59 protein-coding genes (2 of these 59 cut by a window edge) are annotated in these 56,702 nt (G+C 46.4%); 29 read left to right on the forward strand and 30 right to left on the reverse strand.

Going from position 1 to position 56,702, the window contains the following annotated elements; genetic code table 11:
- On the reverse strand, positions 1-1,637 hold the 5' portion of the coding sequence (locus KNP93_RS10735; RefSeq protein WP_214855259.1) for a glycoside hydrolase family 55 protein. 1 nt of this gene lie to the left of the window's left edge; only the first 1,637 of its 1,638 coding nucleotides appear in the window; it begins with the start codon at positions 1,635-1,637; only part of the stop codon is in view: it crosses the left edge, with 2 bases visible at positions 1-2.
- Positions 1,638-1,782: 145 nt separating this feature from the next.
- Here KNP93_RS10735 and KNP93_RS10740 point away from each other — a divergent pair, with 145 nt between their 5' ends.
- From KNP93_RS10740 to KNP93_RS10755, 4 genes are all read left to right on the forward strand, one after another.
- Positions 1,783-2,541: a hypothetical protein gene (locus KNP93_RS10740; RefSeq protein WP_214855262.1), complete on the forward strand. Its 759-nt coding sequence runs from the start codon at positions 1,783-1,785 to the stop codon at positions 2,539-2,541.
- Positions 2,542-2,606: 65 nt separating this feature from the next.
- Positions 2,607-3,113, forward strand: coding sequence for a hypothetical protein (locus KNP93_RS10745; RefSeq protein ID WP_131503546.1), 507 nt, complete (start codon positions 2,607-2,609; stop codon positions 3,111-3,113).
- 284 nt (positions 3,114-3,397) lie between these two features.
- A complete protein-coding gene (locus KNP93_RS10750) occupies positions 3,398-4,381 on the forward strand; it encodes a YhdH/YhfP family quinone oxidoreductase (protein WP_214855265.1) in 984 nt (327 codons plus the stop codon).
- A gap of 71 nt (positions 4,382-4,452) precedes the next feature.
- The gene (locus KNP93_RS10755; RefSeq protein ID WP_214855268.1) at positions 4,453-5,319 is read left to right on the forward strand and encodes a hypothetical protein; all 867 of its coding nucleotides are present in this window, start codon (positions 4,453-4,455) and stop codon (positions 5,317-5,319) included.
- A gap of 98 nt (positions 5,320-5,417) precedes the next feature.
- On the opposite strand, the gene KNP93_RS10760 is transcribed toward KNP93_RS10755, so the two are convergent.
- From KNP93_RS10760 to KNP93_RS10770, 3 genes are all read right to left on the reverse strand, one after another.
- On the reverse strand, positions 5,418-6,953 hold the full coding sequence (locus KNP93_RS10760) for a M4 family metallopeptidase (protein WP_214855271.1): 1,536 nt from the start codon (positions 6,951-6,953) through the stop codon (positions 5,418-5,420).
- A 177-nt stretch (positions 6,954-7,130) separates the two neighbouring features.
- Positions 7,131-7,562: a GyrI-like domain-containing protein gene (locus KNP93_RS10765; RefSeq protein ID WP_214855274.1), complete on the reverse strand. Its 432-nt coding sequence runs from the start codon at positions 7,560-7,562 to the stop codon at positions 7,131-7,133.
- Positions 7,563-7,583: 21 nt separating this feature from the next.
- Positions 7,584-9,077 carry an HD domain-containing phosphohydrolase gene (locus KNP93_RS10770; protein ID WP_131503541.1) on the reverse strand — a complete coding sequence of 498 codons (1,494 nt, stop codon included), beginning with the start codon at positions 9,075-9,077 and terminating at the stop codon, positions 7,584-7,586.
- Between the two features lie 281 nt (positions 9,078-9,358).
- Here KNP93_RS10770 and KNP93_RS10775 point away from each other — a divergent pair, with 281 nt between their 5' ends.
- From KNP93_RS10775 to KNP93_RS10795, 5 genes are all read left to right on the forward strand, one after another.
- Positions 9,359-11,743 (forward strand): immune inhibitor A domain-containing protein, encoded by a 2,385-nt coding sequence (locus tag KNP93_RS10775; RefSeq protein WP_214855277.1) that lies wholly within the window; start codon positions 9,359-9,361, stop codon positions 11,741-11,743.
- Positions 11,744-12,009: 266 nt separating this feature from the next.
- Positions 12,010-12,210 carry a cold-shock protein gene (locus tag KNP93_RS10780; protein WP_012371797.1) on the forward strand — a complete coding sequence of 67 codons (201 nt, stop codon included), beginning with the start codon at positions 12,010-12,012 and terminating at the stop codon, positions 12,208-12,210.
- Positions 12,211-12,336: 126 nt separating this feature from the next.
- A complete protein-coding gene (locus KNP93_RS10785; RefSeq protein ID WP_214855280.1) occupies positions 12,337-13,302 on the forward strand; it encodes a ring-cleaving dioxygenase in 966 nt (321 codons plus the stop codon).
- Positions 13,303-13,379: 77 nt separating this feature from the next.
- Positions 13,380-13,679, forward strand: a complete 300-nt coding sequence (locus tag KNP93_RS10790; RefSeq protein WP_131503538.1) for a DUF3817 domain-containing protein — start codon at positions 13,380-13,382, stop codon at positions 13,677-13,679.
- A 102-nt stretch (positions 13,680-13,781) separates the two neighbouring features.
- Positions 13,782-15,014 (forward strand): DEAD/DEAH box helicase, encoded by a 1,233-nt coding sequence (locus KNP93_RS10795; RefSeq protein ID WP_131503537.1) that lies wholly within the window; start codon positions 13,782-13,784, stop codon positions 15,012-15,014.
- A 52-nt stretch (positions 15,015-15,066) separates the two neighbouring features.
- On the opposite strand, the gene KNP93_RS10800 is transcribed toward KNP93_RS10795, so the two are convergent.
- The gene (locus tag KNP93_RS10800; protein ID WP_131503536.1) at positions 15,067-15,480 is read right to left on the reverse strand and encodes a DUF2231 domain-containing protein; all 414 of its coding nucleotides are present in this window, start codon (positions 15,478-15,480) and stop codon (positions 15,067-15,069) included.
- A gap of 75 nt (positions 15,481-15,555) precedes the next feature.
- The gene (locus KNP93_RS10805; RefSeq protein WP_251138787.1) at positions 15,556-16,008 is read right to left on the reverse strand and encodes a sensor histidine kinase; all 453 of its coding nucleotides are present in this window, start codon (positions 16,006-16,008) and stop codon (positions 15,556-15,558) included.
- A gap of 6 nt (positions 16,009-16,014) precedes the next feature.
- Here KNP93_RS10805 and KNP93_RS10810 point away from each other — a divergent pair, with 6 nt between their 5' ends.
- Positions 16,015-16,518, forward strand: coding sequence for a ferric reductase-like transmembrane domain-containing protein (locus KNP93_RS10810; protein WP_251138788.1), 504 nt, complete (start codon positions 16,015-16,017; stop codon positions 16,516-16,518).
- A 13-nt stretch (positions 16,519-16,531) separates the two neighbouring features.
- Here KNP93_RS10810 and KNP93_RS10815 read toward each other — a convergent pair whose 3' ends face one another.
- The 4 genes from KNP93_RS10815 to KNP93_RS10830 all read right to left on the reverse strand — a co-directional run bounded on the left by KNP93_RS10815 (position 16,532) and on the right by KNP93_RS10830 (position 19,773).
- Positions 16,532-17,317: an alpha/beta hydrolase family protein gene (locus KNP93_RS10815; protein WP_214855283.1), complete on the reverse strand. Its 786-nt coding sequence runs from the start codon at positions 17,315-17,317 to the stop codon at positions 16,532-16,534.
- A gap of 165 nt (positions 17,318-17,482) precedes the next feature.
- A complete protein-coding gene (locus KNP93_RS10820) occupies positions 17,483-19,039 on the reverse strand; it encodes an ABC-F family ATP-binding cassette domain-containing protein (protein ID WP_214855286.1) in 1,557 nt (518 codons plus the stop codon).
- Between the two features lie 27 nt (positions 19,040-19,066).
- A complete protein-coding gene (locus KNP93_RS10825; protein ID WP_012371785.1) occupies positions 19,067-19,240 on the reverse strand; it encodes a hypothetical protein in 174 nt (57 codons plus the stop codon).
- An 86-nt stretch (positions 19,241-19,326) separates the two neighbouring features.
- Positions 19,327-19,773 carry a hypothetical protein gene (locus KNP93_RS10830; protein ID WP_214855288.1) on the reverse strand — a complete coding sequence of 149 codons (447 nt, stop codon included), beginning with the start codon at positions 19,771-19,773 and terminating at the stop codon, positions 19,327-19,329.
- Positions 19,774-19,915: 142 nt separating this feature from the next.
- Here KNP93_RS10830 and KNP93_RS10835 point away from each other — a divergent pair, with 142 nt between their 5' ends.
- From KNP93_RS10835 to KNP93_RS10850, 4 genes are all read left to right on the forward strand, one after another.
- Positions 19,916-20,245 (forward strand): hypothetical protein, encoded by a 330-nt coding sequence (locus KNP93_RS10835; protein WP_114596785.1) that lies wholly within the window; start codon positions 19,916-19,918, stop codon positions 20,243-20,245.
- Positions 20,242-21,468 (forward strand): glutathionylspermidine synthase family protein, encoded by a 1,227-nt coding sequence (locus KNP93_RS10840; protein ID WP_131973513.1) that lies wholly within the window; start codon positions 20,242-20,244, stop codon positions 21,466-21,468. The genes KNP93_RS10835 and KNP93_RS10840 overlap by 4 nt, the downstream gene beginning before the upstream one ends.
- Positions 21,468-22,103, forward strand: coding sequence for an NAD(P)H-binding protein (locus KNP93_RS10845; RefSeq protein ID WP_034769584.1), 636 nt, complete (start codon positions 21,468-21,470; stop codon positions 22,101-22,103). Before KNP93_RS10840 ends, KNP93_RS10845 begins: the two co-directional genes overlap by 1 nt.
- Before the next feature lie 236 nt (positions 22,104-22,339).
- A complete protein-coding gene (locus KNP93_RS10850; RefSeq protein ID WP_188004896.1) occupies positions 22,340-23,833 on the forward strand; it encodes a peptide MFS transporter in 1,494 nt (497 codons plus the stop codon).
- 357 nt (positions 23,834-24,190) lie between these two features.
- Here KNP93_RS10850 and KNP93_RS10855 read toward each other — a convergent pair whose 3' ends face one another.
- Both KNP93_RS10855 and KNP93_RS10860 read right to left on the reverse strand, forming a co-directional pair.
- Entirely contained in the window at positions 24,191-24,700 is a 510-nt protein-coding gene (locus tag KNP93_RS10855; RefSeq protein ID WP_188004895.1) for a hypothetical protein, read from the reverse strand.
- A 63-nt stretch (positions 24,701-24,763) separates the two neighbouring features.
- Positions 24,764-26,035, reverse strand: a complete 1,272-nt coding sequence (locus KNP93_RS10860; protein ID WP_131503527.1) for a purine/pyrimidine permease — start codon at positions 26,033-26,035, stop codon at positions 24,764-24,766.
- A gap of 159 nt (positions 26,036-26,194) precedes the next feature.
- Here KNP93_RS10860 and KNP93_RS10865 point away from each other — a divergent pair, with 159 nt between their 5' ends.
- Positions 26,195-26,890 carry an alpha/beta hydrolase gene (locus tag KNP93_RS10865; protein WP_214855290.1) on the forward strand — a complete coding sequence of 232 codons (696 nt, stop codon included), beginning with the start codon at positions 26,195-26,197 and terminating at the stop codon, positions 26,888-26,890.
- Between the two features lie 62 nt (positions 26,891-26,952).
- On the opposite strand, the gene KNP93_RS10870 is transcribed toward KNP93_RS10865, so the two are convergent.
- From KNP93_RS10870 to KNP93_RS10890, 5 genes are all read right to left on the reverse strand, one after another.
- On the reverse strand, positions 26,953-27,888 hold the full coding sequence (locus tag KNP93_RS10870) for a carbohydrate kinase family protein (protein ID WP_214855292.1): 936 nt from the start codon (positions 27,886-27,888) through the stop codon (positions 26,953-26,955).
- Positions 27,875-28,777, reverse strand: a complete 903-nt coding sequence (locus KNP93_RS10875) for a PRD domain-containing protein (RefSeq protein ID WP_214855385.1) — start codon at positions 28,775-28,777, stop codon at positions 27,875-27,877. Before KNP93_RS10875 ends, KNP93_RS10870 begins: the two co-directional genes overlap by 14 nt.
- 57 nt (positions 28,778-28,834) lie before the next feature.
- Entirely contained in the window at positions 28,835-30,247 is a 1,413-nt protein-coding gene (locus KNP93_RS10880) for a sucrose-specific PTS transporter subunit IIBC (protein ID WP_214855294.1), read from the reverse strand.
- Positions 30,248-30,422: 175 nt separating this feature from the next.
- Positions 30,423-31,226, reverse strand: coding sequence for an endonuclease/exonuclease/phosphatase family protein (locus KNP93_RS10885; RefSeq protein WP_131503522.1), 804 nt, complete (start codon positions 31,224-31,226; stop codon positions 30,423-30,425).
- An 84-nt stretch (positions 31,227-31,310) separates the two neighbouring features.
- The gene (locus KNP93_RS10890; RefSeq protein ID WP_131503521.1) at positions 31,311-32,966 is read right to left on the reverse strand and encodes a PTS transporter subunit IIBC; all 1,656 of its coding nucleotides are present in this window, start codon (positions 32,964-32,966) and stop codon (positions 31,311-31,313) included.
- A gap of 253 nt (positions 32,967-33,219) precedes the next feature.
- Here KNP93_RS10890 and KNP93_RS10895 point away from each other — a divergent pair, with 253 nt between their 5' ends.
- The gene (locus tag KNP93_RS10895; protein WP_214855296.1) at positions 33,220-33,504 is read left to right on the forward strand and encodes a helix-turn-helix domain-containing protein; all 285 of its coding nucleotides are present in this window, start codon (positions 33,220-33,222) and stop codon (positions 33,502-33,504) included.
- A 264-nt stretch (positions 33,505-33,768) separates the two neighbouring features.
- On the opposite strand, the gene queF is transcribed toward KNP93_RS10895, so the two are convergent.
- From queF to KNP93_RS10940, 9 genes are all read right to left on the reverse strand, one after another.
- Positions 33,769-34,257: a preQ(1) synthase gene (gene queF, locus KNP93_RS10900; RefSeq protein WP_214855298.1), complete on the reverse strand. Its 489-nt coding sequence runs from the start codon at positions 34,255-34,257 to the stop codon at positions 33,769-33,771.
- A gap of 11 nt (positions 34,258-34,268) precedes the next feature.
- A complete protein-coding gene (gene queE / locus KNP93_RS10905) occupies positions 34,269-34,985 on the reverse strand; it encodes a 7-carboxy-7-deazaguanine synthase QueE (protein WP_114596672.1) in 717 nt (238 codons plus the stop codon).
- Complete coding sequence (gene queD, locus KNP93_RS10910; protein ID WP_012371768.1) at positions 34,982-35,437, reverse strand: 6-carboxytetrahydropterin synthase QueD; 456 nt, start codon at positions 35,435-35,437, stop codon at positions 34,982-34,984. Before queD ends, queE begins: the two co-directional genes overlap by 4 nt.
- Positions 35,434-36,090: a 7-cyano-7-deazaguanine synthase QueC gene (gene queC, locus KNP93_RS10915; RefSeq protein WP_026827150.1), complete on the reverse strand. Its 657-nt coding sequence runs from the start codon at positions 36,088-36,090 to the stop codon at positions 35,434-35,436. Before queC ends, queD begins: the two co-directional genes overlap by 4 nt.
- Before the next feature lie 170 nt (positions 36,091-36,260).
- The gene (gene bshB2, locus KNP93_RS10920; RefSeq protein WP_214855301.1) at positions 36,261-36,917 is read right to left on the reverse strand and encodes a bacillithiol biosynthesis deacetylase BshB2; all 657 of its coding nucleotides are present in this window, start codon (positions 36,915-36,917) and stop codon (positions 36,261-36,263) included.
- Positions 36,917-37,282: a YojF family protein gene (locus tag KNP93_RS10925; protein ID WP_131503516.1), complete on the reverse strand. Its 366-nt coding sequence runs from the start codon at positions 37,280-37,282 to the stop codon at positions 36,917-36,919. The genes bshB2 and KNP93_RS10925 overlap by 1 nt, the downstream gene beginning before the upstream one ends.
- 61 nt (positions 37,283-37,343) lie before the next feature.
- Complete coding sequence (locus tag KNP93_RS10930) at positions 37,344-38,159, reverse strand: bifunctional hydroxymethylpyrimidine kinase/phosphomethylpyrimidine kinase (protein WP_026827153.1); 816 nt, start codon at positions 38,157-38,159, stop codon at positions 37,344-37,346.
- A 132-nt stretch (positions 38,160-38,291) separates the two neighbouring features.
- Positions 38,292-39,296 carry an inorganic phosphate transporter gene (locus tag KNP93_RS10935; RefSeq protein ID WP_026827154.1) on the reverse strand — a complete coding sequence of 335 codons (1,005 nt, stop codon included), beginning with the start codon at positions 39,294-39,296 and terminating at the stop codon, positions 38,292-38,294.
- A gap of 16 nt (positions 39,297-39,312) precedes the next feature.
- Positions 39,313-39,930: a DUF47 domain-containing protein gene (locus tag KNP93_RS10940; RefSeq protein ID WP_131503514.1), complete on the reverse strand. Its 618-nt coding sequence runs from the start codon at positions 39,928-39,930 to the stop codon at positions 39,313-39,315.
- Between the two features lie 342 nt (positions 39,931-40,272).
- On the opposite strand from KNP93_RS10940, the gene cbpA reads away from it, so the two are divergent.
- The 5 genes from cbpA (at position 40,273) to KNP93_RS10965 (ending at position 46,569) form a co-directional block, all read left to right on the forward strand.
- On the forward strand, positions 40,273-40,911 hold the full coding sequence (gene cbpA / locus KNP93_RS10945; protein WP_026827156.1) for a cyclic di-AMP binding protein CbpA: 639 nt from the start codon (positions 40,273-40,275) through the stop codon (positions 40,909-40,911).
- Positions 40,912-40,969: 58 nt separating this feature from the next.
- Positions 40,970-41,737 (forward strand): pyrroline-5-carboxylate reductase family protein, encoded by a 768-nt coding sequence (locus tag KNP93_RS10950; RefSeq protein WP_214855304.1) that lies wholly within the window; start codon positions 40,970-40,972, stop codon positions 41,735-41,737.
- 190 nt (positions 41,738-41,927) lie between these two features.
- Positions 41,928-42,485: a TetR/AcrR family transcriptional regulator gene (locus KNP93_RS10955; protein WP_131503512.1), complete on the forward strand. Its 558-nt coding sequence runs from the start codon at positions 41,928-41,930 to the stop codon at positions 42,483-42,485.
- 44 nt (positions 42,486-42,529) lie between these two features.
- Positions 42,530-45,688 carry an efflux RND transporter permease subunit gene (locus KNP93_RS10960; protein WP_214855307.1) on the forward strand — a complete coding sequence of 1,053 codons (3,159 nt, stop codon included), beginning with the start codon at positions 42,530-42,532 and terminating at the stop codon, positions 45,686-45,688.
- Positions 45,689-45,906: 218 nt separating this feature from the next.
- A complete protein-coding gene (locus KNP93_RS10965) occupies positions 45,907-46,569 on the forward strand; it encodes a C40 family peptidase (protein WP_214855309.1) in 663 nt (220 codons plus the stop codon).
- Between the two features lie 56 nt (positions 46,570-46,625).
- Here the strand turns inward: KNP93_RS10965 and KNP93_RS10970 are convergent, their stop codons facing one another.
- Both KNP93_RS10970 and KNP93_RS10975 read right to left on the reverse strand, forming a co-directional pair.
- Positions 46,626-47,591 (reverse strand): LacI family DNA-binding transcriptional regulator, encoded by a 966-nt coding sequence (locus KNP93_RS10970; protein ID WP_214855312.1) that lies wholly within the window; start codon positions 47,589-47,591, stop codon positions 46,626-46,628.
- Between the two features lie 12 nt (positions 47,592-47,603).
- On the reverse strand, positions 47,604-47,861 hold the full coding sequence (locus tag KNP93_RS10975; protein WP_114596661.1) for a hypothetical protein: 258 nt from the start codon (positions 47,859-47,861) through the stop codon (positions 47,604-47,606).
- Positions 47,862-48,033: 172 nt separating this feature from the next.
- Here KNP93_RS10975 and KNP93_RS10980 point away from each other — a divergent pair, with 172 nt between their 5' ends.
- Both KNP93_RS10980 and KNP93_RS10985 read left to right on the forward strand, forming a co-directional pair.
- Positions 48,034-48,492: a MarR family winged helix-turn-helix transcriptional regulator gene (locus KNP93_RS10980; protein ID WP_131973504.1), complete on the forward strand. Its 459-nt coding sequence runs from the start codon at positions 48,034-48,036 to the stop codon at positions 48,490-48,492.
- Between the two features lie 116 nt (positions 48,493-48,608).
- On the forward strand, positions 48,609-49,241 hold the full coding sequence (locus tag KNP93_RS10985; RefSeq protein WP_131973503.1) for an NAD(P)H-dependent oxidoreductase: 633 nt from the start codon (positions 48,609-48,611) through the stop codon (positions 49,239-49,241).
- A gap of 50 nt (positions 49,242-49,291) precedes the next feature.
- Here the strand turns inward: KNP93_RS10985 and KNP93_RS10990 are convergent, their stop codons facing one another.
- Positions 49,292-50,014 carry a WecB/TagA/CpsF family glycosyltransferase gene (locus KNP93_RS10990; RefSeq protein WP_214855315.1) on the reverse strand — a complete coding sequence of 241 codons (723 nt, stop codon included), beginning with the start codon at positions 50,012-50,014 and terminating at the stop codon, positions 49,292-49,294.
- An 82-nt stretch (positions 50,015-50,096) separates the two neighbouring features.
- On the opposite strand from KNP93_RS10990, the gene KNP93_RS10995 reads away from it, so the two are divergent.
- Positions 50,097-50,756: a uracil-DNA glycosylase gene (locus tag KNP93_RS10995; RefSeq protein ID WP_131503504.1), complete on the forward strand. Its 660-nt coding sequence runs from the start codon at positions 50,097-50,099 to the stop codon at positions 50,754-50,756.
- A 58-nt stretch (positions 50,757-50,814) separates the two neighbouring features.
- Here the strand turns inward: KNP93_RS10995 and KNP93_RS11000 are convergent, their stop codons facing one another.
- Positions 50,815-51,621 carry a Cof-type HAD-IIB family hydrolase gene (locus KNP93_RS11000; protein WP_131503503.1) on the reverse strand — a complete coding sequence of 269 codons (807 nt, stop codon included), beginning with the start codon at positions 51,619-51,621 and terminating at the stop codon, positions 50,815-50,817.
- A 125-nt stretch (positions 51,622-51,746) separates the two neighbouring features.
- On the opposite strand from KNP93_RS11000, the gene KNP93_RS11005 reads away from it, so the two are divergent.
- The 5 genes from KNP93_RS11005 to KNP93_RS11025 form a co-directional block, all read left to right on the forward strand.
- Positions 51,747-53,009: a hypothetical protein gene (locus tag KNP93_RS11005; RefSeq protein ID WP_251138789.1), complete on the forward strand. Its 1,263-nt coding sequence runs from the start codon at positions 51,747-51,749 to the stop codon at positions 53,007-53,009.
- Between the two features lie 23 nt (positions 53,010-53,032).
- Entirely contained in the window at positions 53,033-53,725 is a 693-nt protein-coding gene (locus KNP93_RS11010) for a response regulator transcription factor (RefSeq protein ID WP_131503501.1), read from the forward strand.
- Positions 53,722-55,107: a sensor histidine kinase gene (locus KNP93_RS11015; protein WP_131503500.1), complete on the forward strand. Its 1,386-nt coding sequence runs from the start codon at positions 53,722-53,724 to the stop codon at positions 55,105-55,107. Before KNP93_RS11010 ends, KNP93_RS11015 begins: the two co-directional genes overlap by 4 nt.
- 97 nt (positions 55,108-55,204) lie before the next feature.
- Positions 55,205-55,582: a DUF1499 domain-containing protein gene (locus tag KNP93_RS11020; protein ID WP_131973502.1), complete on the forward strand. Its 378-nt coding sequence runs from the start codon at positions 55,205-55,207 to the stop codon at positions 55,580-55,582.
- Positions 55,579-56,702, forward strand: partial view of a dihydrolipoyl dehydrogenase family protein gene (locus KNP93_RS11025; protein ID WP_131503498.1) — the 5' portion only. The gene runs 304 nt beyond the window's last position; the window shows 1,124 of its 1,428 coding nt (coding positions 1-1,124); it begins with the start codon at positions 55,579-55,581; its stop codon lies beyond the right edge, outside the window. The genes KNP93_RS11020 and KNP93_RS11025 overlap by 4 nt, the downstream gene beginning before the upstream one ends.

Raw genomic sequence — 56,702 nt, forward strand, 5'->3', positions numbered from 1 at the left:
TAGCCTGATGTAGCATGTGTCCGGACCGGTACTTTGTAGCCGGTCGCAATAAACCGTTCCAGTTCAGGTTCAGACTTAGCGTTCAGACCGACTGTCCCGTCCCCTTTGATGGCGACGTTCACCAAGCGGACATGTTCGATGTTCGGACCAATCGTAATACCGTGTTTGGCCGAATCTTCAATCCGGACATCGATTAATCGGACATCTTCGGCCCGGTTATCGCCCCCGAATATCTGAATATCCGTTTTGGCTTGTCGGAATCCGCTCATCTTGACCTGGCTCAGCGTGACATTCCGTGCTTTATATTGAATCCCGATCATCGGCTGTTCCTGATAATCATAATACGGATCACCGAGGACCGTGAAATCGTGAATGACAACATTTCGATAGGCAGAGACGATAAGAGCCCGTGGCTTCGAGTTTTGATACAGCGGCGTATATTGCGGTGTCTGGGCAATCAGTCGGGTCGCAATGATGTTGTATGCCGTTTGGGACGTCGGATCCGTCGCTTGATGATGACCGATATGACGGAAGTTAAATGACCGGTGATCATCGACAGACAGATGCCCGACGATTTTAACGGTCGATGCGGCGGATGATGTCGCGTGCGCCTTGATTTCAAGACCACCGAAGCAGCGGGTCGTCGCATTGTTAAATAACCAGACATCCCGGGAACCGTCATCGATCTCAATCCCGTTTGAGTTCGAGAAGCCGACCGCATGGGCACGACCGCTCGGGTCATGCATGAAACAGTTCGAGATGAACAGATGGTCACTGTGATGGGTCGTAATCCCGTCGTCACCAAATCCGGATCCGGTCAGACCGTCGAACCAGATGAACGAACTGCTGAGATTGGCCCGTGCCCCGTCGCCGTTATAGTTGTAGTACGGAGTTGAAATATCAAAGCAGTGTAATCCCGGATTCACCGCATCCACGTCAAAGACCCACCCGTACGTCACGTGCGCATAGGTCAAGCAACTGGAATGATTGCCCCACGTACTGCTTTTTTTGGCGTCACCGATCCGCTCGATGTTCCAATCCAGCGTCATCCGTTCGACGAGCAGATGATGATTGCCGAGTAAGTAGTTTTGATTCGTAATCAACCGGCGTCCTTTCGGTGCCGCGTCATGCAGTTTTAAAATCGTCTGTCCTTTTCCGTCCCCGGTCAAAATCGTATAACTCGGCAGGCGGATGCCGCGGACAAGATACGTGCCGGCCGGAACGTGGACTTGCCGGTGTCCGTCCGCGAGTGCTTCCTTAAAAGCGAGCGTATCGTCGGTCACGCCGTCACCAATCGCCCCATAGTCTTTGACATCGACTTTTTCGACGTTGCTGATCAATTGCTCGAATTCATACGTCAGCCGTCCGAACCAGCTGGGCCGGATTTCATCCTGTTCACTGACGAACGCTTTCGTCAACGGAAGGATGTGTTTATCCCGATCCGTCAAAAAGAGCGGTGAAATCAAGGACCGGAGATACCGGCTCGGATGAGGTGTGCGGCGCGGCGCGACGAATGAGCTGTCTTTCATCAATTGCTCCGCCCGGAAGACGGCCTCGCCGTTTGATTTTGTTTCGGTATATTCCGCGATCAGTTGCCCATTCTGATACGGATCATGTGTTTCATCTAATCTCAACATGTGGAAACCCCTCTCTAAAAATCACTCTTTTCCTTTTCCCATCCCTTTTAGGATTCAAGCTCTTTTCTTTAAAAAACAAAAAATTCCGATAATTAGGGTCGGATTCATATATAATGGATAAAAATGACATTAACGAGGTGAGGATATGCGCTTTCGAAGTCGATTGCTTATTTTGATAGGTGTGGTCATTTTAGGACTTGGCATCATAAAACCGTTGGCTGAGGCAGGGTACAGTGCTGTGCAAAAGGTCGAAGTGTTTCCGGGTGGCGGTCAGCCGAGTTGTGTAAGCAACTGTGAATCTGAACCGTTGACGTTTTGGTGGTCATACTTATTTAAGAAAAAAGAATTGCCGCCCGGACAAGTTAAATATGGATATGAGACGGATGAAAAAGGTGATGGTGGGGGTGAACCACGAAAAGAAAAATTCATTTCACTTGGATTTCATTCGTTTTCAAAAGGCGAAGGCAAAGAAGGCGAAAGTGGCTTTCCCTATCTATTGATCGCGATTAGTCTCGCCGGTTTGACCGGACTATTTCTGATTGTTCGGCGTTTCCGAAAACGAAAGAAATGGGACAATACTGAAAACGAGTTAGTACCACGTTCGGTTCGAATAAAAAAACGCCTGGAAGAAACGGAACCAAAAGACGAACTGCCGCCATTACCGGTCGAACAGGTCCGGCAACAGGTTGTCTTGTTTAACCGTCATCTTCCCCAAAAACTGAAGCGTCGCGAAACCGAGTCATTCCGGGAATGGTTTGCACGGATCGGTTTTCAACCATCCCCTGAGTTGCGACAGCTGTATGAGGCGGTCCGCTATGATCCAAATCAATCGTCTGATGTGACGAAGACGGTGCTGACAGACATCGAACAGGACTTTTCCGATTATCTCGGACGATTCAAATGAAACCTTTTCGGACGGACAGGCGTACAGGTTAAAAGAACGTTATCAGGAAACGGGGGATTGAAGAGATGTATTTAGCAGATGCCGTGAAATTAAAAAGTATCTTACGGAAACAACTCGAACAGCTGGTCGAGGAAGTGGACCGGATTGCGTTTGTTGATCTTGAAAAAGGTGAGGCTTTACCGACCGCTCAGGAACGGACGCTACTGGATGTCGAGTCAGCGATGGATGAAGTCCGGCGGGATATGCGGACACTCGATCGGTTAGTCTATGCGGCAAATTTATCGACGATGATCGAGACGACGGAAGGTGAAATGCCGCTCGTCGAAGCGATTGAACTGGCAACGCAACTCCGGGCAAAGGCAACACAATTCCAAGAACTTGCTGCTCGTCCGAAACGCGAATTCCAATACGGATTTGAAGGAACGACCGTCATTCGGCATTCCCTGTACGATCCGGATGCGTACCGGATTAAAGCGCAGGAAATCGAGCGGTCAGCGCACCGGATCTCGAATGCGATCAATGCTGCCAATTACCGGACGGAGATTGATTTTGACGGTACACGTTATATGTAAGCCTTGATCAGGTGAGACTCCTGATCAAGGACGGCGCTTCTGACACAAACCTCTTCCAATCGGGAATCTCGACGGCCACGGCACACCAATGACCCATGACCGATGACATGTTTACCTGTCACCCGTGACTACCTGCGGAAAACCAGTTTCTTTTCGTCAGACGCCAAAAACCGCGAATGCTTCGGCATCGCGGTTTTTTCATGGGAATCGGACAAGAACAGGTATGCCGGGGACAGTGTTCGGGTATAGCTTACTGGAAGTCATTCATGGAAGGGGACTTAGATATGAAAGATACATTTAAAGCATTTGTTATTCGGGAACAGGATGGGGAATTTACAGGAACACTGGAAACGAAGCACATTGCCGACTTGCCCGAAGGAGATGTCTTGATCCGCGTCGACTATTCCTGCATCAATTATAAGGATGCACTGTCGGTTACGGGCAACCGGGGAGTGACGAAAGAATATCCGCATATACCGGGAGTGGATGCAGCAGGACATGTCGTCACGTCAACTGATCCGCGGTTTCAAGAAGGGGAAGCGGTTGTCGTCAACGGTTTTGATTTCGGGATGAATACGTCCGGTGGTTTTCAAGAATACATACGTGTTCCGGGGGACTGGATCACACCATTGCCGGACGGATTCACGACCTTTGAAGCAATGGCTTACGGTACAGCAGGATTAACGGCCGCTCAATCCATCGACGAACTTTTGCAACGGGTCAAGCCGGAGGACGGACCGGTTCTCGTGACCGGTGCAACAGGTGGTGTCGGTAGTATTGTGGTCGCACTCCTTCTGAATTTGGGGTTCGTCGTCCATGCAGTCACCGGCAAAGCGGCGGAAGCTGATCGTTTGAAACGAGAAGGCGTGGCAGAAGTCTTATCCCGGCAATCGTTTTTGGATGAGACGACTCGTCCGTTGAAAAAAGGTACGTATGCCGGCATCATCGATACGGTCGGAGGACCGTTGCTTGCCTCCGTCATTCGGTATGTTCAATACGGTGGACTGGTTACGACATGCGGGAATGTCGGAGGAGCTGAGATGACGTTGACGGTGTATCCGTTTATCTTGCGAGGGGTTCGGTTGATCGGGATTGATGCTGTTCAACTTCCGATTGCTGAACGGGTGCGTCTGTGGCATCAACTGGCGAATGACTGGAAACTGCCGATTCGGGAGTGGGTCGATACAAAAAGCCTGAGTGAGATTTCAAACGTCGTCGCGTCACTTCTTGACGGAACCCATCAAGGCAGAACTGTCATCGAAATTTAACCACTGCCGGCACAGCATTCGGTGGTATAGTGATTAAAAAAGTGTCTAGGTCAATTCAGGAGGAACAATAGATGAGTCAAAATGAACAACAGAAAGAACAAGAACGGTTATCCCGGAAAGAACGCCGGAAGCAAAAGCGGAATCGCCGGAGCGTTGCGTTGGGCGGTATTTTGGCGACTGTCCTGATTGTCGGCGGATGGGGTTATATGGTGTCGACGAATGATGCCAGCCAAGCGACGTCGACCGTCGAGTCACCGAAAACGACCGGAGGCGAACAAGAGAAAGAAGCGAAAGATACGAAAAAATCAGCGTCGGCTGAGCAAAAGAAAAAAGAGAAGAAAGCCAAGAAAAAGACAGATAAACCAGAAATCAGCCAAGCTGCATGGGTCACACGTCCTTTTGCGGATGTCTATCAGGATGCCAATCGGAGTAGCGTTATCTATAAAGCTGATTTAGGGGATGTCTATGAAATTTTAGATGCGGAGAACGGGATGGTTCACTTGAAATTGAGTGATGCTATCGAAGGTTATATTCCGGAAACAGATGTCCGGATGGATGTTCCGTCGTCCGTCAAAGACAAGACATTGCTTGAGACATTATCACAAGTCGTTGCCAATCAACCGATCGAGAAGCCGGAACAATACCTCGGGCAGCCGCTCGAAAAATTCGAAGCGAAGTACGGTAAGCTCGGGAATACGCAAAAAGATGCCGTCAACACGTATCACTTCTCAAATGCGGGTTATCTGCTTGTCGTATCCGACGGAATCATCGAAGCGATCGACTGGACCAATGCATCAGCCTCCGGTCTGTCGGCTTTAGGGGAACCTGTCGTTGAAACGAGTTACGGTACATGGTACCAGGGTGAGAAATTACAATTGAAAGCTTTCCCGGACAATGGATCAACGCGACTTCGTCTCGCGCGTGACCCAGGGAAATAAACCGGAACGGTCTGTCTTTGACAGATCGTTTTTTTTCGTAAAAAAAACCTCCCGAGTCATGGACTCAGGAGGTCGAAAATCCTTGGGAGGAAGTTTTCTTAGTAGACGCCGACAGCATCAAATGATTTCGCTGCTGCTGTTGCTTCTGCACTTGTTGAACCGTAAAGGTCTTTCGCTGATTGAACGACTGCTGCGCGGAGCGAGCTGAAGTTCGAGTTCGGAGTCAAGTAAACGCTGAGGGCACGGTAGTAGATTGCGCCGAGTTTCGGTACGCCGACACCAGTGACTGTGACACCAGTGTGTGTTCCACCGTTACCGAGAAGGTAAGCGGCTTTGTTGACGATACCTGAGTTCGTGTGGACACCACCGTTATCCTGTGTACCTGTGTAGCGTTTTGAGTAGTGGTCCGGATCGCCGTAAGCAGCCGGGTTAGACATCGAACGGAGTGCGTCGCCGCTGACACCAGGTGTATAGATGTCTTCTCCTACGAGCCAATCAAAGTTCGATCCGACTGAGTACTCAGCAACTGTTCCCATGATATCGGAAACGGCTTCGTTGATAGCACCCGATTCATTTTGGTAGACGAGTCCAGCTGTGTATTCTGTGACGGCATGCGTCAATTCGTGGGCAACGACGTCAAGTGCACCAGAGAGGTATGTGAATGTTGAACCGTCTCCATCACCATAGACCATCTTCGTTCCATCCCAGAACGCATTGTTGTAGCTTGTTGAGTAGTGGACAGAAGAGTTCAATACAGCACCTGCGTTGTCATAACTGTTGCGGCCGTATGTGTTTTTGTAGAAATCATACGTTTTCACTGCGTTAACTTGTGCGCTTACAGCGGCACGGTCGTAGGTTGTATTGAATTGGTTATCGAGATCCGCCCAAAGCGAACCTGGAAGTGTGTTACGGTTTTTCGCATCGTACGTGTAGATTCCTTTACCGCGTGTTGAATCCTGCAGGTAATAGTAAGAACCGCTCTTCACCGTGTTGAAGGTTGCAGTTGTTCCGAGAACTGTCGTACCTGTACCGACTGAAGTCGTTCCGGTTACTGTGTTGACTGATTTTGCGTGAGCGAGTTGATCGTATTTATTAAGAACTTTACCTGAATTCGCATCGATGAAGTAAGTCCAGCGTGATGGCTCTTTGCCGGCGAGGACAGTTGATGTGACCTTGTAAGCATAGACCGCATCGTCTTTGACTGGATAGATGACGAGTTCTGCTTTAGGAGCCACTTCGAATTCTGTTGCTTTGATGGCTTTTTGATAAAGTTTAAGTGCTTTTTTCTCAGAAAGTGATGCTTTTTTAGCGAGACCAGGTTTGTCTTTAACGTTGATAGCATCATTTACGACTGCTTTCAAAGTACCGTCTTTCGCAACATTTCCGACGACGACACTACCAAAGACAGGGACGCCATCCACTTCTTGTTGGAGACGTACGATCTGTGAAGATCCGTCTTTTTCGACATTCTGGACAGAGAAGTCACCTTTTTTGTTGACGTACTCTTTAACGATTGATGCAGCTGGTTCTGATGAAGCTTTCGTCAGTTTACCAGTTTGAAGACCTTCTGCTCCGACGACTGTAGGAACGACAAGTACACTTGCGACAAGCGATGTAGCGAGAAACTTTTTCAAAATAAATCGCCTCCTTGTTTGGGTTGAGTCTAACTATGCCAAAGAAAAGGAAAAGCGAGAATAAGGCGTTCGTATTAATTAGAATTTTCTGAATATAGTACTTAATACCCTGACTAAATAGTTAAGTGACATAAAAAAAGATAAGAGAACATAAAAAAACCGCTTAAGATAGCGGTTTTAAAGGATACGTTGATAGAGATGATGTGTATTGTCACGTGTCTCGTCAATTTTAAAATTCAGCGGATCCAGTGTAATACCTTGCTTCTGCGCAAAGCGCTGCATCTTCTCAAACGATTTCCAAATCTCAATGTCAGGCCCTTCATGTTTCCAAAAAATATAACGGGCCGGAGGAATGTGATGTCCTTTCATCCCTTTAGGAATATGCTCAAGCGATTCTACCGGAAGACCGATACACTGCATATGTTTTGTCCCGCGTTGTCCAAGTGACAAATCAAGTGGATAACTTCCCGGTTCAGCGGGAATTTCATGCGAGCGTCGTGAAAATTCACGCCACAGTTCCGGCATAAGTGCATGTAATTCATTTTCTTCGCATGTCAAACCAAGTCCGACAACATATAATTCGTGACGATCGACAATTTTAGGGTGCATAAGAAACTCCTTTCATGAAAATCAAGAGGCGCTGATAACAGGAGGTCTCTTCAAATCAAGAAACAGTTGTGTAAAGGAAGCATCCCATTGTGTCCCGCTGCCTTCTTCCAAAATGGCGAGTGCTTTTGCAACGGGCATTCCTTTCCGGTAAGGGCGATCGGATGTCATCGCGTCATAGGCATCAGCAATCGCCATGATCCGTCCGAAGACAGGAATCGATTCTCCCGCCAAACCTTCTGGATAACCTTTCCCATCGTAACGCTCGTGATGGTACTTTACCCCGGGAAGAATCGGTTGTAACTTCTCCGGGAGATGAACTTGCGATAAAATATGCACGCCGATGACGGGGTGTTGTTTGATTTTGTCGAACTCGTCATCGGTCAAGCGTCCTTCCTTCAATAACACATCATCCCGGATTCCGATTTTTCCAATGTCATGTAAAAGGGCGGATTTACGCAACAGCTCGACTGAATCATCGGTCAAGCCGGCAGCGCGGGCAATCTCAACCGAATATTCCGCGACGCGTAATGAGTGTCCGGCGGTATACGGATCCCGGGCATCAAGTGTCGCAGCAAACAAGGTAAACAAACTGTCGAGCAACTGTTCGTTTTCCTGATCGCGGCCTTGGATACCTTCGACCATCAAGTTGAAGCCGCCGACTAATTGAGAGAATTCATCGGAAAAAGGATTGTTGATCGTGTTCAACTGACCCGATTCAATCTGGGCAACTCCTTCTTGCAAAGCCAGGATCGGTTTTTGAATATTTTCATATAGAAGCAAACTGCAAAATGTCGCAAGACAAAGGATGACGATTAAGATTAAGGTCGACCAACTCCAGTAGGAGCGCAGGCTCTCGTTCTCTGTCAACTGGACGGCAGAAGCGAGAACGAACAATAAAATCGGGAAGACACCAATGATCAGTGTACTGATTAACATTTTTTGCCGGAGGCTGATGAAGTCCTTTTTGGTCAAGATAAGCTCACCATGACCATATTGTTGCGATTGAACCGTTAATTCTGCCAACATGGATTCCGTGACACGATACGTTAAGAAAAATTCGATTAAAGCATGCAAGATGGCAACGAGAATGGCACCAAAGCAAGCAAGACCGATCAGATAATACGGCATTTCGAGCCAGTTGAAATGAATGGCGAGTGCCGTTAAGGAAGAAGACGGAATCGATAATCCAAGGAAATGAGGTCCGAGAATACGTTTAATGGTCAGTAACGGAAAACGGTGAGTCGTCCGAAAAGCAGCAGTAAGTTGTGCTTGGCTCGGAGTCGATGTCTGAAAGAATTGATAGAGCGGACGCATATGTTTTCGATAGATCGTATATTCGAAGCTAAACATTAAAACAACAGAGAGAAACATGATTGTCAGCAAAATTACACGTTCTCGTGCATCGAATGTCAACGTTTCGAAAATAAATAGACAGCCGACACCGAACACAGCGACAAAGGATCCAATCAAGTAATTCTTCAAAAGTTGTCGTTCGAATTTTTGGAGAGGTGTCATGAGTTGCCTCCTTTTGAATTAAGTCATGTATGTAGCGTATCGCGATACGTAACCGACAATCTGTTCTCTTTTAAAAAATGAGGGGAACGATTGATGAACGGTTTATTATTAATATCGGTCAATTTCCGTAAAAATGAACTAAATTCCAAAAATAGGTATAGTTACAAAGTACTAATTGTTCTAAAAGTAATTGATTAAGCAACTAAAACAATATATGATTTGAATATTCAGAAAAGTTATCTCGGTCATGCTTTTCACTACTACATAGGGGGTCAGTTCACGTGGGAAAAAAGAAACAGCTTAGCTTAGCCGTCTTATCCGGAATCACGGCAGCCGCATTTGCCGTTGGTCCAGTTTTACCTGGTGGGAAGGTAAAATCTGTTGAAGCTGCTGAAAAAGCAGTAGCCGGTGCACCGATGGATTTAAACACGGTTGATCAGGAACGTCTATTGAAAGTGCTTGAAAAACGTGGGGTCGTCTCAAAAGCTGCATCTGCAGCAGAAAAACAAAAAGCCGTTCAAAAGTATCTTGATAAAAAGGCGAACGGGAAACCGGAAGCCGATCATGATCATGAGACGGAAAAAGAAGCGAAATTTGATCAAAAAACAAAGGATTTCTTGACGAAACAAAAAGATCAACTGGCGAAACAACTCGCTAAAAATCACAATAACTACAAAAAAGGTAAAAAAGATGGGTTTGTCAAAGTCGATAAAGCCAAACAAGCAGCTTACAACGGTGCTACCCGGACAGACAAAGTACTCGTCTTACTTGTCGAATACAGCGACTTTAAGCATAACAATGTCGTCCAAGAACCGGGATACATGTATTCGAAGGACTTTAACCAAAAACATTATCAAGACTTGATGTTCGGAGATAAAGAATTCGAGCTGTTCAACGGCGATAAGGTCAAGACGTTCAAACAATATTATGAAGAACAATCCGGTGGCAGCTACTCAGTCGATGGGAAAGTATCGAACTGGTTAACAGTACCGGGTACGGCAAAAGATTATGGTTCAGACAATCCGAAAGGCGGCAATGATAACCTTCCGGGCGCAAAAGGACCACGCGGTCTTGTTAAAGATTCATTGAATGCAGCGGTAAAATCCGGCATTAACCTGGCAGAGTATGATCAATTTGATCAGTACGATTTAGATGGTGACGGCAACCAGAATGAGCCGGACGGTCTCGTCGATCACCTGATGATTCTTCATGCCGGAACAGGACAAGAAGCAGGCGGCGGAACGCTCGGCGACGACGCAATCTGGTCGCACCGTTGGACACTCGATGGAGTTTATCCTGTTGCGAATACAACTTCAAATTCTACAAACTGGGGCGGCAAGATGGCAGCCTTCGATTATACGGTTCAACCGGAAGACGGTGCAGTCGGCGTCTTCGCTCACGAATTCGGACACGATCTTGGACTTCCGGATGAGTATGATACACAGTATACAGGTCAAGGTGAGCCGGTTGCTTCATGGTCGATCATGAGTGGCGGTAGCTGGAACGGTAAAATTGCCGGAGCAGAACCGACAAGCTTCTCACCACAAAATAAAGAGTTCTTCCAAACTGTCATGGGCGGAAACTGGGCAAACATCCAAAACGTTGATTTCGATTCACTTTCAAAAGCAGGAACGGCTTCGTACCTCGATCAAAGTGTCACGAAATCAAAAAATCCTGGAATCATTAAAGTCAACTTACCGAAAAAGCCGGTTAAAGGAATCGCTCCAGCTTTCGGTAAAAAATACTACTACAGCACAAAAGGAAATGATCTCCACACGTCAATGACGTCACCAGAGTTTGATTTGACGGCTGCGACATCTGCGAAGTTTGACTACAAAGCATACTTCGATGTCGAATACAATTATGACTTCTTGAAAGTCACAGCAACAGCTGACGGTGTCTCGAAAGAGATTGATGTCATCGGTAACGATGATACGGACGGTGATCAACGTGCCGAATCTTCAAAAGGTGCATGGGTCGACAAATCATATGACCTCAGCGAATTTGCCGGTAAAAAGGTTACATTGACGTTCGACTACACAGGGGATGCCGGTCTTGCCCTCGATGGTTTTGCGCTTGATAACGCAAAACTGACAGTCGACGGAAAAGTCGTCTTTGAAGACGATGCAGAAGGTACTCCGAAATTTAAATTGGACGGTTTCGTGGCTTCGGATGGTTTCAGCTACGCGGACAACGCATACTACCTCGAATGGCGGAACTATGCAGGCTCAGATAAAGCACTTGAGCATGCACGTGGCGTGAAATACAACACGGGTCTCGTCGTTTGGTATGCCGATAGCAGCTTCACAGACAACTGGGTTGGCGTTCACCCGGGTGAAGGATTCCTCGGTGTCGTCGATTCGCATCCAAAAGCAATCGTTGGAACACTCAAAGGACAACCAGTCGTCACAGGAAGCACACGTTACCAAATCGCGGATGCGGCTTTCAGCTTCGACAAAGCACCAGCATGGCTCATCGACTCGCCATCACGTGGTCTTTACGATTACAAAGGACTTTCTGGCGTAACGAAGTTTGATGATTCTAAATCGTATATCGATCAATTGATTCCGGATGCAGGAAAACTGCTCCCGAACAACGGTCTTAAAGTACAAGTCATCGGTGAAGCGAAAGATAACTCTGCTGGAGCAGTCTGGATCCACCGTTAAGAAAAAGGAGCAGGTTCGGAGCAATCCGAATCTGCTTTTTTTTAGTTCGAAAAGTGGAATCAATTGGTAAATTATTGGTCAGACAACTTGACTTTTAAAGCGCAATCATTTTATACTGACGTTAGCTTAATATTGTTATTGTCACTACTGATTCACATTGCGTCACGAACAATCTTTTCGTCGCTCCATGTATTTCGGGACAATAATGAATTTCTTTCATATGCGTGGCATATGTATTAAGTAATTTATTTTTGGAGGTTGTTCCCATGAACACAGGTAAAGTAAAATGGTTTAACGCAGAAAAAGGTTTCGGTTTCATCGAAGTTGAAGGCGGAGAAGACGTATTCGTACATTTCTCAGCAATCACTGGTGAAGGTTTCAAATCACTTGACGAAGGTCAAGAAGTTGAATTCGAAATCACTGAAGGCGCACGTGGAGCACAAGCTGCTAACGTCGTAAAACTTTAATCTTAACTTTTCAATCGTCCTTTTTCGAAAGGGCGATTTTTTTAATGAGTTAATATCTTGAATTCAAGATATATATGCGCTATACTGACGGTACAAACTATTCATTCAGAAAAGGACGTGGCAAACATGGAATTACTTGGTATTCATCACGTATCGATTTTAACGGGAATGGCGGAACGGAACTATCAATTCTATACACAGGTTCTTGGGATGCGTCTGATCAAAAAGACGGTCAATCAGGACGATACGACATCGTATCATCTGTTTTATGGAGATGCAGAAGGGAATCCGGGAACGGATCTGACTTTTTTTGATATTCCCCATTTAGGGACCGGTGTACCCGGTGCGTCAAGCATCTCGTCGACATCACTCCGGGTCAAAATAACAGCATCCCTTCAGTTTTGGGCAGAGCGCTTTACGCAACAAGGCGTCGATCATGATTCGATTGTCGAACGGGCGGGGCGTCAGACGCTGGCGTTTCGTGATCAAGAAGGAACCCGGTTGATTCTTGTCGCAGAAGACGGGGAACAAGGTGTTGCAGGAGGCGTGCCGTGGAAACACGATGAAATTCCGGCTGAACATGCAATCGTCGGCTTAGGTGCCGTGACGCTGACCGTCAATGATCCGGAACCGACCGCTCTTGTCTTAACCGAAGTTCTTGGCTTTAAGAAAATCGGCAGTTATCCATCGCTGGCCGGTGATTTTGCGGAGATTGACGTCTACTCGACGGGACAAGGTGGAATCGGGGCAGAAGTTCATCTCGAAGCTCGCCCGGATCTCGACCGGGAACGGCTCGGCCGTGGCGGCGTCCACCATGTAGCGTTCCGTGTACCGAACAGTGAAGAGTATGACTTATGGGTGAAACGATTGAAAGAATACCGTCTGCCAAACTCAGGGAAAGTCGACCGTCACTATTTCCAGGCGCTCTATTTCCGCGAACCGAATCATATTTTGTTTGAATTATCGACGGATACACCGGGATTTGCAACGGATGAATCAGTCGAAACCCTCGGTGAGACATTAGCTCTGCCGCCATTTCTCGAACCGCAACGGGAGCAAATCGAAGCCCGTCTCCGCCCACTCGAAATCTGACAATCCTGTGACACAGGTCACAGACTGACGGGCGTCCCGTATACTAAAGACAGGAACCAGGAAAAAGGAGTGACGGGATGTTAGGAACTACGTTAGGTCAATTTCGATTGATTGCGATTTTAGAAGGTATTTCATTTTTAGTCTTACTGTTGATTGCCATGCCCTTAAAGTATATGGCAGATATTCCGGAAGCCGTTTCAGTCGTCGGAGCCATGCACGGTGTGTTATTCGTCATGTATGCACTATGGCTTGCTGTCGTTAAATTCAAATACCGTTGGTCGTTTGTAAAAGCAGGAATCGCCTTTATCGCTTCGTTCATTCCATTCGGGACATTTGTACTCGATCGAAAGTTAAAACAGGAAGCAACAAACGCGTAAATTGTGTATACTAGAAAAAGCACGGCTGTGGATAACTGTTTTTGTCGATTCGAAGCAGGTTATCCACAGCTTTTTTCTGTGGATAATTTTTAGGAGGATACTATGTCAACATTTGAAGCACTACACATTCAAGAACAATGGGTAAAAAAATTACAAAAACAAGGCATCAAACAACCAACGCCGATTCAAGAGCAGGCGATTCCGCATTTGCTCGCCGGTCGTGATTTAATAGGAAAAGCACAAACCGGAACAGGGAAGACGCTGGCGTTTCTTCTGCCGATTCTCGAACAAATCGATTTAGACAGCAAAACGGTCCAAGCGTTGATCGTCGCACCGACACGTGAACTCGCACGTCAGATTGCAGATGAAACACACAAGTTAATCCGGAACATGGAAGATATCCGTGCGCTGGCTGTATACGGTGGACAGGATGTCTTCAAACAAATCCAACGTCTCGGTCGCATGCCACAAATCATCATCGGGACGCCGGGGCGGATTTTGGATCACGTCGGTCGCGGAACACTTGATTTGAGTGAATTGAAGACGCTTGTTTTAGATGAAGCGGATCAGATGCTGCAAATCGGATTCTTACCGGAAATCGAAGATATCATTGCAGCAGCACCAGTTGATCGTCAGTTCGTCATGTTATCAGCGACGATGCCGGAAAAAGTCGAGCAACTCGCGAAAACGTATTTGCGTGATCCGATTGAAGTCCAAGTCGAGGCAGAAAAAGTAACGGTCGATGCAATCGAACAGTTCGTCGTCGAGACGACGGACCGTCGGAAACAGGCGACACTCCGGACGATGCTTGACGAGATGCGTCCTTATGCCGCCATCATCTTCTGCCGGACACAACGCCGTGTCAGCAAGCTGAATGAAGAATTACAGATGCAAGGGTATCCGACGGATGAATTGCACGGTGGTTTGACGCAAGGGAAACGTGAAAAGGCGATGGCGAAGTTCTATCAAGGAAAAACACCATTCCTGATTGCGACAGACGTTGCATCACGTGGTCTTGACGTGACTGGTGTCACGCACGTCTTTAACTACGATTTACCGGACGATGCGGAAAGTTATGTTCACCGGATCGGTCGGACAGGTCGTGCCGGAAACGACGGCGTAGCGATTTCAATCGTCACACCACGTGACGGTCGCAGTTTCCGTGATATGGAACGCGAACTGGGTGTCGAAGTGACACCGATTGTCGTCGAACTTTCGGATGAAATGATTCGTGCACAGCACGATCAAAGTAAAGGAACGAAAAAACCGGCGGAAGGTCGCGGTAACACACGCCGCTCGAGCAACCGTCGTCCAGGCCGTGATCACCATAAATAAGTAAGTAAAAATCCCCTTTTCTCCATGGATCTTTTGGAGGAAAGGGGATTTTTTATTTGGCGTACACCATCTGTCCGCCGAGATGACCGGTATAAGCGAGTAAACCGCTTCCGACAACAGCAACAATCAGGCTCAGCATAAGCATTGTTTTTTTGTTGGAACGGTAGCCGAGCAACAGGAGAACAAAGGCAATTCCAAAGGCAACGAGACTGAACAAGGCGAAATTTTCATGATTCGAGATGGCAGCGTGTGTTGCACTGCTCAGGTTGGTTTCTGCATATTCTTCTGCTCCGTCACCGGATAAATACGCTGCGACGCCGGACAACAGGCCGGCAAATAAAGTGATGAGGACAAATAATTTTAACTGGACCCATTTCAAACTGAATAGTAATAAGAGTGTTGCGAACAGTAAAAGAGCGATCGGTGCATGAACGAGCAGGGGATGAAGTGGTACGCCACCTAACATAAGATAACCTCCTTGATAAGTAATAAGAACATACTGTTACTTTAACCGGGTTATCTGACAGTTAGCTGACGGTCATTAAGAAAGTGGAAAAAGAATCGTGAAGCGTGTTCCGGTTTCGGGTGTGGATTCAACCAAGATAGCGGCTTGATGTGTATCGGCAATCGATTTGGCGATGGCGAGCCCGGTTCCGGTACCATGGCGAGAGTGGTCACCGCGGAAGAACCGTTCAAATATCTTATCGTGATTTTCCGATGGAATGCCGATTCCGTGATCAGCGATAGTTAATCGAACACCGGTTGACGTCTGTTGCAGTTGAACTTCAATATCAGCATCGCTGTAAGCAACGGCATTTTCTAAAAAAATCGTCAACAAACGGATTAATTGATTGGCATCTCCCTTGATCAACAGGTGAGGTGTGACGGTCAAAGCCAATGTCCGATCGACCAACGTATGTTTAAACCGTTCAGAAGTCTGCGTGACGAGTGTGCTTAAATCGACCGGGCTCATGGATCCTGGTTGACCGGACATTTCTTTTTGACACTATCGGTGTTAGCCGGTCTACTCGGTTCATTCCCGGCATTGAGAAAACAAAAGACACGTCTGCATAATATTCACCTGTACAGTGGCTGGGCCGGATTATTGGCGATTGTGCTTCATGCGACGCTGATCGTCGTCGATACGTATGCTCCTCTGAGTTTACTTGAAATTCTGATTCCGGGAACGGCATACTATGAGCCGCTTTGGAATGCCTTTGGAACGATCAGTCTGTACCTGTTTGGTTTTGTCTTGGTTACTTCTGATTTCTTGAAAGAGGCGCTCGGAAAAACATTATGGAAATTAACGCACTGGCTTGTCCTGCCGGCCTGGCTCTTGATGACGCTTCACGGGATATTCATCGGGACGGATACAGGAACACTTTTCACGACCATTTGGTATGCCTGTTCGACACTGACATTGTTTACACTGATTTTGTACCGGATGCAGGTCCGTCCGAAAACAGCAACACCTAAAAAGCAAGCGTCCTCACTAGTGAAATGAGGACGCTCGTTTTTTAGCGTTGTCTTAACCACGTGGTCCAAGCCTGAAAGGCATCTTCCCGATTGTCGATATAGTTGTGATCACTATCGACAATGATTTGTTCAAAGGCGCTGGCATCCTGAAGCAAGTCATGATGAAGTGATTTGATGGACGTCTCATCACGTTCCGACGTCACAAGTAAGGCGGAACGTGTTCCGAGTTGTTCTTTCAGTGACAGCAGGTTCCACGTCGCATGATGTCGTTTTAGTTCGTCGAGCAGTATGTCGCTGTCGGTATGCGACAGGAACTGGGCTCCGCGGCTCAAGACGCCTTGTAACGCCTCTTCATGTTCCGGATAATCGAGTACCAGTTGACCGATCAAACCGAAGTTGAATGGAGAGATACCGATGTAATGCGCAATATCCGGAACATCGACGAACGCATGAAGTCCGGCAAAGCCGCCCATACTGTGGCCGACGATTGAAATCTGATCTACTGAGATATCGTGTGCTTGCGTAAAGGCGGGAGAAATGACATGTTGCATGATGGCAGTCGCATCTTCAAGGACATGTTGGAAACGGAATGCTCCCGGACTGCCAATCGTTCCGCGGTAAGACGTCACAAGGACGTGAAAGCCAAGGTTTTGTAATTGAACCGCCCAGTCCATGTTCAATTGTTTCCCGGGGAATCCATGAAACAGGACGATGAGTGGGGCAGGAGCAGCGAGCGCAGGAGAGTAGAGACGGCAAAATAACGACTCGTCCCCGCCGCTCGGAAGTTCGAGTAATGATAAGTTGGCTTTTTTAGTGATGGTTTCCATGACATCCACTCCTTCAGAAAAAGTTGCATCTGCCATTTAGTTTGATACAAATCGCTGAACAAGGCAATGATTAAGTCTATGAATTAAATGGAAGCACAAAAAAAGACGGAACGCAGGACTCGATCTAAAATCGAGTCCCGGCCTTCCGTCAGATGGTGTTTACCTTTAGAACACTTTTGTCGTCCACGATTCACAATTCCATAAATCCGTTGCGACGGCTTCGTAAAATTCAGGTTCGTGTGAAATCAACAGAACCGTTCCTTTATACTCCTGAAGAGCCCGTTTGAGTTCTTCTTTTGCTTCGACATCCAAGTGGTTGGTGGGCTCATCGAGAACAAGAATGTTGGATTCTGTGTTCATCAATTTACAAAGGCGGACCTTCGCTTTTTCCCCACCACTGAGGACTTCGATTTTCGATTCGATGTGTTTCGTCATCAAACCGCATTTCGCGAGCATAGCCCGGACCTGCTGCTGTGTCAGAGACGGGAATGTGCCCCAAATCTCTTCGATACACGTATTCGAATTTTTTTCCTTGATCTCCTGTTCGAAGTAGCCGATGTGAAGATTTTCTCCACGTTCGACTGTACCGGAAACCGAAGGAATCTCACCAAGCAGACTTTTGAGTAACGTCGACTTCCCGATACCATTTGCCCCGTGTAACGCGATTTTTTGACCGCGCTCAATCATCAAGTCAAGCGGACGGGAAAGCGGCTCATCGTATCCGATGACAAGTCCTTTCGCTTCGAACATCAACTTACTTGGTGTCCGGGCTGTCTGGAAATGAAACTCAGGTTTCGGACGTTCCTGCGCGAGTTCGATGACATCCATCTTATCGAGTTTCTTCTGACGGGACATCGCCATGTTCCGTGTCGAGACACGGGCCTTATTTCGGGCGACGAAGTCTTTCAGCTCGGAAATTTCCTGCTGTTGACGTTTAAAGGCTGACTCATGTTGCTTCTTCTTCGCCTCATGGACAGTCAGGAAGTTGTCGTAATCACCGACGTAACGATTGAGTCCTTGGTTTTCCATATGGTAAATCAAGTTGATGACACTGTTCAAGAATGGAATATCGTGTGAAATCAAGATGAACGCATTTTCGTAATCATTGAGGTAACGTTTCAACCATTCGATATGTTGCACATCCAAGTAGTTGGTCGGCTCATCGAGTAACAGGATGTCTGGTTTTTCAAGCAACAGCTTCGCGAGCAGGATTTTTGTCCGCTGTCCGCCGCTTAGTTCCTGGACATCACGATCGAGACCGATCTCATCAAGACCTAGACCGCGTGCGATTTCTTCGACTTTCGCATCAATCGTATAAAAATCATTGTTCGTCAAGATGTCTTGTAAGACACCGACTTCTTCTAACATTTTTTCGAGTTCGTCTGGTTCGACTTCACCCATTTTTATATACAGATCATTGATTTCCTGCTCGATGTCGAACAAGTATTGGAATGCTCCTTTTAAGGCATCACGAATCGTGAGTCCTTTGGAAAGAACAGCATGCTGATCCAGATAGCCGACACGAACGTGTTTCGCCCATTCGACTTTTCCTTCGTCTGGTTCGAGCTGTGAAGTAATGATGTTCATGAACGTCGATTTACCCTCACCGTTTGCTCCGACAAGACCGATGTGTTCCCCTTTTAACAGACGAAACGAGACATCTTCGAAAATCGCACGATCGCCAAAACCATGGCTTAAGTTTGATACCGTTAAAATACTCATAGTTACTCCCTTATTTCACGAATTCAATTAGACGCCTGTCCGTTTTTTCTGGTTGTTCGTTTTTTTCGTTTTTTGGCTTGTCATTTGTTTTGTTTCTGTTCCGCGCAAACCGGTCGGACGTTTTGTCTGTGATTGTTTTTTTGCTTTTAATTGTTCAATCATTGCTTCTTGAAGAGACAATTTTTTTGGTTGTTCGCTCATGTGTGTTCACCTCGATTAATTCGTTCTTATCCTCTAGTATGCCAAAAAAAACCTGTCTTGAAAACGAACTATACTTAATTCTTTCATTAAATGATTTCTTCGCCTAAATAAATCACGTAACAATTTCGGTCTAAATCGACTTCACAGCTGTCTCGTTCAAAGACGCCGTGATCGGGTACGCTCAATTTATCTTTAACTAAAAAGCGCATGGCCTGGATATGATTCGGGACGGTCACTGTCTTGATGACCGGATGTGAAGCACTTTCCTGGAAGCATCGGAATTCGAGATGAATCTGGTGCGGCGGATAGACACGGTCCGCCGGATCACGGGGAGACGCTTCCACATGATCGACGATTAACTGATCGTATTCGCCGTCCATTTCATTGGAACGCAACTCATATAAGTGACCTTCGATGATATGAAATTCGCAAAGTTGATGCGCAATGATTTCCTCCGGTTCAATGGCAAAGCGGCTGTATTGATAAATTGATTTGAACTCATTTTGATCTTCTACATAATAGGCAAGTGACATTTGATTTCCTCCTCAAGTCTTCTTCGTTATTCTACTGGCATTAACAAAAAAAGTTCCGGAACGACTTAGAAACTTTTTTGGTGGAAAAAGCGTATACTTAGAATAACAAATTGTGATGAGAGGGGTATGCGATGTGAGTTGGATGAAGCAGGCAACACTTGCAGCTACGTTATTAATCGGAACGACGCTCAGTGGATGTGGATCGGACAATGCAAAAGCGGAACGTCCGGATGATCCGGATTGTGATGATTATGAATATGATAACGATGAAGGTGTTTGGTATTGTGATGATTCAAGCTCGACACACTCGGGGTTCTTTTACTGGGGAGGAAGTTACTTTGCTTCACGCGCCTTGATGCATAGTGCGATGCGAACGAAAGGGTACACACCCCGATCAAAGGACGTCAAAAGTTATAATGCCAAGACAAAAGGATTTGGGACGGGGTCATCGTCCGGCTTCTTCGGCGGATGAGGACACGACAGGAATTGTACGGGGATATCGACGCTTTTTGGGATGTGCTGGATGGGGAAATTTACGCTTTGGCGGAAGTGATGCCCGTTTCGAACGAGACGATTCAGGCATTGCGGACAGCGGCACGAGAAGCGTATACCATCTTTGAAAAAGTGATTCCGATTCTTTGGACGATGGATGACGACGGATTAATTGAACTTGGTTTTCCAAAGGATGCTTTACCGTTTTTACGGTTACAGACGATGCGTCCTTTATCAGTCATCAGCCGCTTCGATTTCATTGTCACAAATCATCGGATTTCGATCATGGAATGGAATGCGGATACGCCGACATTCATTAAGGAGTCCTTTGAAGTCAATGATCGGATTGCGCGAAAAGTGGGTTTTCGATCAATTAATGACGGACAAGCGAAACAGTTGGCGGACAGCGTTGATCGTGCGGTGAAGGCGGCAAGCCACAGGATTCGTCACGAACAGCCGCACGTCGTCTTCACGTCACACGGAGACAACATCGAAGACCGGTGGACGACAGAATATCTGCAACAATTTGTTGCCGGTGCTACATACTGTCCTCTTGACGAACTTGAGATACGGGCAGAAGATGGGTTGTATGACCAACAGGGACGGCGAATCGATATTCTGTACCGGCAGACGTTTCCGATTGAGATGGCTTTACTCGACCGTGATGAAGACGGAACAGAGCTGGGACATTTGTTGCTGCAGCTCGTCGAGATGGGATTGCTTGAAATCATCAATCCACCGTCGGCTTTTCTGATGCAGGCAAAATCGGTCTTGGCCTTGATTTGGCTCTTGCATGAAACAGACCATCCTTATTTGACCGGGCGTGATCATGAGATTATTGCTCAGTATTTCTTACCGACCTATTTGAGTCCGGAGCCGTTTTTACGTCAAAATCAGGCATTTGTTGAAAAACCAATCTTTGGACGGGAAGGAGATACGGTTACTGTCCGTCAAGGGGACGGGAATGTCCTGTTCAGCAACGAACAACGTTCATTCAGCGATCAGTCTGCCGTGTATCAACGTTATCAGGAATTACCGATATGGTCATTAGAAGATGAAACAGAAGTCGCATATATGTTTGGTGTATTTGTGCTTGGCGGGCGACCGAGTGCTGTTGGGGTGCGGGCAGGTGAACGGATCACGGGGAATCGATCTTATTTCTTACCGATCGGACAACGTGAAAATCAAGAGGAGGATGGATGATGAAAGCAGCTATTTTAGGAGCGACTGGTTTAGTGGGGCAAGAACTGGTCGATCAACTATTGGCGCATGATGAATATCAGGAAGTACATGTTCTCGTACGTCGTCCGATGAATCGATTTCATCAAAAACTCGAAGAATGGGTGATTGATTTTGATCATGTGACGGAAATCGAATTACCGGAAGTCGACCACGTTTACTGTGCGCTGGGGACAACGATCAAACAGGCTGGGTCGCAAGAAGCGTTTCGTCTCGTGGATTATACATATCCAATTGAAGTGGGACGGGAATTGCTTGATCTAGGGGCTACTCGATTTGCTCTGATTTCGGCACTCGGCGCCCATCCGAATGCGAAAACATTTTATAACCGTGTCAAAGGGGACGCGGAAAATGGATTACGCGTACTCGGTTACGATGCCTTACTTATTTTCCGCCCTTCGTTATTGTTAGGCGAGCGGGATGAATTCCGTTTTGGCGAACAGGCGGCGGCCCGGGTATCCACTGTGTTACGTCCATTGTTGCGGCGCAGCCCGTACGCACCGATTGAAGCGGCGAAGGTCGCGCAGGCGATGATTCATCATACGCTGCATGAACCACCGGGAGTAACGATTGTTGAATCAAAAGAGATGCAGACTTGAGTGAGCGGATTTTTCGTATCACTCTTTTTTGTGTACCGAAATTAATATTTGACTCCTCAAATGATTTACGGTTGAATGATATAGTGCTGTCTCACAAACAAAAAAAGAAGTGAGACAATTCAGGCAAAACAGTGTATTTGCGTTCAATTCGTTCGTTCATGCTTATCGTTTGGGGAAAGCGGGAAAAAGATTGGACAATGTGCACATATCGAAGGTAGACGAAAGGAGCCGTTCATATGGCAGAGTTTGATCGCGATCAGGTCTACAAGACTGTTCCGCAAAAAGGATTCTTCGGAAATCCAAAAGGACTGTTCACGTTATTCTTTACTGAGTTTTGGGAGCGCTTCTCCTACTACGGGATGCGTGCCATCCTTATCTATTATATGTACTACTCTGTAAAAGATGGTGGTCTTGGAATCGACGAAAAAATGGCGTCTTCCATCATGGCGATCTACGGATCATTAGTTTATATGTCCGGTGTCATCGGCGGATGGATAGCCGACCGTTTATTAGGAACATCACGGACTGTATTTTACGGCGGTGTATTGATTATGACTGGACATATCGTTCTGTCCTTACCGGCAGGCGCTACAGCACTGTTCTTCTCAATGGGTTTGATTGTAATTGGGACAGGGTTATTGAAACCAAACGTTTCAAATATTGTAGGTGATCTGTACAGCAAAACGGATAGCCGACGTGATGCTGGTTTTAGTATTTTTTATACAGGAATCAATGCAGGTGCATTCTTATCTCCGATTATCGTAGATGGAGTGCGTTTGCAGGCAGGTTTCCATGCCGGTTTTGCTGTTGCGGCAGTAGGTATGTTTTTAGGACTGATTGTCTTTGTATTGACAAAGAAAAAAAATCTCGGACAAGCTGGTCAATACGTATTAAATCCGATGTCAAAAGAAGAAAGAGTACACTTTTATAAAGTAGTTTCTTTCGCTTTGATTGGTATTGTGGTTCTTGGCTGGATTGCTTCAACAATCGGTTGGTTGACGATTAATACGTTTTCGTTTGTTGTGACGATTCTTGGAGTCATCATTCCAGTCTTTTACTTCTATTTTATGTTGCGTAGTCCTAAAATTAATTCTGATGAAAAATCAAGATTGTATGCATACATTCCATTATTTTTGGCAGCTGTTATTTTTTGGGCCATTCAAGAACAGGGAACATATGTATTATCTAAATTTGCCGATCAACGTACGGAGTTAAGTTTCCTCGGATATGAATTTAGCCCGGCACTTTTCCAATCCGTCAATCCGCTGTTTATTATTGCACTAGCACCAGTCTTTGCAAGTATCTGGATTAAGCTTGGGGATCGCCAGCCGACAACACTTCAAAAGTTTTCGTTTGGTTTAGTATTTGCCGGCTTATCCTTCATCGTCATGATGATTCCAGGTCTATTGTTCGGAACAGAAGGGTTGGTCAGTCCGCTTTGGTTAGTATTTAGTTTTCTGCTAGTTGTGATCGGTGAACTTCTTCTTTCTCCAGTCGGTTTATCGGCGACGACAAAACTGGCTCCATCTGCATTTTCGGCACAGACGATGAGTCTATGGTTTATGACAAATGCTACAGGACAAGCCGTTAATGCTCAAATCGTTAAGTTTTATGATCGTGATACGGAAGTCATGTATTTTGGTATCACAGGCTTAGTTGCAGTGTTCTTCGGATTGCTACTGCTTGTTTTTTCGAAAAAACTCCAAGTTCTCATGAAAGGAATCCGTTGATTTTATACTGATGAGGTATGGAAAATGGTCTGTTTCAATGCTTCTGGTATTGTGAGACTCAATCGAATAAAAAAAGGTACTGTACAACGTCTACTATGACAGACAGTTAAAACAATCAAACTGTCTGCTATAGTAAGGATTTTTATTTTTCGTGATGAATATTTTACTTCGAAAATAGATCAAAAAAACTCCATATTCGTACGAGGGTACTGAAAAACTTCAAAAGAAAAAAAGGCGATTGACCCGACTAACTCGGAAATCAATCGTCTTTTCTCTTGATCACGCTCAAAGAGCACGAGGTTTTTCAGTGCTCTCTATTCGTACTGGAGTTGTTTTATAGGATTTCTGTGTAAGCTGTTATTTAGTAATACTGATCTTACCTTCTACATTATATTTTTTTTTGATTTTAATTGTTTTTGTTTTTCCCGTCTTACTACGATGACCATCTGTAGTAAACCATTGATTGTATTTTTGTGTATAGTTCTTGTACACAATACGAGTCTTAAAAGTGCCTTTTTTCCCTTTTGGAATGTATTTTTCAGAATTCACCGTTATAGTTTTATCTTTACCGAAGAATCCTTCTAAAGATCCCTTAATAGAACCCCTTGAAATTTCACCTGCCCCAGTAACACTCCAGTTGGTTTTTACTTTCTCGGATACAATCATTTTCTGTGGACCGTGCATTGTCTTAGATTCGACTTCCCATGCACCGTAACTTTTTGATTTGTAAACAGGGGATGCCGCAGGAGCATAATAGAAATATGTACCTTCATTTCCACTTAATGCCTGAGTATATTTAGGTCCTACAAGTACAAGAGAAGTCGATAAAAGTAGGGTAGCGCTTAAAATCTTTGTGATTTTTTTCATCTTAAACCTCCAAATGCTTATTTTTAACTGTTTTAATATAATATTTAAGGTTTTTTTTGCAATTCAATCATTTGTACGAATATGACGTAAAGATTCTGCGAGCAGGGCGACGAGTGTTCCGAGGACGAGACCGTTCGACATCAATGTCGTGACGAGCGGAGGCAAATCGGAAGTGGCACCTTTCGGAAGAAGTAGGGCACCGATTCCGACTAGAACCGGTAAGCCGACCGTAATCATGGCGGTCTGGCGATTCAATTCCCGCGAAGCTTCCGTGACCCCGATAATCGCCATTCCGGCGACGATTGGAGCAACCATTGCGTATCCGACAGCGACCGGAATCTTTGCAATCAGTCCGACGAACGGAGTGACGACGCTGAGGAACAGACAAATGGCATTGGCAATCGCAAAGGCCTTCCGATCCGTATTATCGGTTGAAGCGATGAAACCGGCTGTCCCGGAAATCGCAACGGGACCGACCGTTCCGAACATTCCCGCGAAAATTTGCCCGATTCCGGCTGTGACGCCGGCTGTCGCGACTTGTCCCTTCACTTGCTCACCACGTTTTGCACTGATGATTCGTTCAATGACTTTGATGTTCGCCAAGACGTTTGTCATCAGCAACAATGAGATGATCAGTGCTGTCGGGAGTAAGCTCCAGTCGAGTTGAATACCACCGAACGGCATCAAATCAGGGAAGGTAAAGAACGGACCGTCGAACGTCGGCATTTCGGCACGACCAATCAAAGCAAACATGCTCCAACCAACGAGCAGGGTGATCAATAACGCATACTGACGCAACCGATCGCTACGTTCTAAATAAAGTGAGATGATGACGGTTAAGACAGAAATGACGGCAGGAAGCACCTGAATCTTTCCGTCTTCGATATTGAGCAATCCTTTCATGACCGAACCGGATAATTGAGCCGATAACAGTAACATATAAACACCGATGACTTGTGGTGTGAACAGAGGAACGAGTCGACGAAGCACCCCGGTCAGGGTGAGAATGATACAGATGATCCCGCTTAAGATGAGAAGAAAACCTAACGACTGTAACGTGTTGGAGTAACTGCCGTATAAGGTGATTCCGATGGAAGAATAAAGCGCGAATACTCCCCACCAAATACCGGCAGGGCCTTCCATGATCGGCAGACGGTGGCCGAATAACACTTGAATGAGACTTAAAATCGCAAAAACGAATAAACAACGTGAGAGGAAAGCGAGGGTATCTGCACTTGATAGTTCAAATGAGGCAGCAATCGCGAGTGGCGGGGCAATGTTAGTACAAATAATAAACAAAAACCACTGAATCGTGGAGACAACAGTACGTGGCAAAACAAATGATTCCCCTTTCGAATAACGGATGCTTTTTTAATCTTAAACCAAATATTGAAAAAGAGATAGATACGCTTACATTAACTGAAAATTCAAAACACTACTTTCATATGTGATTTTGCACACTATATTGGGTATCATAAAAGAGGAGGGATGAATATGAAAAGATGGTTAAAACGAATCAGCATCAGTCTACTGATTCTGGTAGGGATCTTAGTTGCAGCATTCATGATTTGGGCTCAATTTGATTACAATCCAACAAAAGAAGCAAAACAGTATTTCGGTGAACCGGTCGGACAAGGTTATCAGTTCGGAGACGACACGAGTGAAACGGGCTTCATTTTTTATCAAGGGGCCAAAGTGGATCCCGCTGCATACAGCTATTTCGGTCACCAATTGGCACAAGAAGGATATTATGTCGCCCTGCCGAAACTGCCGTTTAATATTGCGCTGCTGGACTCTAAAAAGGGATTATCGATCATCGAAGAGCATCCAAAAATCAAGCAGTGGTATTTGATTGGTCATTCGTTAGGCGGAAGCGCCGCTTCAACGATTTTGGAAGACAGTCCGAAAATCAAAGGCATGATTTTTTTAGCTTCTTATCCGATTGATATAATCGATACTCCGTCGCTAACCGTCTACGGTGGAAGGGACGGGGTTTTACCGGTCGAGGATATTGAGGACAGTAAACAGGATGTCCGTTCTGATGCAGTGTTTCATCTGATCCAGGATGGAAACCATGCTAACTTCGGGATGTACGGCAAACAAAAAGGGGACAATGACAGTCCGTTGACGCCAAAAGAACAACAGGATGAAACGTTGAAGGTGATCCGGGAATTCGTATCTGCACAGTAAAAAAAGACCCGCTCTTCTGTCTGATTGGACAGGGGAGCGGGTTTGATGTCTTCTCATATATGTTACGTCAACCGTCGTGAAACCTCGTCAAGCGTTGGCAAAGCAACCATCGCGCCTTTGACCGAAGCGGCTAAACCTCCGGAAATCGCAGCAAAGCGGCCGATATCCTGTAATTCGTTTTCATCCCAGTCAAACGAAAACGAGCGGATGGCACATTGATGGAGGAGACCGGACATGAACGCGTCACCTGCTCCCGTCGTATCAATCGCATCGACAGAAATCGCTTGAATCTCTGCCATCGAGCGGTCGGTATAAATCAGAGAACCTTCCGCGCCACGCGTTACAGCCAGTAACCGAATCGGATATTCTGCGAGTAGTTCGGCAGCCCCTTCATCCAAATTCGTCTGGCCGGTTAAAAAGGTCAGTTCTTCCTCCGCCAGTTTCACGATTTGAGCATCCGGTAAGACGGACCGAATCGTGGAACGGGCAGCATCTAAATCAGACCATAACGATTCACGTAAATTCGGGTCGTAAGAGATCGGGACATTATTGGCTTTCGCCACTTCAATCGCCCGCCGTGTCGCTTCGACCGCATCTCCGGAAATCAAGGAGATTGATCCGATATGCAAGAGGTCCGCCTCGGCGAGTGAATCCGGAATGTCTTTTTCATGAAAACTCATGTCCGCACGATAACTGTTGATGAACTCGAATGACCGGTCACCGTCGGCTGCATTCGTAACGAGGACAAGGCCGGTCTTATATGTCGGATCAAAAACAAGATGATTCGTCTTAACACCGTAATGATGAAGTGTATCCTTTAAAAAGTGTCCCATCGAATCGTCACCGACGGAACCAAGGAAATAACTGTCGGCGCCGAGCCGTGCTAATCCAACGGCGACATTGGCCGGTGCACCACCCGGATTTTTTTGGAATGTTACATTATCGGCATCGAGCGGTATTAAATCGATCAATGCTTCACCAAGACTATAAATTTTCATAGGAGGTACCCCTTTCAAAATCTGGCCGAATCCGTTCCACGTGAAGAGCCATATAGCCGACTTCGGATTGCGGCACAGTCGTCTGTAATTCTTGTTCCAACCAGGACGCCATGTTTTCCGCACAACGGAAAGCGTCCGTATAACGGGTTTGAACAGCGGATAAGATGACGTCATCCATGTCATGTAACGTTTGCCCTTGTTCGATCCGGGCTAAGACGAGTTTCATATGGGTGAAGAACCGGTAATAGGTCATCGAGGTCGTTTCAATCGTTTGACCGAAAAAGGCTTCGATTTGTTCACGCAACTCATTTAATAACGTAGCCGTCTGGAGGGCGGTTGCCATATTAGGATGTCGTTGTCGTGCATTATACAAGTGAAGGGCGATGTTCGCAGCTTCTTCTTTCGGTAATAAAACGGCTAACTGTTGTTCAATATGGGCGACTGCCCATTCTCCAATCTGATATTCCGCTGTATACAGTAACCGGATTTCTTCCGCCAAGCGATTATGGACGACCAGTTGTTCACGGGCAAGCCGGACGGCGTGGGCGAGGTGATCGGTCAGACTGACATGAATGTAGTCATGAAAAGGTGTTTTCAGTTCGCCTTCTGCATAAGAAATGATCTGTTCCGACAAATCGATGATATCCAGTGGAGTCGTCGTCAGGATTTCCTTGAACTGTTCGGCATTTTCAAAAGACGGGATGAACATTTTTTCAATTTTCGTCGGATCAACAGGATCCTTCTTTTTTTTACCAAAAGCAATGCCGGGTCCCATGATGATCCGTTCCTGACCTTGTTCTTTTGTGACGATGGCGTTATTGTTGAGTACTTTATGAATGATCAGTCTGACTACCTCCTTTCTACTTCCATTATACGGTTTATCGGCAATCTAGGAAAACTGACAAATGCGACCCGAAGAGGATTCTCAAGGGGTCGCATCGTTTAATTAAGCAGCCAAATCCGTCTGTTTTTGTTTTCGTGCATCGAGACGCATCAAGATGACGGTAGCGACGAAGGCCGTTGCGACAGCAATTGCGAAACCAACCAAATAGTTGATCAAGTTGGAGGTGCCGAGCGGAGCGACGATGGCAATCATCGGAATACCGGTTAATCCGTAAGCGTTCGCTGCGACTTGTGTCAAGACGACATATCCGCCGCCAATCGCGCCACCAATCGCACCACCGATAAACGGTTTACCGAGTCGAAGGTTGACCCCGTAGATGACAGGTTCCGTAATCCCGAGAAATGCGGAAAAAGCAGACGGGAGAGCGAGTGCTTTGAGTTTGACGTTTTTCGTCATGAAGTAAACGGCAAGTCCTGCTCCGCCTTGGGCGACGTTTGCCATAGACCAGATAGGAAGTAAGAAGTTTTTACCGATACTCTTATCGGCAAGTAATCCCGCTTCAATCGCATGGAAACTGTGGTGCATTCCTGTGATGACGATTGTCGAGTACAGACCACCGAATAAGAGACCGGCGACGACCGAGAACTGCTCATAGAAGAAGACAAGAACAAACGAGATTCCCTTACCGAGCAACGTGCCGATTGGACCGATGACGATGAGTGCGAGGAAGCCTGTCACGAGAATCGTCACGAACGGTGTGACGAGGAGATCAAGTGTTTCTGGTGTCCGTTTACGGACTTCTTGTTCAATCTTAGCCATGACCCAAACTGTCAGAAGAACCGGGAAAACCGTTCCCTGATAGCCGATCAATTCAATGTTCATGCCGAGGAAATGCATCACTTCCGGTTCACTGTTTCCGAGTGTCCACGGATTTAATAACGATGGATGGGTCATGATTCCACCGATGACGGCACCGAGGTACGGATTCGCACCGAATTCACGGGCAGCCGAGAAACCGATCAGAATCGGTAAGATGATGAAAGCGGAAGACGAGAACATATCGAGCAACTGGACGATTGGCGAATCACCGCTGACCCAGCCGAATGCCTTGATCATTCCGAGCAGTCCCATTAACAGACCGGCAGCGACGATAGCCGGAATCAGCGGTACGAAGACGTTTGATAATGAGCGGGCAAGACGGGCAAACGGATTCAATTTTTGCGAAGCTGCTTTTTTGACATCAAGCTGTTCTTCTCCGTCCGGCCTTACACCAGCGAGTGGGGCGAATTCAGCGAAGACCTTGTTGACAGTACCTGTTCCGAAGATGATTTGATACTGACCTGAACTTGAGAATGCACCACTGACACCGTCCAAGTCTTCGAGAGCAGGCTGATTCACTTTGGATTCGTCATGCAGGACGAGGCGGAGCCGTGTTGCACAATGGGCGGCCGTAATGATGTTTTCCCGGCCTCCGACGAGTTCGAGGACATGTGCTGCAGTTTGTTTGTAATCCATCTTGAGTTCCTCCTTTAGGAAAGGTGTGCAGTTGCAACAAGCCACAAAAAAAGGCAAGACCGAACAGCATCTCCACGAACGAGATGCTGAATCGGTCTTGCCAGCCGTACTGTCACAATCCGCACTATTTGCTTGTTGCCCTCATCATAAGGAGAAAAGAAAGCGTTGTCAACCGTTAAATGGGTTCTTTTTGAATCGAGATATCGACTTCGACACCAAAGTGGTCAGAAACAACCGGTGCGAACACCCCGTCAAAGACGACTCCGACGCGATCGACGTCGATTTTTCGGTTCGATAAGACCAGGTCGAGACGTAATCCTTGTTGATTTTCTTCCCACCCGTCAATTTTGCCTTCGACCGTTTCAATACCAACAGTCTCTTGAGCCAACAAAAAGACGTCGTGGAGGCCGCGTTGTATCATATGGTCATAGCCGGCCTCACGTTCCAATGCATCATTGTTGAAGTCGCCTAAGAACATCGTCCATTCAAGAGGGTCCATTCGGGCAATCAAATGATCGAACTGTTCACTGAACGGCTCATCCGCATCTTCCCACCAACCGAGGTGACAGGAATTAAACGTGATTTGTGTCCCGTCGATATCGATGGTTGCCCGGACGATTTTGCGGGACTTCCAGTCCATCGTGTCCTGACTTCTGCTGACGTAATAACTGTCTGATTTTAAGATGGGGTGTTTCGTCAAAAGAGCGAGACCTTCCTCATACGCATCATATCCGATATGCGAGAAGTCCCAGACGAACGAATAGTCGAAACCTTGTTTCGCCAAGGCTTGTTGAATCAAGTAAACAAAATTATCTTCACGGATGTTGTCATAAAGGATCGGAGTATCCATCAATTGACTCACTTCCTGTAAAGCAATGACATCATAATCCTGTTGGATGATTTGTGTAACGATTTGATCGAGTTTATCGAGTTGATTGGTTTCCTGCCAAGAATGGCAATTGAGCGTAAGTAATCGCATCTGTTGATCCTCCTGTTTTTCAATAAAGAAAGGTGAAACTCAAGGAGAGCTTCACCTTTTCTTATTTACCCTAAATCATCTGGTTTATGCGCCGATTCGATCTTGGATATCTGATTTCAAGACATCCGCTTTAGGACCGTAAATAGCTTGCACGCCATTATTTTTTAGGATTAATCCAAGTGCACCATTGGATTTCCAATCAGATTCCGGTGCGACAAGACTTGGATCTTTGACCGTGACGCGCAGGCGTGTCATACAGGCATCGACTTCCTCGATGTTTGCTTGACCCCCTAATAATCCGATGATGCGTGAGGCTTGTGATTGATCGTTTGTTGCAGCCGCTTCGTTCGTAGCTTGAGTGTTATCTGAAACGACGACATCATCCAAGTAGTTTCCGTTACGGCCAGGTGTTGCATAGTTGAACTTTTTAATAACGAAACGGAATGTAAAGAAGTTCAAGAAGAAGAAGAACACACAAACACCGATGAAGCGGATCAAGTCACCGATCAGTCCCGCTTTTGCAATCAGCGGAATCCGTGTCAACAATTCAATCGCTCCGAACGCATGGATCCGGAGATGCATGACGTCAGCCAAAGCAAATGCAACACCTGTTAAGACAGCATAGACAACGTAAAGGACAGGTGCGATGAACATGAACATGAATTCGATCGGCTCCGTGACACCTGTTAAGAAAACGGCAAGACCGGCAGATAGGAAGACCGGTTTATAAGCTTTCTTTTTGTCTTCATCAACCGACATGTACATGGCAACAGCAACACCGATTAAAGAAGCCAGGGAAGTAACGACTTGTCCTTCTTTAAAACGTGCCGGGACGACACTGTTGATCAAATCGTTGTATCCTTGTGTGTTACCTGCTTGTTTTAAGTTAACGAGATCGGTAATCCAGGCGAGCCATAACGGATCTTGACCTGCGACCGTCGAACCTTGCGCTGCCCCCGTTAAAATTTTATACGTTCCACCGAGTTCCGTGTAGTTCATCGGAACCGTCAGCATGTGGTGAAGACCAAACGGTAAGAGCAGACGTTCCAGTGTTCCGTAAACGAATGGAGCAAGGATCGGTGCCGTATCGCGTGACGTCGCGATCCAGCGTCCGAAGTCATTCAATAATCCTTGGACGAATGGCCAAACGAGTGATAAAACAAACGCTGCAACGACGGATCCACCGATGACGACGAATGGAACGAATCGTTTACCGTTAAAGAATGCAAGTGCATCAGGCAACTTGCTGAAGTTATAAAATTTATTGAAGAGTACAGCTCCAAGGAAACCGGAAATGATTCCGACGAATACGCCCATGTTAAGCGCCGGAGCACCAAGGACAGAAGTGAAATAATCTTTTACAATTAAATCAGAACCAAGTAAAGACGTGACGGTTGCTTTTGGATCGGCAAGCATCGTCGAGTTGACACCGAAGATAGCACCGGTAACACGGTTGACTAAGATAAAGGCAAGTAAGGCAGCAAATGCTCCGCCGGCCCGTTCTTTTGCCCACGATCCACCGATCGCAACGGCGAACAAGACATGCAGGTTAGTAATGATGGCCCAACCTAAATCTTCAACAATTCTTGCAACCGTTTGCATAAACACGATGTCGCCACCGTACATTCCGATCAACTTCCCGATCGAGATCATGATTCCGGCAGCTGGCATGACTGCGATGACTACCATTAAAGCTTTTCCTAGCTTTTGCCAGAAATCAAATGAAATCTTGTTTTTCATGTGGTTTCACTCCTCTATGTATCTGTTATCTGTGTAATTAGTGCAAAAAATGTAAGCGATTAATGCAACCGCTTGCACCTAGAATTGTAAGCGATAACTTTTTAAAAAGCTAGTTCTTTTTTATGATTTTTTTGAAATTATATTTTAGAAAATGAATATTATGAACAGGAGGAGTGTTGAAAAATGAAAATCGGGAATAAGTTAACAGGAAAGAAAGCGGAGCGTCATGTGCTTAGAAAAAGGAGACGAAATCATGAGTGAATCGATCATTCCTCTCACGAACTATGGAGAACGAATTCGAATGTTATGGAACCGACAGGGCATGGAGCTCGAACAACTCGCGGAACTGACGGAAACGACACCTGAAATGATGAATCGGATTGAAAAAAGCCTGGCATATCCATCCTTTTCGATGATCGAACGGTTGGCAAAGGTGTTAGGTGTTCCGTACGAACATTTACTTCGGGATATCTGGCCGGCGCAAATGATTTTTCAACAAGAGGAAGATCAAAAAATCATTGATTTGCCTTCGAGTTAACGATAGAAAAAAAGGGCTGACTCAAAAGTCAGTCCTTACAAAGAAAAGGATGGCAGATTCTAATTCTGCCGCCCTTTTCTCGTTTAAACAGGAATCACTCGTTTCACGCAACTCCTACAGGAAAAAGCGCATTTTTGTGCTGTCAGAGACAAACAAGACCCGCTTTCCTGCCTGAATGAGGCAGGAAAACTGGCTTGTGTCTCGCCTGAGGAAAGGGCGTGAAAAGACGAGAGATTCCTTTTTGAGTCAGCCTCTTTTACTGTATTATCGATTATCGATGGTTTCGGGATATAAATCATGATTAAACAGACGGTGCTCTGCCATCTGTTCATATTTCGTACCCGGTTTACCGTAGTTGTAGTATGGATCAATTGAAATCCCGCCGCGTGGTGTGAATTTTCCCCATACTTCGAGGTAACGGGGTTTCATCAGTTTGACAAGATCCTTCCCGATAACGTTGATGCAGTTTTCATGGAAGTCACCATGATTACGGAAACTGAAAAGGTACAGCTTCAACGATTTTGATTCGACCAGCTTCTCGTCCGGGATGTAAGAGATGTAGATGGTCGCAAAATCCGGTTGATTCGTAATCGGACAAAGGCTCGTAAATTCAGGTGCATTGAATTTTACGAAGTAATCATTTTCCGGGTGACGGTTCGGGAAGGCTTCAAGCACTTCCGGTTGATATTCAAAAATATACGGAACAGACTTTTGACCAAGTAAGGACAAATCGTTTAAATCTTCTGGACGCATAATTAATCTCCTTAAACGCCGCGATCGTTTGCGAAAACGAGGGCATGTAGTTGTGGAAGAACCCGTGCATGATTAAATCGTTCGTCAGTTGCGACGCGTTCCCATAAAGTTTTTAAGCCGGATAACATCCGCGGTGCAATCGTACCTTCTTCCGCAGGATCAGGATTACCGAGTGACAGATATAAGGTTTTTAAGGCGTAGCGTTCTGAAATGGCAGCAGCAAAGTCAAGATCCGCCTCATCAAAGATGACGATTTTAACGGCGCGTTGCTGTTCAGGCAATCGTTTGAAAAAGACATCAAGGCGGTCATAATCAACGGTCATGCCACTCGACGGCGGTTTCGGACTGATCGTGACGTCTTCGATATCGAGCACCCAGTTTTGCCAGTAAGAACCTTGTGTTTCGACCGACATCGTGATGCCACGGCTCTTCAGTGCGTCGACGAGTGTCCCGATCGATGCGTGTAACAAAGGGTTACCGCCGGAAATCGTGACATGACCATACGAACCGAGGGCATCGAGTTGCGTCAGGATTTCTTCTGCTGTCAGCAAATCCGGTTTTTCCGATCCGTCCCAAGTGAAGGCCGAGTCACACCAGGCACAGGAATAATCACAGCCACCCGTCCGGACGAACATCGTTTTTTGACCGATCGAGCGTCCTTCACCTTGAAAGGTTGGACCAAAGATTTCAAGAACAGGAATCTTCGGTATTTTCTTCAGTTGACTCATGACTCGAGCATCCATTCCCGGCGGACTTCTGCAAAAGCAGTCGGTGTTTCATACAGTTTAACGAACTCGACACGCAGACCGCGTTCATCCGGCAGATGTTTACCGAGTGTTTCAAAAATCCAGGCCGACATGTTTTCAGCCGTTGTATTCATGTAAGGAAGCGACTCATTCAAGTAACGGTGATCGAGTAACGGTTCGAGATGCTCTTTGAAAATTTTCTTCAAATCGCCAAAGTCTAGTGTCATACCGCGGTGATCAAGGAATCCGCTGATGCCGAGATCCACGTGATACGTATGGCCGTGCAGGGCGCGGCACTTGCCATCATAGTCATACAGGTGATGGGCTGCGTCAAACGTCAATTTTTTGACGATCATGACACGTGATTTTGTATAAATAAGCGAGTCGCCGGTCGGGCGCTCGACTGTTTCGGGTGCTTCATAGTTGAATTTCATGTGTGTTGGACCTCCTCGATGTAGGCATCTAAGCCTTTTTTCCGTAATTCACAAGCAGGGCAATCGCCACAGCCGTCTCCAATGATTCCGTTGTAACACGTTAATGTCCGTTCGCGGACAAATTCAAACGCGCCGAGCGAATCAGCTAATGCCCATGTCTCTTTTTTGTCGAGCCACATGAGCGGAGTATGAATCACGAATGGATAGTCCATCGCGAGGTTAAGCGTCACATTCAGTGACTTGATGAAGGAATCACGGCAATCGGGATAACCGGAAAAGTCTGTTTCGCATACACCGGTAATGATATGGCGGATGCCACGTCCTTTAGCGAGGACGGCTGCGAAGGACAGAAACAGGTGATTTCGGCCATCTACAAAGGTAGAAGGAAGCCCGTCTTCGTTTGTCGTGATCGATTGTGAGTGGTCAGTCAGAGAATTGCTTGTCAATTGACTGAGGAGTGAGAGATCGAGCTCGTGATGTTTCACACCGAGTTCAGATGCGATTTCGCGAGCGACATCGAGTTCTGCGGCATGACGTTGCCCGTAGTTGAAGGTAACGACTTCAACTTCTGAATAGTCGGCAAGTGCCTGAAACAGGCAGGTCGTCGAATCTTGACCGCCACTGAAGACGACAAGAGCACGTTCATTTTTCATTGGATACACTTCCATTCCTAGTTTTTGTGACGGAGGAGGTTACGAACTCCGGAGACACAGTCTCAACTATTCACACTAGCAGAAGGTGACTCAAAAGTCGACTGACAATCGAGGATTTTGTAAGACAAAAAAAACACCCTTGAACGAAAGGACGTCCAGGGGTGCGGAAATTATAACGGATAGTGGTAATAGCGTTCTTTGACGAGCAAATCACGGATGTTCGAGTCTTCTGAGATGACTTTCATCAAGCCGCCTGTTTGTGATGCATGCGCTTGAAGGGCATCGATTTTTTGATCGGTATAGGCACTGACATCATGGATGAACGTTCCTTCACCGAGTTCGTCACGTGTATTGTTAGCGAAGGCAACCGCTAAAAATTCAGGACGCTGACTTTCGTCAATCGCACGAAGTGCCCGGACGACGGCACGTGCTGTCGCTTCGTGATCCGGATGGACAGCATATCCCGGATAAAACGAAATGACCCGTGTCGGTTGCGTTTTCGTAATCAATTGTCCGATTCGTTCAGCAAGCATCACTTCGTCTTCGAATTCGACCGTTTTGTCGCGGAGTCCCCACATTTGTAAATCGGAAATCTTCATTTTTTCAGATGCGGCAATCAGTTCGTGTTTGCGGATCGTCGCGAGCTGTTCGCGGTTCGTAAAGACAGGACGCCCCATGTTGCGTCCCATTTCACCGAGTGTCAGGCAGGCATATGTGACGGGTCCGCGGTTCTCTGCATGTTCGATAATCGTTCCAGCCGAGCTGAACGCTTCATCATCCGGGTGAGGGAAGATGACGAGGAGATGATCTTGTTCATTGTAAGCCATTATTCTACCTCCTCTGCGCCTTGCGCGAATGGAGTCGGACTGAGTTCGAAGGCAATCGCAAGGCGTCCTTCCATGTCGTGTCCGGCAATCAACAGTTGATCGCCTGCAAATTCATAATCCGTTAAGCCTTCACCGTACAACCAGCCGTGGGAGAGTTTCAGTCCGATCCGGTACGGACCGTTTCCGGTAATCAGACCACGTTCGTACGTAATCTCGGCGTTGCGGAAAAACATGCCGGCACTGTGGAACGTCGGATCCTGGTGGGTCGCGTACGCCCCGTTCGTCGTTTCGACGTGGACATAAAGTGGTGTATTGGCATGCTTGTCGATATAGTCTTGTACAGCGGTTAAATCAAGTGCTTGCATGATGAATCCCCTTTCCTATACAGAAAGAAGTCCGCGATCAGTGCGCGGACTTCTTGAGCGATTAAGACGTTACTGTTCGGTGAGCAGCATGGTCAGTCGGGCCGACATATTCATTCAGGCGGAATGAATGACGAATCGCAGAAGTGATAAACGATTTCGCTGTACGGACCGCTTGCTCCACAGAAGCTCCTTTTGCGAGTTCAGCTGTAATTGCAGCAGAGTAGGTGCATCCTGCTCCGTGCGTATACGGTGTCTCAATACGCTCGTCCTCAATTAGGATAAACTCTTTTCCGTCATAAAGCACGTCAACTGCTCGTGGGTGGTCAATCTTACTGCCACCTTTGACAAGAACGTATTGCGCGCCTTTTTCATGGATCCGTGCAGCTGCGAGCTTCATTTCATCGATGGTCGAAGGTGTTTTTCCAAGACCGGACAATTGACCTGCTTCAAAAACATTAGGGGTCACGACCGTTGCGAGCGGTGTCAAGACATCGCGTAAAGCATTCGCGGTATCGGGATTCAGAACTTCATCTTCACCTTTACACACCATGACCGGATCGATGACGACGTTTTTGACACCAGATGACTTGATTTTTTCAGCAACGACTTCAATGATTTCGACAGTCGGGAGCATACCCGTCTTCATCGCATCTACACCAATTCCTCCAAGGACCGTATGGATTTGTGTCCGGACGAGTTCGGCATCGATTGGGTAAACCGCATGGTGCCAAGAATGATCGGGATCTTGAGCGACGATGACCGTCAGTGCGTTCATCCCGTAGACTTCAAGTTCCTGGAACGTCTTCAAATCAGCTTGAATACCAGCACCGCCACTCGTGTCAGAGCCGGCAATCGTTAACGCTTTACGTTTTGTCATGTGGAATTCCTCCTAAATAAAATAAGCATATCTTCTTGCCATCAATCATAGCGAATTCTAGTCCAAGCGACAACTGCAGGGGCTCAATTGAGACAGAAAATCCCCACCTAGCTGACTAGATGGGGAATAAGATCATTTAATGAATAGGAAATCTAAGATGTAGTAGATGAGCGCCGCCACGGCCATTGAAATCGGCAATGTGATGACCCATGTAATCAACATCCGTTGTGCTGTTCCCCATTTAACACCTTTTTTCCGGTGTGATGTACCTACACCGAGAATGGCAGAAGAAATAACGTGTGTCGTTGAAACCGGTAAGTGAATGGCTGTCGCACCAAAGATGATGGCAGCAGACGTCAAGTCAGCCGCAACCCCGTTGACCGGACGGATTTTCATGATCTGTCCACCAACGGTCTTGATGATCCGCCATCCACCGACGGATGTACCTAGACCCATTGCGACCGCACACGATAGTTTAACCCAAAGTGCGACTTCGTGATCGGTTTGGAAACCGGAAGAGATGAGGGCAAGCGTGATGATACCCATCGCTTTTTGTGCATCATTCGTTCCGTGTGTATACGATTGAAGTGCGGCTGTTGCAATTTGCATATGACGGAAACGACGATTCGTCTTCGCCAAGTTTCCTTTTTTGAAAACTACTTTAAAGATTCCATAGACGATAAATCCAAGCGTGAAGGCAAGAATCGGTGAAATGATCAGTGCCTGAACGATTTTTAGAATCCCTTTAGCTTCAATTCCGCCAAAGCCGACAGATGCGATAGCAGCACCGGCGATTGAACCGATCAGCGTGTGCGAAGAACTCGACGGAATACCGAAGTACCACGTTAAGAGGTTCCAAGCGATAGCAGAGAGTAAAGCAGCGATGACGACATAACTTCCGTGCTCAAGCGTCGACGGATCGACGATATCGCTGGAAATTGTTTTAGCAACGCCAGTAAACGTGATTGCACCTAAAAAATTCATCGTCGCGGCAAGAATGATGGCGTGACGTGGTTTCAAAGCACGAGTCGACACCGAAGTCGCAATCGAGTTCGCTGTATCGTGGAAACCATTAATGAAGTCGAAGCTAAGTGCGAGAATGACGATTATGGCGGTGATGATAAAAAGACTATCCATCTCGTTAGCTCCTCACTTATGCGTTTTTCATGATGATCGTTTCAATGACGTTTGCTGCATCTTGGCAGTAATCGGCGATTGATTCGAGCGATTCATAAATTTCTTTGTATTGAATGATTTTGATTGGATCTGTTTCTGTTGCGAACAATGCTTTGATTGATTTACGACGCAAGTTATCGCAGATGGTTTCCTGCTCTTTCACTTTGATGACGTGTTCACGCATCGGTTGGAGTTTACGTGCTACTAACAAATCCATTGATAAAGCGAGCTCGTTGACGGCAATGTGGATTTCATCCACGAAACGAATCATATGCTCGTCTGCTTGTATGATATTGTAAATTTCGAAGATAGCTGAACACTCTTCAAAACCATCGAGGACATCGTCAAGTGAATTAGCAAGTGCTAATAAATCTTCACGGTCGATTGGTGTGATGAACGCGTTGTTTAAATCGATGATCAATTGATGCATCAAATCATCACCAGCTGTTTCAAAATCTTTTACTTTATGGGCGAATTCTTTGACATCGGCAATACCATTGATTTTAAAGTCGACGAAAAATTGTGACGTTTGTTGCAGGTGTCCTGCAATCTCAGATAATTTAACCGCGAATGGATCTTGTTTTTTACTGAACATTTCTTCTGCCTCCATATTAAGAACAAGAATAGAATAGTGAAGTGACTTCACGAGTTCGATTGTATCAGACGCTATTGTAAAAGAATACAACTATGTCCCGTCTTTACGAAATCTTAATAAATCTTAATACTAAGGTGATTGTTGATTTAATAAAGAATTAAAAATTGCAAAGATAAGATGGAATTGCTTCTTAATCTTGAGGAAATTTGTGTTTTCTCTTGGCTCCTGTAAGGGAATAGAAGAAAAGCAGGAGAAGGAAGAGCGGAAGCGAATAAGAAATTAAGTTAGAACGTCATGTAAATCAGGTATAATCATGTTAAAGGAAAGAGGAGGACGTTTTGTATGCTCGTTCAAAGTTTGTGTATTCCGAAACACCAGTGTGTCAAGATTTTAGAAACCGCTACGATTCGAGAAGCGTTGCAGACGCTAGAAGAAACAGGATATCGTTGTGTCCCGGTTCTTGATCAGACCGGTCAATTGTTCAAAGGGAACATTTATAAGATGCATATTTACCGTCACGGGATGAACGGTGGTAGTTTAGATGATAACGTCATGACGTTAATCAAAAACACGACGAAGTTCATTTACACAGGCAGTAACTTCTTTGAAGTCTTTTTCTCAATCAAAGAATTGCCTTACATCGCAGTCTTGAATGATGATGGACAGTTCTTCGGCATCTTACCACACGGAAAGATGCTTGGTATGCTCGAAGAAGCATGGAATCGTGATTCAGGCAGCTATATCTTAACGGTTGCACTCAGTGAACAAAAAGGTGCCCTTGAAAAGATTGCTAAAATCGTCAATAAGTACTCAACAGTTGCGAGTTTGATGACACTTGATGCGAAAAGCAGTGTCATGCGCCGGGTCTTGATCACATTACCGACTGACTGTGATGAGAAAACGAAAAAGAAAATCGTCAAGAAATTAAATGAAAAAGGACTCCGTGTCGTTGCTGTGGAAGACTTGGCAGTTCGTGTATAATGACTAGGAAATCTGAAGGGACCAGTAAGTGGTCCTTTTTTTGTTGGGAGGAATAACAATGAAAATTTTAATGGTAGGGGCAGGTTCGATGAGCGAGTCCTTAGTCAAAGGATGGCTTGATTCGGGTATCTCCCCTCAAACGATCACGATGACCAATCGAACAGACCGGACACGTCTGTTTGCTTTGGCGGAGCAGTACGGTGTTCGGACGACGGCCGAGGAACAGGTCGAACAATTTGATGTCGTTGTTTTAGCCATGCAGCCGGACGGAGTTCTCGACTACATCAAACAAAAGACTTGGACGGACCAACTGGTAGTGTCCGTCGCCGCGCATATTACACCGGCAGACATCGAGGCACACGTTTCATGTGGTGCTGTCTGTGCGATGCCGAATACACCTGTCGCATTTCGGACAGGGATGACGGGACTTTGGTTTGGTGACCTTATCTCGGATCAGAAAAGACAACAAGCGACGACATTGTTTGAACGAGTGGGTCAGACGGTTGAAACGAATGCGACAACGATGCCTTATTTGATGGCTGCAGCAGGATGCAGTCCGGCTTTCTTCTATGAAATCGTCGGCGCGATGACACCTGTTTTAACGAAAGCGGGTTTTGATGCTTCTTCTGCCCGGCGGATCATTGCGCAGGCTATGAAAGGATCGGCGGAACTGCTGTTACACGAAGAACGTCCGACAGCGGAACTGATTGATGATGTAGCGGCTCCGGGTGGTCCGACGGATCGAGGAGTCCGTGTTCTGCGTGAACATCACTTAGCACAAGCGATATATGCTGCTTTGATGGAAAGTGCGCGGGAAGATCACTAAAGATTACTTGAAACGTCTACCGGTTCTCGATTCGAAGAGTACGGGTAGACGTTTTTTTTCATGTTCGGCTCATATAATACGAAGCGTTTCACGTGAAACATTGATTTAATCTTGCAAAGCGGGACAGAACTTCGTATATTTAAAAAAGAAACCGTCCAGACGGTACAGTAAAATGGAAAGGAGAAAGATGATGGTCAGTATAAAAGCGTTAGAAACGCGACGTCGAATCACGGATGCAACTGTTCAAGTCATGCTGACTCAAGGGTTTCCACAACTGACACTTGAAGAAGTGGCGAAACAGGCGAATGTCTCCAAAGGCGGATTGTTGTATCATTTTTCTTCCAAAGAAGAATTATTGATGGGTGTGATTGAAGAACAGGAACGGCGTCAGTTTCAGCAATATCAGACGTACCGGGAAGAGGGATTTGGTCCAATGGAAGCATTCGTCCTGCTGCAAGCAAGACGGGATGAAGAATTTTGCCTCGACATCGATACGGTATTGTTCTTATTGTCCTTATTAAAGGAAAATGCGGCTTTTGTGGAAGAACGAAAAAAACAGGTTCATCAGTTTTTTGATCAATTGATGGAACAGGCAGATCCTGTAGACGCGATGATGATTCGTTTTACATTGGACGGCTTGAAAATGTCGGAACATTTTCAGTTCGGTCAACCTGCACCTGACGTACGGCAGGCCTTGATTGAACGGTTATTGAAACAAGCACGCAAGATTGATCAAGCATCAAAATAACAAGATGGAATCGAAAAAGAAGAGAGAGAAGGCGGATTTTTACCATGAAGCGTATCATTCAATTTTCAGTCAATAATAAGTTTGCCCTTTGGTTACTGACGATTATCATCACAGTCGCCGGAATTTATGCCGGAACGACGATGAAACTCGAGACGTTGCCGGATATCACGACACCAACCGTGTCCGTGACGACGATTTATCCAGGAGCAACACCGGAACAAGTACTCGATGAGGTCAGCCGTGAACTTGAAAGTAAGGTCGAGAACCTTGGCGGAGTCGAAACCGTCCGCTCGTCCTCTTTCCAAAATGCCTCAAATTTACAAATCGACTACAGCTTCAGTACAGACATGGACGAAGCGGAACAAAAAGTCAAAGAAGCACTGGCCAATGTTGAATTGCCGGAAGGAGCACAGGAACCTCAGGTTTCCCGAATCTCCTTTGATGCCTTCCCGGTCATCGGATTTGCCGTATCGGACGAAAAACGTTCATTATCCGACTTGACGAAACTGGTCGAAAACGAACTTCAACCAAAACTCGAAGGAATCGAAGGCGCACAGACGGTTCAAATTGCCGGTCAGGAAATCCGTCGAATCGAGATTCAATTTGATGAAAAGAAATTACAACAGTACGGATTGACGGAAGAGAACGTCAAACAACTGATTCAAGCGAATGATTCCCGCTTGGCACTTGGGTTATATGAACTAGGTGATAAAGAACAGGCCGTTGTCCTCGATGGAAAGGCAACGACAGTCACTGAACTGAAGAATCTCCGTTTGCCGTACACACCACAAGCAGCAACAGAGTCACCTGAAGCCAGTGCCGGACAAGGACAGACGCAAGCACCTGCACAATCGGCGCCGACAGATGCGGCTCCGGCACAAGCAGCGAGTCCGGCTGCGGCGGCACCAACGCAAGTCCCGACCGTTAAATTATCGCAATTAGCGACGATTGAAGACAAAGGAATCGAAGAATCGATTTCCCGGTCAAACGGGGAACGTTCGATTGGCGTCCAGGTGACGAAGTCACAAGATGCAAATACGGTCGAAGTCGTCAATGCGGTCAAAGAGACGATTAAAGACTTTGAGAAAGACAATGCCAGCGTAAAAGCGTCGGTCACGCTCGACCAAGGGAAGCCGATTGAAGAATCGGTCTCAACGATGATCAGCAAAGCATTGATTGGTGCCTTGTTCGCTGTCGTCATCATTCTCTTGTTCCTGCGTAATGTCAAATCAACGATCATTGCCGTTATTTCGATTCCATTATCTCTGTTGATGGCGATTTTGGTCTTGAAACAGTTGGACATCTCCCTCAACATCATGACGCTTGGGGCGATGACAGTTGCGATTGGTCGCGTCGTGGATGATTCGATTGTCGTCATTGAAAACATTTACCGTCGCTTGACGGATCCCGCTGAACCGTTAAAAGGGAAAACGCTCATCATTGATGCGACGCGTGAAGTATTCATTCCGGTCGCTTCATCGACCATCGTCACGATTGCCGTCTTCCTGCCGCTCGGATTTGTCACAGGATTTGTCGGTGAACTGTTCCTTCCGTTCGCGTTAACGGTCGTGTTTGCACTCTTTGCCTCATTGATCGTGGCGGTAACGGTTGTTCCAATGTTTGCTGATTCACTCTTTAAACGAGGGAAGGCACCAAAACCGGAAAAAGAAGATGGCGGAAAACTCGCCAATTGGTACCGTGGTGTACTGAATTGGTCGTTAAACCATAAACTCGTCGTGTTCGGACTTGCCGTCCTGTTGCTGATCGGCAGTTTCGCGCTTGTTCCGACCATCGGCGTCAACTTCTTGAATCAAGAGAGTGAAAAAACGTTTTACGTGACCTACAATCCGAAACCGGGTCAAACGTTAGAAGATTCATTGAAGGCTGCCGACTTGGCAGAAGGATATTTCGAAAAGCAACGTGATGTGGATAATCTTCAATTTACAGTCGGTGGAGAAAATCCATTGAATCCCGGAAATACAAAGCAAGCTGTCTTCATCGCCCAGTATGATCCGGATACAGCTGATTTTGCCGATGTAAAACAACAGGCAATCAAACAACTGAATAAAGAGATTCCGACCGGCGAATGGAAAGAACAGGACTTCAGTGGAGGAGCTGCTTCTTCCGGCGTTTCGTACTCGGTTTATGCGAATTCAATCGAAGATCTACAAACGATGACACCAAAATTCGTCAAAGCGATTGAAGGCGAATCGAAATACGTGCGTAAAGTAACAACCGACTTAAAAGAGTCGTATACGCAATACACGTTCGAAGTTAATCAACAAAAAGCCGCTGAATTCGGTATCTCGACAGCACAATTGGCACAAGGAATTGCCAATGTGCAAGGCGAAGAAAAACCACTTTCTACTATAAAAGTAGACGGCAAGGAACTTGATGTCATCGTACCGAACGAACAGACGACATATGATTCCATCAACGATTTACAAACAACAGATGTCACGACGCCGCTTGGTGTCCGGAAACTGTCGGATTTTGTCTCCGTTAAAAAAGGAACGACACCGGATTCACTCAGTGAACGGGACGGCAAATTGGTCGCGACGGTCACTGCAGAATTAAAAACAGACAAAGCAACAGAAGCTTCACAAGCCATCGATAAAACAGTCAAAAAAATTAATCTTCCGACAGGTGTTTCGTATAAAGCAGGTGGTGTGACGGAGCAAATTCAAGAGTCGTTCACGCAACTCGGACTTGCGATGGCAGCAGCAGTCGCCATCGTCTACCTTGTTCTTGTCGTCACCTTTGGAGGCGCATTGACACCACTTGTCATCCTGTTCTCGCTTCCGTTTGCCATCATCGGCGGATTACTCGCGCTGTTGATTACAGGCGAAACGATTTCAGTATCTTCATTAATCGGTGCATTGATGTTGATCGGAATCGTCGTGACGAACGCCATCGTTCTGATTGATCGCGTCATTCACAAGGAAAAAGAAGGACTTGATACACGTGAAGCCTTGTTGGATGCATCAGGAACACGACTTCGTCCGATCTTGATGACAGCGCTCGCGACAATTGGCGCCCTATCACCATTGGCACTAGGTCTTGAAGGCGGTGCTTTGATTTCGAAAGGTCTCGGGGTGACGGTCATTGGCGGATTAACAAGTTCAACGTTATTAACCTTGTTGATTGTCCCGATCGTCTACGAATTCTTTGCACGGTTTCGGAAAAAGAAGTCAATAGATTAAGCAGTTTTAGTTTCTTATGATTAAAGCAGGTACCCTGGAATGGCTCTAGCATGCTATTTTAGGACCTGTTTTTTTATTTGTTGCAAAAATGTTACGGTAAACTATCCCTGTTAATAAACTGTAACACGATGAAAGAAATCGACATGATAGGATAAAAACAGTAATTATCTGATAATTTAGTTTTTTTACATAAACTCACTTACAAGGGAGATAGACGGATGAAAAGTTCATTTTTAATTCGTGTCATCGTGTTTGCAACGTTGCTCATCAGTAGCTTTGCCGCTGTTCCTCACCAAACAAAAGCCGGTACGGCAAAAAAAGTTGTCGTGGCGGTCGACGTGTTGAATGTTCGGTCAAAAGCAACGACGACAGGTCAAAAATTAGGCCAACTGAAATTAGGCCAAACGGTAACGGTCCTCGGCAAAACGGCAAACAACTGGTATCAACTCCGGTATGCGGAGAAAAATGCTTACATAGCGGCTACATACACAAAAGCGTTTAATGCAAAAGCGACAACGGGATTAACTAAAAATGGAGCAGCCGTCGTATCCGTGGCGGAAGGCTTAAAAGGACGTCCTTACGTATTTGGCACAACGGGTCCTGTCAGCTTCGACTGTTCCGGCTTTACGCGTTATGTCTACAATGCATTGGGTAAATCATTACCACGAACAGCGGCTGCCCAATACGGCGCAACGAAACGAACAGCTCCAGTTGCTGGAGATCTGGTCTTCTTCACACACGGAAGCGGAATTCAACACGTTGGGATTGCGGTGGATGGATCGACGATGATCAATGCCAACTCGTATTACGGACAAGTCGTCAAAGAATCATTCCGAAGCGGCTACTGGGGATCACGTTACGTTGCTGCCGGATCTTTATAAGAAAGAAAATCAACCAAAAACCCGCTCTTGACGCATTTGCGAGACAAGAGCGGGTTTTAGTCATTGGATTCAAGAGCGGTCAATCCGCTCAGAAGGGTGGTCGGAATTTCCACTTGAGGATGATCCCGCCAATTGTCACTAATGGCGATCGAGAAAGCTTGGCGTCCGATGGTCTCGTAAGGGACGGCAACCGTCGTTAAATTGAGGACGACTGCTAACTCACTTCCGTCGAATCCGATCACAGCTAAATCTTCCGGAATCCGGTAGCCTTGTTTACGAAGCTCCAGGATGACGCCGGCTGCGACATGATCACTTGCGGTCAATAAAGCGGTCGGACGATTGGTTTGCTTCGCCCACTGCTGTGCGATCCGGGCCCCGTCTTCAATCGTCAACGCCTGTTGGTAGATCCAGGCAACGTCGGCAAGCGATACGGTATCCTGATAAGCCCGTTTTCGGGCACGGCTGTTTGTACTGTCGGGACGACCGAGACAGATCCCGATCTGGGTATGACCAAAAGACTGAAGTGCCTTCAAGCCGCTTTGAAACGCGGTATAATGATTGATGTAGACCGAAGAGACATCTTCATGGTGTTCACAAAAAATAATCGGACCATATTGTTCGTATTGCAAAATGTCTTCGACCGGCAGACTGTGTGAGACGACAATCAGTCCATCGACTTCACGTTGGGCAAGAGCTTGAAGAACGGTTTGTTCGTGTGATGCGATGTAGTTCGTCTGCCACGTCAAAAAACGGTAGTCCGCTTCAAAAGCAGACTGGGCAATCCCGTGCAGAATTGCGGCATGATACGGATGATCGACGTAAGGCAACATGACGCCGATTGTTTTCGTTTGACCGGTCGATAAATGGACGGCAGTTTGATTTCGGATGTAACCAAGTTTTGTGATGGCGTCCCGGACGGCCCGCCGTTTATCTTCCGCGACGTACGGATGATCATTGAGGACACGCGAGACTGTCGTCACTGAAACCTCTGCTTCACGTGCTAAGTCACGAATGTTGGTCATCAAAAGTTCCTCCTAGCTGTTGGATAATTGTTGATGGATCTGAATCCAGTCCTGTCTCGTGATCGGGCCTTCAAGCCAAGCCGAACGATCGAGTTGTTCCGAAATTCTTTGAAGCAGCTCGACTTGATGAGCTGGCGGCAAGTCCGGAAACTGATCGACCAACGTATGCTTACACAAATAGTAACCGGTCGATGTGTACAGCTGTTCGATCGCTAATTCGTAAGCAACATTTTTCTGAAAGAGACGAGACAGGAATTTTTGAAATGACATGAGAAGACCTCCCTTGTAGTGTATATCAAGACCGTAATGTATGGAACGCGTTTCACGGCAAGCAAAAACTGAGAGGTCCGTCATAAAAGTGGAAAATCCGGACTGGAATTGACCAATGGAAAAAAGAGGTCTATGATTGGTTCGAATCAAGATAAAGAGGGGCGAACGTAAAATGGAATCGACAGACTCGAAGCTGGCATTAAAAATGCTCGTTGTTCTATCTCGCACAATGCATGCAGTAGCGGAACAAGTGAAAGTAGACATCAAGACCCATCAGCTGAATTTATCGGAATTTGGTGTACTGGAATTGTTGTACCACAAAGGCGATACACCACTTCAACAAATCGGCGATAAAATCTTATTAACGAGTGGCAGTGTCACGTACGTCGTGGATAAATTAGAGAACCGGGGTCTTCTTGCCCGACGATCGTGCCCGACGGACCGTCGCGTAACGTTCGGAACATTGACGGATGCAGGAAGAGAACTGATGGAAGAAACTTTTCCGAAGCACGAAGCGTTCCTCACGGACTTGTTCAGTGACCTTTCGATTCCAGAAAAAGAACAGTTGATCGACCAGTTAAAACGGATTGGTCATCGTGCAGACCATTATACACACTCAGAAAAAGCTTAATCATCCTGATTATGCTTTTTTTGTTGATTTCTTTGAAATCAAACTAATTGACAAAATAAAATGGTGTTGGTATATTTACTTACAGAAATTACTTTAGATAAAAGGGAGAAATAAAAATGACTAAATTACTTTATGTAACTGTAAACCCGAAATCAACAGAACATTCATTCAGCCTTCAAGCTGGTGAAGCTTTCCTCGAAAGCTACAAAGTAGCTAACCCGAACGCTGAAGTCCAAGTTCTTGATCTATATAAAGAAGATGTCCAAGAAATCGATACAGACGTACTCAGCGCATGGGGCAAATTCGCGACAGGCGAAGAGCTTTCAGAAGTTGAAATCGCTAAAGTCGGTACAATGACGAAACACCTGGAGCAGTACATGGAAGCGGACGAATATGTATTCGTAACGCCAATGTGGAACTTCTCATTCCCGGCCCGTCTTAAAATGTACATCGACAGCGTTCTTCTTGCAGGTAAAACGTTTGCTTACACTGCAGAAGGTCCTAAAGGATTGATGGAAGGCAAAAAAGCACTCCACATCCAGGCAACAGGCGGCGTATACACTGGTTCTGGCCTCAACTTCGGAGATGACTACCTCCGTCAAGCACTCGCTTTCACTGGTGTAACAGACTACAACTCATTGTTCATCGAAGGTATGGCAATGAACCCAGAAAAAGCAGAAGAAATCAAAGAAGCAGCAATCGCAGAAGCAAAAGAACTTGGTCGTTCATTCTCAACGGTCAACGCATAAGAAACGAAAATACCCGCTGTCCGGTAAACCGGACAGCGGGTATTTTGTGTTCACAGATGAGTTTTTTTTCGTAAAACAAGGGATGCGAAAAGGAGCAGGTCCTTTAACTTCTCCAGTCCGCGCGGGTGACTGGAAATCCGGTACAACCATTCGAGCTTCAACTTTCGGAAGACCTTCGGTGCCCGTTTGCTGTGACCTGACCAGACATCAAACGCTCCGCCGACACCGATGAAAAGGCCGTGATCCACTTTGTTATAAACGGATGCAATCCATTCTTCCTGTTTCGGTGCCCCGAGGGCCACCAAAATCAAATCGGCGTCGGCTTTTTGAATGACTTTGGCAGCTTGTTCTTCTTTGCCGAATCCATGAAAGGTCCCAACGAACTGGATATCAGGAAAACGGATTGATAATTGTTGAATCAGCGACTTCATGACTTCCGGACGTCCACCAAGCAGGAAGACCCGTTTCTTTAAAGCGTCGGCTGTTCGAAGCAACTCCCGTGCCGTCTCGATGCCAGGCAATGTCGCAGTGAGCGGTTGACCCATCCGTTTTCCGGCTGCCGTCACACCGATTCCGTCAGGCGTGATGAACGTTGCTTGTTGTAAAATATGCCTATAAGCGGGATCACGCAAAGAACGTAAGACCAGTTCGGGATTAGCTGTAACAATAAAGGCTTTTTCATTGTTGTGTAAAATCGTTTTAATATGGGTATACCAATTCGACGGTGTTGCGTCGACAAAAGGCAAACCAAATAACTGTGTTGTTTGAATCATCTTTATTCCACCTCATGTACCATCATAGCAGAATCAAGCCGGACGAACAGGGGCTTGAGACTGAAAAAAAGGAGCGAACGGGATGCATGCAGCCTGGCAGGAGATTTTAAAAGAAGAGAAAGAAAAAGACTACTTTATCCAATTATGGGATTTCGTCAAGACCGCTTACCGGGAAACGACGGTCTATCCGCCGAAGGATCGGATTTTCCATGCCTTTGACGCGGTGGCGCCGCAGGATGTCCGCTGCGTCATCCTGGGTCAGGATCCGTATCATGGACCAAACCAGGCAAACGGGTTAAGTTTTTCCGTCAATGACGGGATTGCGATTCCGCCGTCTTTACGTAATATGTACAAGGAACTAGGATCCGATCTCGGATGTCCGGTGCCGACGACGGGTAATCTGGAAGCCTGGTCGAAGCAGGGCGTGTTTTTGTTGAATACATCACTGACGGTTGAAGCAGGGAAAGCCGGTTCCCATGCGAAAAAGGGCTGGGAATCGTTTACGGATCGTGTCATCGAAGTACTTGGACAGCAGGAGCAACCGATTGTATTCATTCTTTGGGGAAATCATGCGAAAAGTAAAAAAAGCTTGATTGATACCTCTCGTCACCTCGTCCTCGAGTCCGTTCATCCAAGCCCACTTTCGGCGAGCCGCGGTTTTTTTGGCAGCCGGCCGTATTCGCAGACCAATGACTGGTTACAGCAACAAAACCGAACACCAATCGATTGGTGTATTTCGTAAAACATGAAAAAACCAATTTACTCCACAAAGACGGAGTAAATTGGTTTTTTTGAATGGTTTAATCCATCATGAATTTTTCGATGACGAGGGCAATACCGTCCTCATCATTAGAAGCTGTCATGTACTGGGCTTTTTCTTTGACAGTATCGGCAGCATTCGCCATCGCGACACCAAGACCGGCCCATTCGATCATAGTCAAATCATTGTTGCCGTCTCCGCAGGCGATGACATCTGCCTGCTTGATTCCGAGACGTTCAGCGAGCAGGGCAAGACTTGTTCCCTTCGTCACACCGGCTTCCGTAAACTCGAGGAAAAATGGCTTCGAGCGGGCGACAGCAAGCTCACCGGCTAACTCAAGTTGAAGTTTTTGTTCGACTTCCGCCAAACGGTTTTCTTCCGCAAGCATCAAACATTTGACGACCGGTTCTGTGATGGCTGCTTTGAAATCCGGGACGATGATGACATCCATTCCTGTCAGTTCCCCTTCAATTGTCGTGAAGCCGTTAGCGCGTTCTGTCAAAATTTCGTGTCCGACATACGTGTGAATGTCGATGTTTTCCCGTTTACTTAAATCGTAAAGACGATGTACGGTTTCCGGAAGAAGGGTACTGGAGAAGAGGGACTCATTTGTTTTACAGTCGATGATGGAAGCCCCGTTGAAACTCAGGATATAACTGCCATAGCGGGCAAGTTCCAACTCGTTTGCTAAATCAATCATCGCGTAAGTCGGACGACCACTCGCAAGCACGACTTTTTTGCCACGACGTTGTGCGTCGAGTAACGATTGTTTCGTTTTTGGAGAAATCGTATGGTCGCTCGTCAATAATGTATCGTCAAGATCAAGTACAATCATTTCGTAAGCCATGAATATAAACCCCTTTCGAATATCTGTTACATCTTAACAAGTTGACACTTCTTCCACAATATACTCTCACTTGAAAGAGTGTGATAAAGTTTGAGAAGAGCATGTATGGAAAGGATTTAAGTATGATGAAATATTTTGTAATTTTCTTATCGACCCTATATTTGGCGGGATGCGGTCTTACATTGCCTCATCCGGCTTCCTTACTTGAACACCCGGCGTTACCGGAATGGGAAAAATCATTAAAAACAAAAATTGAGACCGATTTGCCGACAGAAGCGGAAATCGTGGCCCCTCGGAATCAATCCATTTCAAGGCTGTATGAATTGATTGATTTGAACCGGGATGGACGTGATGAAGCCATCACCTTTTACCGGATCGAACAACTAGGGACATTTCAAATCAAAGTGTTGGTACATGAACGCCTGAAGAACAAGTGGGTTTTACATGTGAGCCAGCCGATTGCGACAGGACGATCGATTGATCAACTGCATGTCATCCTCGATAAATCCAAAAAAGTGAATCAACTGATGATTGGTGTGACGAGTCTTGAAGAGAACACGGTCTATCTCCTGAAAGATTTGATGAAGCCGTCGATTAACACTACTAAAATCGATACATATGATCGATTGACGATTGCCGATTTGAATCAGGACCGACGTCAGGATATGGTATTGCTTAAAAAAGGACGGACGACGGAACTTGTGTATTATGAGGAAGCCTTGAACCCGACCAACCGGCAAAATGTCACATTGCCAGTCAAAGAAGGTGATTTATTTGCGGATCATGATCTGTTTGAAATTGATACCGTGAATCCGGCGAAGAAAAAGGGGATATTCGTTTCCTTTACCCGTGAGGCAAAAATGCATCTACGCGTCTTTCAACTTGAACAAGACCGGCTGACCTCGGTCCGCTGGGGAGAGACATCAGAAATCGTCGAGCCGATGTATACGTTCCCGAAAGATGTCGACCAGGACGGTGTCATCGAATTTGCGCATCAATACACGCCTGACGGAAGCATCGGACGTGTGGCCGAAGAAAAACCGAGAATCACGGCCTATTACGCATGGAACGGCTCCGACGTGGAACCGTTTCTTGAAAGCGGCTTTGAGCTTCGGGAAGAGCAGTATATTGATCTCGAATACAATTTCGTCATGCGTTTTCCCGCAAACTGGGCGACACGTGAAACTATTGAGAAAAAGGACAATCGGGTCCGGTTCATCAACCGAGAGACCGGAACGATTGATTTTGAACTGGAGATCATTCCAAAGACTCAATACATCGCCAGTCATCGCAAGAAGAAAATTAAAGAAGGCATTGATTACGTGTATGTCATCTCTACCAATCAATCCTATGAAGAGTACGCTGCCAACGTAGCGCTCGTGGAATAAAGTAAAAGCAGGAGGAAAATAAGATGACTAAAATATTAGTGGCCGAGGATGAGCATGCGATCCGCAGTTTCATCGTCATTAATTTAAAACGTGCAGGATATGAAGTGATTGAAGCGGAGAACGGACGGGAAGCATTGAACTACTTTGAACAGCAAACGTTCGATATCCTGCTGCTCGACATCATGATGCCGGAAGTCGACGGATTCGCGGTATGTGAACAAGCGCGCTCGAAAGATGAGGTCGTCGGCATCATCATGCTGACGGCACGGACGCGTGAAGAAGATAAAGTCATGGGACTCAGTGTCGGTGCGGACGATTATATCGCGAAGCCGTTCAGCCCGGCTGAACTGTTGGCGCGCATCCAGTCCCTGCTCCGTCGGGTCGAAACGCTCCGTCGCCGGAAACAACCGCGTGAACTCGTCTCAGGTCCTTTTCGCATTGATCTCGGAGCAAAGCGGGTGCAAAAAGCAGGGATTGATGTCGAAGTCACACCGACAGAATACGATTTATTATGCCATTTCATTAAAAATGAAGATCAGGTCATGTCGCGGGACGAGTTGCTCGATGCAGTGTGGGGCGAAAACTACTTCGGAGACCGGAAGACGGTCGACGTCAACATTCGCCGTTTACGTCAGAAAATCGAAGAAAATCCAGCAGAACCCCAGTTCATCGAGACGTTATGGGGACACGGCTATAAATGGCGTAACGAAAAATGAAACGACAGATTTTGATGCGGTTCATGACGATTATTACGGTGACAGTGCTGCTCGTCATCGGAATCCTATCTTTCGTGACGTATAACTATTATTATGTGACGGCGACAGATGTCTTGAAACGGCATGCGAACGCAAGTGCTGTCTTATTTGCGAACAGTGGTCTGGCATATGATTTTCAAGATTCAGAAGCGACGATTCATGATGTACTTGATTCGTATGCCTACACGGATGCGGAGATCGAAGTGCTGGATGCGAAGGGGGTCCCCCGTTATTCATCCACGGGTTTCGTCTCAAAGCGGAATATGACGAAACAGGAAGTGACACGTCTGCTGAGCGGGGGAACGATCACGAAACGTTACGATGATCCGGCAACGAATGAACATCTGCTTGAGGTGACAGAACCGATCGTATCGTTCGGACAGACGACAGGAGCACTGCGTTATACGACGTCGCTCGCTAAAATCGATCAACGGGTCATTGAAATTTGTCTGGCGATTCTCTTGTTGGGTGTCGTGATCTGGGGACTGGCCTACATTTATTCCTCCCGTCTCGTCTCGTCGATCGTTCGACCGATTCAGGAAGTCATCGGTGCATCCGATCAAATCGCCAAACAGCATTATGATGTTAAGGTCAATGAAGAGTACACGTTCGAACTGGGTGAGCTTGCCCGAACAATCAACTATATGGGACAACAGATCAAACAACAGGAAACATTAAAAGACGAGTTTATTTCCGGGATTTCGCACGAGTTACGAACACCGCTCACTTCCATCAAAGGGTGGAGTGAAACGTTGCTGGCAGAGCCGGAACGATTGCCGGAAGAAGCATCGCTCGGGATGGGCATCATCCATTCTGAAACCGAACGGTTGATTTCTCTTGTTGAACAGTTGCTTGATTTTTCAAAACTCGAAACGAGTCGTTTAGTCTTATACCGGCAAGAAGTGAATTTGACGGAAGTCATCGAAACGGTGACGGCGCAGCTCCGGCAAAAACTGGAGGAAAAAAATATTCGGATTATCCGTAAGTTACCGGCACAGGTAATCGGGTTGTACGACGAAAACCGATTGAAACAAGTTTTTTTGAATTTACTCGACAACGCCATCCGTTTTTCACCGGTTGACGGCGAAATTACGATTCGCCTTGTCCGTTCCGAACGTGTCCTCTTTTTATCCTTCAGCGATGAAGGTCCCGGAATTCCGAAAAATCATCTTCGTCACGTCACGGAGAAATTTTATCAAGTTCAAAAAGGAAAAGGGGGAACAGGATTAGGACTGGCGATTTGCCGGGAACTGGTTGAAGCGCATGAAGGAAAACTGTTCATCGATAATCAACCGGAAGGCGGAGCCATTGCGACGATCCTCCTGCCGGTCACAAAAGCATAACGGCAAAGTCAAATGAGAAGCGCTTTCGAAACTGAACTGGTAAAGTAAAATGAGAATCATGCTTCACAGCAAGACGAAACGAATGGAGGAATCAGTCATGGCACTTGGCGTATCGAACGGCAGATTAAGTCCGCTTACAGGGAAACCGAACGCGGTATCGACACAGACGGATAAAGAAGCGTTGAAGATGACACCTTTACCGTTCAACGGAAATCTAGCAGAATCAAAATTTCAAATCATGCGGGTTCTTCAAAGTCTTGACCGGGTGACAGTAGTCAAAGAAGATCCAACGTACATTCATGCTGTCTTCTCGAGTAAAGTCCTTCGTTTTAAAGATGATGTTGAATTTTATTTCGACGAAGCTTCCCAAAAAGTTCATTTCCGCTCAGCTTCCCGTGTCGGTTATTCCGACTGGGGCGTCAACCGAAAACGAATGGAAGACATTTCGGCACGGTATAAGGAGGCTTCCCTATGAAAAGTTATCAGTTGGTCGTAATTGGTGGTGGAGCAGCCGGAATGACAATTGCGGCAGGAGCAGCCAGTCTTGGTGCCCATGTCGCATTGATTGAGCGTCATACACATTTAGGTGGAGATTGTTTGCATTACGGGTGTGTCCCGTCAAAAGCGTTGATTGAAGCAGCGCATGACGTTCATGTCATGAAGCAGACGGCAGCCAAGTACAATGTGACCCTGAACGGAGACGCAGTGTACAGCAAAACAAAAGCAAGCGTCGACCGTGCCCGGAATATCATTCAGTCGCATGACGGAACGAAACGGTTCGAGGATTTGGGTGTCGATGTCTATATCGGCGAAGCCAGTTTCTTGAGTGCCAATGAAGTCGAAGTAGCGGGACAACTGGTTGTCGGAGAAAAATTCGCGATTTCGACGGGATCACAGCCGATCATTCCGCCGATTGAGGGGCTTGATACGATTCCGTACTTAACGAATGAGACGATTTTTGAACAAACGGAACGCCCTGAACGATTGCTTGTCATCGGCGGCGGAGCGATTGGTCTCGAATTATCGCAAGCATATGCGCATCTCGGAACGGAAGTGACTGTGATTGAGGGTGCTAAATCCTTGATGCCAAAAGAAGACCGCAGCATGGTCACGGTACTACAACGACAAATCGAACAGGAATTGACACTCCATTTGGATACGACCGTCACAAGTGTCCGGAAAGCTGCGAACGGAATCGAAGTCACAGTCAAAACAGGCGAAGAATCCCGTGTCATTGAAACGGATGCCGTACTCGTGGCTGTTGGCCGGAAGCCGCGGATTGATGCGTTACGCCTTGATCGCGCAGGTGTTCATGTGGAAAAAGGTTATGTTCAAGTCGATGCTTCCCTTCGGACGAACCAACGTCATATCTTTGCTGTCGGTGATACGATTCAATCGTTGCCGTTCACACATGTGGCCGGTCTCGAAGGAAAAACGGTCGTCACGAACGCCTTGTTCGGCTTACGGACAAAACCAGATTACCGTGCCGTTCCATGGGTGACGTTTACGACACCTGAACTGTTCCACCTGGGACTGACAGAAGAAGAAGCACGTCAAAAACACAGTGACATCAAAGTCTATGAAACCGGACTTGA

The sequence above is a fragment of the Exiguobacterium sp. s166 genome (assembly GCF_018618855.1).
Classification (GTDB): domain Bacteria; phylum Bacillota; class Bacilli; order Exiguobacteriales; family Exiguobacteriaceae; genus Exiguobacterium_A.

Bases quoted from the DNA above. Each gene is read 5' to 3' on its own strand.
- KNP93_RS10740 (WP_214855262.1), top strand. From the start codon at position 1,783: ATGCGCTTTCGAAGTCGATTGCTTATTTTGATAGGTGTGGTCATTTTA.
- KNP93_RS10745 (WP_131503546.1), top strand. From the start codon at position 2,607: ATGTATTTAGCAGATGCCGTGAAATTAAAAAGTATCTTACGGAAACAA.
- KNP93_RS10750 (WP_214855265.1), top strand. From the start codon at position 3,398: ATGAAAGATACATTTAAAGCATTTGTTATTCGGGAACAGGATGGGGAA.
- KNP93_RS10755 (WP_214855268.1), top strand. From the start codon at position 4,453: ATGAGTCAAAATGAACAACAGAAAGAACAAGAACGGTTATCCCGGAAA.
- KNP93_RS10765 (WP_214855274.1), bottom strand. From the start codon at position 7,562: ATGCACCCTAAAATTGTCGATCGTCACGAATTATATGTTGTCGGACTT.
- KNP93_RS10770 (WP_131503541.1), bottom strand. From the start codon at position 9,077: ATGACACCTCTCCAAAAATTCGAACGACAACTTTTGAAGAATTACTTG.
- KNP93_RS10780 (WP_012371797.1), top strand. From the start codon at position 12,010: ATGAACACAGGTAAAGTAAAATGGTTTAACGCAGAAAAAGGTTTCGGT.
- KNP93_RS10785 (WP_214855280.1), top strand. From the start codon at position 12,337: ATGGAATTACTTGGTATTCATCACGTATCGATTTTAACGGGAATGGCG.
- KNP93_RS10790 (WP_131503538.1), top strand. From the start codon at position 13,380: ATGTTAGGAACTACGTTAGGTCAATTTCGATTGATTGCGATTTTAGAA.
- KNP93_RS10795 (WP_131503537.1), top strand. From the start codon at position 13,782: ATGTCAACATTTGAAGCACTACACATTCAAGAACAATGGGTAAAAAAA.
- KNP93_RS10800 (WP_131503536.1), bottom strand. From the start codon at position 15,480: ATGTTAGGTGGCGTACCACTTCATCCCCTGCTCGTTCATGCACCGATC.
- KNP93_RS10805 (WP_251138787.1), bottom strand. From the start codon at position 16,008: ATGTCCGGTCAACCAGGATCCATGAGCCCGGTCGATTTAAGCACACTC.
- KNP93_RS10815 (WP_214855283.1), bottom strand. From the start codon at position 17,317: ATGGAAACCATCACTAAAAAAGCCAACTTATCATTACTCGAACTTCCG.
- KNP93_RS10820 (WP_214855286.1), bottom strand. From the start codon at position 19,039: ATGAGTATTTTAACGGTATCAAACTTAAGCCATGGTTTTGGCGATCGT.
- KNP93_RS10825 (WP_012371785.1), bottom strand. From the start codon at position 19,240: ATGAGCGAACAACCAAAAAAATTGTCTCTTCAAGAAGCAATGATTGAA.
- KNP93_RS10830 (WP_214855288.1), bottom strand. From the start codon at position 19,773: ATGTCACTTGCCTATTATGTAGAAGATCAAAATGAGTTCAAATCAATT.
- KNP93_RS10835 (WP_114596785.1), top strand. From the start codon at position 19,916: ATGAAGCAGGCAACACTTGCAGCTACGTTATTAATCGGAACGACGCTC.
- KNP93_RS10840 (WP_131973513.1), top strand. From the start codon at position 20,242: ATGAGGACACGACAGGAATTGTACGGGGATATCGACGCTTTTTGGGAT.
- KNP93_RS10845 (WP_034769584.1), top strand. From the start codon at position 21,468: ATGAAAGCAGCTATTTTAGGAGCGACTGGTTTAGTGGGGCAAGAACTG.
- KNP93_RS10850 (WP_188004896.1), top strand. From the start codon at position 22,340: ATGGCAGAGTTTGATCGCGATCAGGTCTACAAGACTGTTCCGCAAAAA.
- KNP93_RS10855 (WP_188004895.1), bottom strand. From the start codon at position 24,700: ATGAAAAAAATCACAAAGATTTTAAGCGCTACCCTACTTTTATCGACT.
- KNP93_RS10865 (WP_214855290.1), top strand. From the start codon at position 26,195: ATGAAAAGATGGTTAAAACGAATCAGCATCAGTCTACTGATTCTGGTA.
- KNP93_RS10870 (WP_214855292.1), bottom strand. From the start codon at position 27,888: ATGAAAATTTATAGTCTTGGTGAAGCATTGATCGATTTAATACCGCTC.
- KNP93_RS10880 (WP_214855294.1), bottom strand. From the start codon at position 30,247: ATGGATTACAAACAAACTGCAGCACATGTCCTCGAACTCGTCGGAGGC.
- KNP93_RS10885 (WP_131503522.1), bottom strand. From the start codon at position 31,226: ATGCGATTACTTACGCTCAATTGCCATTCTTGGCAGGAAACCAATCAA.
- KNP93_RS10890 (WP_131503521.1), bottom strand. From the start codon at position 32,966: ATGAAAAACAAGATTTCATTTGATTTCTGGCAAAAGCTAGGAAAAGCT.
- KNP93_RS10895 (WP_214855296.1), top strand. From the start codon at position 33,220: ATGAGTGAATCGATCATTCCTCTCACGAACTATGGAGAACGAATTCGA.
- queF (WP_214855298.1), bottom strand. From the start codon at position 34,257: ATGCGTCCAGAAGATTTAAACGATTTGTCCTTACTTGGTCAAAAGTCT.
- queE (WP_114596672.1), bottom strand. From the start codon at position 34,985: ATGAGTCAACTGAAGAAAATACCGAAGATTCCTGTTCTTGAAATCTTT.
- queD (WP_012371768.1), bottom strand. From the start codon at position 35,437: ATGAAATTCAACTATGAAGCACCCGAAACAGTCGAGCGCCCGACCGGC.
- queC (WP_026827150.1), bottom strand. From the start codon at position 36,090: ATGAAAAATGAACGTGCTCTTGTCGTCTTCAGTGGCGGTCAAGATTCG.
- bshB2 (WP_214855301.1), bottom strand. From the start codon at position 36,917: ATGGCTTACAATGAACAAGATCATCTCCTCGTCATCTTCCCTCACCCG.
- KNP93_RS10925 (WP_131503516.1), bottom strand. From the start codon at position 37,282: ATGCAAGCACTTGATTTAACCGCTGTACAAGACTATATCGACAAGCAT.
- KNP93_RS10930 (WP_026827153.1), bottom strand. From the start codon at position 38,159: ATGACAAAACGTAAAGCGTTAACGATTGCCGGCTCTGACACGAGTGGC.
- KNP93_RS10935 (WP_026827154.1), bottom strand. From the start codon at position 39,296: ATGGATAGTCTTTTTATCATCACCGCCATAATCGTCATTCTCGCACTT.
- KNP93_RS10940 (WP_131503514.1), bottom strand. From the start codon at position 39,930: ATGTTCAGTAAAAAACAAGATCCATTCGCGGTTAAATTATCTGAGATT.
- cbpA (WP_026827156.1), top strand. From the start codon at position 40,273: ATGCTCGTTCAAAGTTTGTGTATTCCGAAACACCAGTGTGTCAAGATT.
- KNP93_RS10950 (WP_214855304.1), top strand. From the start codon at position 40,970: ATGAAAATTTTAATGGTAGGGGCAGGTTCGATGAGCGAGTCCTTAGTC.
- KNP93_RS10955 (WP_131503512.1), top strand. From the start codon at position 41,928: ATGGTCAGTATAAAAGCGTTAGAAACGCGACGTCGAATCACGGATGCA.
- KNP93_RS10960 (WP_214855307.1), top strand. From the start codon at position 42,530: ATGAAGCGTATCATTCAATTTTCAGTCAATAATAAGTTTGCCCTTTGG.
- KNP93_RS10965 (WP_214855309.1), top strand. From the start codon at position 45,907: ATGAAAAGTTCATTTTTAATTCGTGTCATCGTGTTTGCAACGTTGCTC.
- KNP93_RS10970 (WP_214855312.1), bottom strand. From the start codon at position 47,591: ATGACCAACATTCGTGACTTAGCACGTGAAGCAGAGGTTTCAGTGACG.
- KNP93_RS10975 (WP_114596661.1), bottom strand. From the start codon at position 47,861: ATGTCATTTCAAAAATTCCTGTCTCGTCTCTTTCAGAAAAATGTTGCT.
- KNP93_RS10980 (WP_131973504.1), top strand. From the start codon at position 48,034: ATGGAATCGACAGACTCGAAGCTGGCATTAAAAATGCTCGTTGTTCTA.
- KNP93_RS10985 (WP_131973503.1), top strand. From the start codon at position 48,609: ATGACTAAATTACTTTATGTAACTGTAAACCCGAAATCAACAGAACAT.
- KNP93_RS10990 (WP_214855315.1), bottom strand. From the start codon at position 50,014: ATGATTCAAACAACACAGTTATTTGGTTTGCCTTTTGTCGACGCAACA.
- KNP93_RS10995 (WP_131503504.1), top strand. From the start codon at position 50,097: ATGCATGCAGCCTGGCAGGAGATTTTAAAAGAAGAGAAAGAAAAAGAC.
- KNP93_RS11000 (WP_131503503.1), bottom strand. From the start codon at position 51,621: ATGGCTTACGAAATGATTGTACTTGATCTTGACGATACATTATTGACG.
- KNP93_RS11005 (WP_251138789.1), top strand. From the start codon at position 51,747: ATGAAATATTTTGTAATTTTCTTATCGACCCTATATTTGGCGGGATGC.
- KNP93_RS11010 (WP_131503501.1), top strand. From the start codon at position 53,033: ATGACTAAAATATTAGTGGCCGAGGATGAGCATGCGATCCGCAGTTTC.
- KNP93_RS11015 (WP_131503500.1), top strand. From the start codon at position 53,722: ATGAAACGACAGATTTTGATGCGGTTCATGACGATTATTACGGTGACA.
- KNP93_RS11020 (WP_131973502.1), top strand. From the start codon at position 55,205: ATGGCACTTGGCGTATCGAACGGCAGATTAAGTCCGCTTACAGGGAAA.